This is a genomic window from Pseudomonas sp. CC11G (genome assembly GCF_056174845.1).
This window is the reverse complement of record NZ_JBWBZC010000003.1, coordinates 340841-381351: the sequence shown is the minus strand read 5'-3', so window position 1 is coordinate 381351 and position 40511 is coordinate 340841. Positions and strand designations below refer to the sequence as shown.

Sequence of the window (40511 nt, the reverse complement as noted above, 5' to 3'; positions counted from 1 at the left end):
GCGCTGCTGTATGTGGAAGCGACCCTGGCCGGTATGGTCGGCCCGGCCGATGATGGCCGCCGCGAAGAAAGCCATTTGCCCACCACCGACCGGGCGCAGATCACCAGCTGGTGATCAAGGAAGCGCGCAACGGCCTGGAACAGGCCAAAGACGCGATCATCGAATTTATGCTCGCAGTGGAACCACGAGCACCTGGCCGCGTGCCAGAGCTGCTGACCCAGGCCCGTGGCGGCCTGGCGATGATTCCGCTGGAGCGTGCAGCGCCTTGCTGAAGCCTGCAACCGCTATATCCAGGAACAACTGCTGGCGCGCAAAGCCGTGCCGAACTGCAGAGCCTGGACACCCGGCCGATGCCATCACCAGCGTCGAGTACTACTCGAACGCCTGAGTGAAGACCACGCGGCCAGGGCGACCTGATTCTCGACGTCGCCGAGGAAAGCCTGGAAGCCCTCGGTTATCCGCTGAAAGAAAAGCGTCGATCCTCGATCGCGTCGAGCCCGAGCCAGAAGCCTTTGCGCCGCTGGCCGACCCGATGCACGACATCGATGTGCTGGGGCGATGAGCCAGTTGAGGCCGAACCGGTTGTCGATACCGCCGCATTTGAAGCGGAATCGTCGTTTGAATCCGACTTCGGCGTGATTGAAGAAAGCTTCAACCTCGAAGACCTGCCGGTGGTCGATACCCCTGCCGTGCCGAAAGCGGCGATGCGGGCAGCATTGAGTTCTCGCTGGAAGATTTGCCGCTGGCTACCGAGCCGCAGCCGTTAGCCGAGAGTCCGAGCTGAGCCTGGAATTCGGTGAACTGGAAAACACCACGCCGCGTGAAGGCGACGCCGAAACCCTGCTGAGTCTGGAAGACAGCTGGACCCTCGAAGACCTGCCGGCAGCGCCGGGTGAAGTGGTCGAGCTGAGTGCGTTCGATGAGGTTCAAGACCTCGCCGAGCTGCCAAGCCTGGACCTCACCGACGAGCCGCTGACGCTGGAAGAAACAGCACTGGAAAAACAGGGCTGGAGTGGAATGCCGATAACAGTCTTGAGCTGCGCAGCACGACCTGGAAGTGTCGGAACTGAAGAGTTCAACTTGAAGACGCAGGCCTCGAAGAGCTGACGCGAGACGACCTGTCGGGCGATCTCAACGACAACCCGGCCGACTGGAACGAAGCACAGTTGGCTGAGCTGGAATTGCCGGAAGTCGATCTGCCGCAAGCCGAGCCGCAGGCACCCCTGCCGCGCCGCTGGAAAACCGCTGTCCATGGCGGACGTCATGGCCACCCCGGTGCAGGCCATCAACCCGCCCGCCCAGGACGTACCACCCAGCCTGCTGCCGCCACCCGAAGGCGAAGAGCCCATCGACGAAGACCTGCTGGAAGTCTTATCGAAGAAGTAGGCGAAGTGCTGGAACCATCGCCGAGTACCTGCCGAAGTGGCGCGCCAATACCGACGACAAAGCCGCGCTGGCCGAAGTGCGCCGCGCATTCCACACCCTCAAGGGCAGTGGTCGCTGGTACGCGCGCTGATCATTGGCGAGCTGGGCTGGGCGATTGAAACCTGCTCAACCGCGTGCTGGATCGCAGCATTCAGCCCGATGACGACGTGCAGCAAGTGATCGCCGATGTGGTCACTTTGATGCCGGCGCTGGTCGATGAATTCGCCGCCAAAGCCCAACGTCAACGTGACGACGTGGATGCTCTGGCCGCCACCGCCCATGCCCTGGCCAAAGGCCAACGCAGCCCAAAACCTGAAGCCCCGGTGACTGAGCAGGCAGCCGACGCCGTGGGCGCATCTTCTGCTACGGCGGCCGCCGACATCGAAGCGCTGGACCCCCAGCTGATCGAGATTTTCCGCAACGAAGCGGAAACCCACTTGGACACCCTGGTCGGTTTCCTCGCCGATTGCGCCCAGGAGCTGCCGCAGGAAATCACCGATAACCTGCAGCGTGCCCTGCACACCCTCAAGGGCAGTGCGCATATGGCCGGCATTCTGCCGATTGCCGAAATTGCCACGCCGCTGGAAAGCTGGCGAAGGAATTCAAGACCAACCTGATCCCGATGGACCTGGCCGAAGCGGAGCTGCTGCATACCGCCGAGCAACTGTTCCGTCGTGGTCTGGAGCAGCTGGAAACCAGCCCGCTGGCACCGATTGATGGCGCCGCCGAGTTCCTCGAGCGCGTCAACAAGCTGCATCAGGAACGTCTGGAAGCCGCGCAGGCAGCGCGCCAGGACCTGCAGGGCAGCGACCAGCGCGACCCGCAACTGATCGGCATCTTCCTGTCTGAAGGCATGGATATCCTGCTGGACGCTGAAGACCTGCTGCGTAAATGGCGTGAGCACCCGTCCGAGCGCCAGGAACTCAGCGCCCTGCTGGATGAACTGACCACCTTGGGCCGCGGCGCCGAGATGGCCGAACTGCCGCAAATCGATGAACTGTGCGAGGCCCTGCTGGACCTCTACGGCGCCGTCGAAGAAGGCAGCCTTGCCGTTAGCGAGCGCTTCTTCAGTGAAGCCGAAGCAGCCCACGAAGCCCTGATCAGCATGATGGATCAGGTGGCCGCCGGCCTGCAGGTGAGTGCCGAGCCGCAACGCGTCGAAGCCCTGCGCCAACTGATGGCTGAAGCCCTGGACCCGCAAACCTTGGCACTGCTCAGCCCCGGTGGCGAAGCCGGGCTGAATATCGTCGAGCTGGACGCCGCCACCTCCGAACTGGAAATGGCTGAGTGGAACAACCAGTCCGCTGTAGAAGAGCCCGAACACGAGTACGACCTGTCGGACTTCGACTCGCTGCCGAACGTGGAAGAACTGGCTGCGGTTGAAGAGTTGCCGGTAGAAGACCTGTCACCAGCCGTCGAAGATCTGGCCGCCATTGAGCCTGCGCTGGAACCGCTCGCCGTGGCCCCTGAGCCCACGCCAGCCCCGGTAGCCGAAGCCGACCCGCTCGACGCCGAGATGGTGGAAATCTTCCTCGAAGAAGCGGTGGATATTCTCGAAAGCTCCGGGCAAGCGCTGGAGCGCTGGCTCGGCGAGCCGGACAACCATCTGGCCCTGTCCTCCTTGCTGCGTGACTTGCACACCCTTAAAGGTGGCGCGCGCATGGCCGCCATTCGCCCAATCGGTGACCTGGCCCACGAGCTGGAAACCCTTTACGAAGGCCTGGTCGATCGCCGTTACAGCTATTCGCCGGTGTTGGCGGACTTGCTGCACCGCAGCCACGACAAGCTGGCGGTATTGCTGGATCAACTACAGGCCAACCAGCCGTTGCATGACCCGGCTGACCTGATTCATGACATCCGTAGTTTCCGCCAGGGCGGCCCTCAGAGCCTGTCTGCCGCTGCCGTGATTCTCGAAGACTTTGACGAGCCATTGGAGCCCGTCGAGATTGAGTTGCTCGGCGAAGCGCCAAGCCCGGAAGCCGAGCTGATTGCCGCCGAAGACGAACTGGAAGCGCTGCCGCTGGTTGAGCTGGATGAAGACCAGCTGGACCCGGAAGTGATCAGCTTCGAAGACGTGACCGCGACCCCGGAACTCAGCGCTGAACAAATGCATGAAGCGTTGCCGGAGGCCGAAGCGTTCGAGCTTGATGCGGCACTGCCGGAACTTGAAATCGACGAGCCTGCAATCGAGCTAGCCGCGCCTGAAGCTGAAAGCGTCGAGCTGAGCGACTTGGAAGCCGAAGCCGAGCTGACTGTTGAGCCGGAACTGATCGCTGAAGCCCAGCCCGAAGCTGAACCCGAGCCGGTGGAATTCACCGCGCCCGAGCCGGCGGTATATGAAGCGCCAGCGCCGACCGCGTTCGATGACGACCGCGATCCCGAGCTGGTGGAAATCTTCCTGGAAGAAGGTTTCGACATTATCGACAGCTCCAGTGCCGCGTTGCAGCGCTGGAAAGATGACCTCGACAACAGCCTCGAACTGGAATCCCTGCAGCGCGACCTGCACACCCTCAAGGGTGGCGCACGGATGGCCGAAATCCGCGAAATCGGTGACCTGGCCCACGAGCTGGAATTCCTTTACGAAGGCCTGGGTGACGGCCGCCTGCGCGCCAGCCCGAGCCTGTTCGGGCTGCTGCAAAGCTGCCACGACCGTCTGGCGGTCATGCTCGAAGCCGTGCGCGACAAGCGCCACGTGCCAAGCGGCGAAGACCTGATCGAGACCATCAAACGCTTTCGCGCCAACCCCGACGAACAACTGAGCATGCCCTCCAGCGTGCACCTGGTTGCCGCTGCCCAAGAAGCAGCCGTCGAGGACGCAGAAGACGACGACATTCTGGATATCTTTCTGGAAGAGGCCGACGACCTGCTGGAAAGCATGGAAAGCGCCATCGGCCGTTGGGAAGAAAAGCGCGATGACGGCGATGCGGTCGACGACATGCTGCGCATCCTGCACACCCTTAAAGGTGGTGCACGTCTGGCCGGGCAGAAGAGCCTGGGCGACCTGACCCACGACCTGGAACAGCACCTGACCGAAGCGCAGCAACAAGGCGCGCCGTGGCCGGAAAGCCTGTTCCTCGATGTGCAGTCTGGTTTCGAAGGCCTGCAAGGCGAGCTCGATCAACTGCGCCAGCGCGTCAACGACAATCTGGCCGCCGAACTGGCCCACGCCAGCCACGAGACGCCAGAGCCTGAAGCGCCGGCGCCAAGCAAACTGCCGGCCCTGCACACCCTGGCCAACCCGATTGTGGCTGCCAGCGAGTTTTCCAACGCCCCGGCGGCAGCCAAAGTGCTGCCATTCGTGCGCCGTGCGCAGGAAGCTGCGCTCGATGCCGCCGCCCGCCGTGCTCCGCAAGAATTGGTGAAAGTACCGGCCGACTTGCTTGAAGGCCTGGTAAACCTGGCCGGTGAAACGTCGATTTTCCGTGGTCGTGTCGAGCAGCAGGTGAGCGACTTCGGTTTCACCCTCGGCGAGATGGAAGCGACCATCGACCGGGTGCGTGACCAGTTGCGTCGCCTGGATATCGAAACCCAGTCGCAGATCATCAGCCGCATCCAGCTCGAAGCCGAGCGCGTCGGTTACGAAGATTTCGACCCGCTGGAAATGGACCGTCACTCGCAGCTGCAGCAGCTTTCGCGAGCGCTGTTCGAGTCGGCCTCCGACTTGCTGGAATTGAAAGAAACCCTCGCCGCGCGTAACCGCGATGCCGAAACCCTGTTGCTGCAACAGGCGCGGGTAAATACCGAACTGCAAGAAGGCCTGATGCGTACGCGCATGGTGCCGTTCGACCGCCTGGTGCCGCGTCTGCGCCGCATCGTGCGGCAGGTGGCGAGCGAGCTGGGCAAACAGGTCGACTTTATCGTCGGCAACGCCGATGGCGAGATGGACCGTACCGTTCTCGAACGGATCGTCGCGCCGCTGGAACATATGCTGCGCAACGCCGTTGACCACGGTATCGAGCCCGGCGAAGTGCGCCGTGCCGCCGGCAAGAACGAGCAGGGCACCATCCGCCTGAACCTCGGCCGCGAGGGTGGCGATATCGTCCTGACCCTCACCGACGACGGTGGCGGCATCAAGCTTGAAGCGGTACGCCGCAAGGCCATCGAGCGCGGCATGATGGACAGCGCGTCGGACCTGACCGATTACGAAGTCCTGCAATTTATTCTGGAAGCCGGTTTCTCCACCGCCGAAAAGGTCACGCAGATCTCCGGTCGTGGCGTGGGCATGGACGTGGTGCACTCCGAGGTGAAGCAACTTGGTGGCTCCATGAGCATCGAGTCGACGCCGGGCGAGGGCACCACCTTCCGGATTCGTCTGCCGTTCACCGTGTCGGTTAACCGCGCGTTGATGGTGCTGTCCGGTGAAGACCTGTACGCCATTCCGTTGAACACCATCGAAGGTATCGTGCGGGTGTCGCCGTACGAGCTCGAAGCCTATTACGCACCGGACGCGCCGCGTTTCGAATACGCCGGCCAGGCCTACGAACTGCGTTACCTGGGCGACCTGTTGAACAACGGTCAGCAGCCCAAGCTGGTTGGCCAGAGCCTGCCGTTGCCGGTGATTCTGGTGCGCTCCAGCGACCACGCTGTAGCGGTACAAGTGGACTCCCTGGCCGGTTCCCGCGAGATCGTGGTGAAGAGCCTCGGCCCGCAGTTCGCCGGCGTGCACGGGATTTCCGGTGCGACCATTCTCGGTGACGGTCGCGTGGTGGTGATTCTCGACCTGCTGGCCACCATTCGTGTGCGTCACGCTCACTTGCTCAACCAGATGCAGACCCGCACGGTCAGCCGCGCCGCCTTGCCGGCTGAGCTGGAAGTCGAACGGCCGACCCTGGTCATGGTGGTCGACGATTCGGTTACCGTGCGCAAGGTGACCAGCCGTCTGCTGGAGCGTAACGGCATGAACGTGCTGACCGCCAAAGACGGTGTTGACGCCATCTCGCTGCTGCAAGAACACAAGCCCGACATCATGCTGCTGGACATTGAAATGCCGCGCATGGACGGCTTTGAAGTGGCTAACCTGGTGCGCCACGACCAGAACCTCAAAGACCTGCCGATCATCATGATCACCTCGCGTACCGGTGATAAACACCGCGAGCGGGCGATGAACATTGGCGTGAACGACTACCTTGGCAAGCCGTATCAAGAGTCGCTGCTGTTGGAAACCATCGCCAAACTGGTGGCCGAACACCCGGTTAAACGGATATGACCGAAAAAGTGACTGCACGCATTGCCGTGCTGGCCGACACATCGCTGCAACGCCATGTATTGCAGCAAGCGCTGACCGGCAGTGGTTACAACGTGGTGCTCAATAGCGACCCGGCGCGGCTCGATGCCGAAGCCCTGGCCGCCTGCGAAGCGGATTTGTGGCTGGTGGACCTGGCGCAGTCGGAAGACTCGCCGCTGGTCGACACGCTGCTGGAGCAGACTGACGTACCGGTGCTGTTTGGCGAAGGCCATGCGCCGGAGCGCCATTCAGAAAACTACCCGCGTTGGGAACGACGTCTGGTCGGCAAGCTCAAGCGCCTGGTCGGCGACCCAACCCAAGCCGTGGGCCCGAGCCTGCAAGCCTTGTTCGATGAAGCCCAGCGCCCGGCGCGTCTGGACTTGCCTCAAGCCTTGGCTAATACGCCACTGGCCGCCGGTGCGCCGGCTCGTCAGGTGTGGCTGTTGGCTGCGTCCCTGGGTGGCCCGGCGGCGGTGAAAGCGTTTCTTGATGCCTTGCCCGGTGGGCTGCCGATCGGCTTTATCTATGCCCAGCATATCGATGCCAGTTTTGAAGCGACCTTGCCGCAAGCCGTGGGCCGCCACAGCCAATGGCATGTAAACCCGGCCCGCCATGGCGACCCGGTGCGCTGCGGTGAAGTGGTGGTTGCGCCCATTCAGCATGAGCTGGGTTTTGCCGAAGACGGCGCGATGCAGATTGCTGACCGCGGCTGGCCGGAACCCTACAGCCCGTCCATCGACCAGATGATGCTTAATCTGGCTCAGCACTTCGGTGGCCTGAGCGGCGTGATCGCCTTTAGCGGCATGGGCAGCGACGGCAGTGCGGCCGCGGCCTACGTAAAACGTCAGGGCGGCGAGATCTGGACCCAACGCGCCGAGAGCTGCGTGTGCGCCAGCATGCCCGACAGCCTGCGTGAAGGCGGTTACAGCGGCTACAGCGGCGACCCGCGCGAACTGGCGGAAACGCTGGTCAACCATTTAGCGGCACAGTGCGCCTAAGCGCGCCGACAGGATTTCCCCATGAGCCAAGCCGTCACCCCCACCAACACTGCCACCGCGACCAGCATTACCGGTCTGCTGGTGCCGTTGGCCGACCGTACCCTGCTGCTGCCCAACGTGGCGGTAGCCGAGCTGATTCCCTACCGTGCGCCGCAGGTCACGCCTGGTATGCCGGCCTGGTTTCTCGGGCAGATGGCCTGGCGGGACCTGAGCTTGCCGCTGCTGTCTTTCGAAGCGGCTTCCGATGGCCAGCCACAGATTCGCCCTGGCGCTCGGGTGGCGGTGATCAACGCCCTGGGCGGTCGCCCTAACGTGAAATTCCTCGCGCTGCTGGTGCAGGGTATTCCGCGCTCGCTGAAGGTCGGCACCGAACTGGCCCGTGCGGATGTGCCGTTGGCGCCGCTGGAACTGGATGCGGTGAGTTTTGGTGAGGCGGTAGCCAAGATCCCGGACCTGTTGGCGCTTGAGCAAATGCTCGCGGATGCGGGACTGATATAAGCCTTCGTTTTCGTGTTTCTCTGCGGGCGCCCATGTGGCGCCCGTTGCGTTTCCAGGGCCTTGGCAGAGCCTGCGAAACATCAAACTTTTCTCCGCCTCGCTACTCACAACTCAGTACACAAAGACGCGTGCCGCCAGAGCCCGCGCTACTGACCGAATAGCTGATGGAGAACGACTATGACCGTTGCACAACTGACTGATGTCGCCACGCTGCGCCAGCGCGCACGCCAGCATATTGAGGAGGGCGCGATCACCGAGGGGTACTCGGCCGATCGTGAAGAAGTCCTCAAACTGCTGAATGCTTCGCTGGCCACCGAGCTAGTCTGCTACCTGCGCTACAAGCGCCACTACTTTATGGCCACCGGCCTCAAGGCCAGCGTGGCTGCCGCCGAATTTCTGGAGCATGCCCAGCAAGAGCTGGCGCACTCGGACCAGTTGGCCGAGCGCATCATGCAGCTGGGTGGCGAGCCGGACTTCAATCCGGAAGGTTTGACGCAGCGTTCGCACGCCGAATACGTGGCGGGCGCAACCCTGAAAGAGATGATTACCGAAGACTTGGTCGCCGAGCGGATTGCCATCGATAGCTACCGCGAGATCATCACCTTCCTCGGCAACGACGACCCGACGACTCGCCGGCTATTTGAAGAGATTCTGGCGCAGGAAGAAGAGCATGCCGACGATATGGCGGATTTGCTCAAAGACTCCTGATCCGCGAGGTCCAGCCAACCCGAAGGAGCCAGCTTGCTGGCGAACGCGATTGCCACGAGCGCAAAAAGCTTCGCCAGCAAGCTGGCTCCTACGGAACACTCGCAGGTTAGAAATCCCCCCACAACTGCTGCGCCACACTCAACGCCACCACCGGCGCCGTCTCCGTGCGCAACACCCGCGGCCCAAGCCGTGCAGCTTGAAAACCCTTACCCTGCGCCTGCGTTACTTCCGCATCGGAAAGCCCACCCTCAGGCCCGATCAGAAACGCCAACGACTGCGGCTTGGCATGGCTGGTCAACGGCTCGGCCACCGGGTGCAGCACCAACTTCAAATCGGCCTGACACTGCTCCAGCCATTGCGCCAGGAGTAAGGGCGGGTGAATCACTGGCAGCACCGACCGCCCACATTGCTCACAGGCGCTGATCGCTACCTGGCGCCAATGCTCCAGGCGCTTGTCCTCACGCTCACCCTTTAACCGCACCTCGCAGCGCTCGCTGACGATTGGCGTAATTTCATTGGCGCCCAGTTCGGTGGCTTTTTGAATCGCCCAGTCCATCCGCTCACCGCGCGACAGACCCTGGCCCAGGTGGATATGCAGAGGCGAGGGCGCCTGGCCGGCCATGGCTTCGCGCAACTCCACGCGCACGTTCTTCTTGCCCACCTCGATCAGCTCGCCAAGAAATTCCTGACCACTACCGTCAAACAACTGCACGGCATCACCCACCGCATGACGTAGCACGCGACCAATGTAATGGGCCTGGGTTTCCGGTAGCTCATGCTGGCCGAGAGAGAGAGGGGCATCGATAAAGAAGCGGGAGAGGCGCATGGCGAAAACAACAGCTGGCTGCAGGGATGGCAAGCATAGCGTAGAGCGTGGTCGAAATTCTCCTCTGGGCTATTGGAGTTATCGCTAATAGGCAGAGGAATATTCTTTGAAAGTTTGATGTTCCTTCTAGTTATGCGTTGGATAACGTCTGCTTATGTGAGCGAAATATTAACTTTATTTTTTGGCGGTTTATGGAGAAGCATCGGGGCTGAACAGGTGTAAGTATGGGTGAGCGAAGTTGGCCTGAATTATCTCATTACGTCCTTATATAAGCTTTGATCGCTCTATTTAGCGGGTTATGGTTGATTTTGTCGTGTGTTTGAACGGACAGAAGAGGCCATGTTTAACCTGCGTGAAGCCACTTGGTAAGTAACTGTCCATGCGGACAAATTGTGTGGTTGGAATCAGATTCTTCCAGGTTACATATGGCGCTAATGCGTGTGGAAGTGTCGCGGTTTGAACATTGCCAAAGAACTAAACATGGGAGAAATTGCCGCGGGTTTTTGTTTTAACACCGTTGGGTAACTCGGCTAACAGCGCGGATTGCATCTCCCACTGCATCAGAACCGAGCGAGCGGGTGGCCCTCCAGGGGTGCGATCAGAGGGGCGCCCAGCTCAACCCATTTAATGTTCCCGGGTATTGGCGCGGGGCATATGCCGACACATTCATTTCAATGGGGAATACAGATGAAACTGAAGTACACAGGAGTTGCTCTGGCCGTGGCCAGTGCCAGCGTTTTCACGATGGCCGCACACGCCGGTCAGGCCGATTCGAAAGGTTTTCTGGAAGGCGACACGCTCGACCTGATTTCCCGCAACCTTTACTGGAACATGGATCGCCACGATACCGGCACCGCTGACAACCGCGAATGGGGTCAGGGCTTCCAGCTGGACTACGTGTCCGGCTTCACCGAAGGCACCGTGGGGTTTGGCGTCGACTTGAGCGCCTACACCGGTATCAAGCTGGACAGCGGCCGTGGTCGTTCCGGTTCGCAGATGCTGCCAGTGGATTCCGATGGCCGTGCCGAAGACAGCTTCGGCACCCTGGGCGGTGCAGTGAAACTGCAGCTTTCCAACAGCATCCTCAAATACGGCGACCTGCGCCCCTACAACCCGGTAATCGCCCTGGCCGATGCCCGTTTGGTGCCGGCAACGGCCACTGGCTTCCAACTCGACAGCGCTGAAATTGAAGGCCTGAAAATCGACGCCGGTCATTTCACCTCGGCCAAGGACATGAACCGTTCGGGCCACGACGGTGGTTTCCGCGCCGGTTATGCGGCGGGCGTTGAAGGCGGTGACGTCGACTACATCGGCGGCGCGTACACCATCAGCGACAACTTCAGCGTCACCGCGTATGCCTCGCGCTACGAAGACCTGTGGAAGCAGTACTACGGCAACGCCAACTACGTGCTGGCGCTGACCGAAGACCAGTCCCTGAGCTTTGATCTCAACGTCTACCGCACCCTGGATGACGGCAAGTCGCTGGCGGGCGACATTAACAACACGTCCTGGTCCTTCGCCACCGGCTACACCCTCGGCGCGCACACCGTCACCCTGGCATTCCAGAAGATCGATGGCGACCAGCCGTTCGACTACCTGGTACTGGGTGGCGGCGCGTTCCAGGACTCCATCTACCTGGCCAACTCCATGCAGCTGGTGGACTTCAACGGTCCGCGTGAGGAATCGTGGCGCCTGGGTTACAACCTGGACATGACAACCTACGGCGTGCCGGGCCTGACCTTCTATGCGGGCTACACCCGTGGCGACAATGTTGATGGCACCAAGATCGATGCGGGCAGCCCGTATGACTACTACGCCGACAGCGAGAAACACTGGGAACGCGATCTGTCCGTTAAATACGTAGTGCAGGAAGGTCCAGCCAAAGACCTGTCGTTCCGTGTTCGCCAGGCGACTCACCGGATCTCTTCCGGCGCCTCGGATTACGATTCCGATCAGGTTCGTCTCATCATCGAGTATCCGCTCAGCATCCTGTAAGCCCCGCAGAGCCAAACAAGACGCCGTCGTACCCGCGCAGGCGGGGACCCAGAATCTTGAAGGAAATCGAATTTCCTGCCCCATTCTGGATTCCCGCCTTCGCGGGAATGACGGTGTCAGATTTGAACGCTGTGTTTAGCCCGGATCACGGAAGTTCGGGTGACGGCCGCTGACTTGCACTGATGTCTTCGTAGCGGTCGCAATATCAATCCCCTCGCTGGCCACCTCGGCCAGAAAGTCGATCTGCTCCGGCGTAATCACGTACGGCGGCAGGAAATACACCACGCTGCCCAATGGGCGCAGCAACGCGCCACGCTCCAGCGCATGCTGGAACACCTTCAAGCCGCGCCGCTCCTGCCACGGGTAGGGCGTTTTGCTGGCTTTGTCTTGCACCATTTCAATCGCCAACACCATGCCGGTCTGCCGTACTTCGGCCACATGCGGGTGGTCGACCAGATGCGCCGTGGCGGTCGCCATACGGGCGCTCAAGGCCTTGTTGGCTTCGATCACGTTGTCTTGCTCGAAGATATCCAGCGTCGCCAGTGCCGCTGCGCAGGCCAGCGGGTTGCCGGTGTAAGTGTGCGAGTGCAGGAAGGCGCGTAGGGTCTGGTAGTCGTCGTAGAAGCCTTGGTAGATGGTCTCGCTGGTGAGCACTGCGGCCATCGGCAAGTAGCCGCCGGTGAGGGCTTTGGATAGGCACAAAAAGTCCGGTGCGATACCGGCCTGTTCGCAGGCGAACATGGTGCCTGTGCGGCCGAAGCCGACCGCGATTTCGTCGTGAATCAGGTGCACGCCGTAGCGGTCGCAGGCCTCGCGCAGCAGCTTGAGGTACACCGGGTGGTACATGCGCATGCCGCCCGCGCCCTGAATCAGCGGCTCGATAATCACCGCAGCTACGTCCTGATAATTTTCTGCCAGGGCCTGTTCCATCGCACCGAACATCACCCGCGAGTGTTCTTCCCAGCTCACGCCTTCAGGGCGTAGGTAGCAGTCGGGGCTGGGCACCTTGATGGTGTCCATCAGCAGCGATTTATAGGTTTCGGTAAATAGCGCCACATCGCCCACCGACATCGCCGCAATGGTTTCGCCGTGGTAGCTGTTGGTCAGGGTGACAAAGCGTTTCTTGCGTTCCTGGCCGCTGTTGCGCCAGAAGTGAAAGCTCATCTTCAGCGCGACTTCGATGCCGGAAGAACCGTTGTCGGCGTAGAACACGCGGTCGAGGCCGGCGGGGGTAAGTTTGACCAGCCGCTCGGACAGCTCGATCACCGGCTGGTGGCTGAAACCAGCCAGAATCACATGCTCCAGCTGGTCGACCTGGTCCTTGATGCGCTGATTGATGCGTGGGTTGGCGTGGCCAAACACGTTCACCCACCAGGAACTGACGGCGTCGAGGTAGCGCTTGCCGTCGAAGTCTTCGAGCCACACCCCTTCGCCACGCTTGATCGGCACCAGCGGCAATTGCTCGTGGTCCTTCATCTGCGTGCAGGGGTGCCAGAGCACCGCCAGATCGCGTTGCATCCACTGATTATTCAGGCTCATTCGGAACTCCCAGGCAGTCGAGACAGCTGTACAGACGCGGCCAGCGTAAAGCTGGGCACGCAAAGCAGGGGTGCAGCCTATGCAATGGTCGGCGCTGTAACAACCCAAACACCATTTACCCGACAGGCTTGGCTAGTTGGTGCGAGGGCGCTGGCGTATTCTGCGCGCCATCTAAGAGCGTTCCGCTGCCTGCGGAACGGGTGTAAGGAGTCGTTCATGTTACGGACCGGTTTGCGCGCCTTGGCGCTGCTGGCAGTGGGTGTGTGCAGTGTGGCGGCGCAGGCCGCTGATAAGCCCGCCGCCGCCAAGCAACCTACGGCCATTGTGGTGGGTGGCGGGATGTCGGGTTTGACCGCAGCCTACGAGCTGCAACAAAAAGGCTGGCAGGTCACCCTGCTGGAAGCCAAGCCCAGCATCGGCGGCCGTTCCGGTCTGGCCACCAGCGAGTGGATTGCCGACGAGAAAGTCCAGCCTGCACTGAATAGCTACCTGAAGACCTTCAAACTGCAAACTCTGCCTGCGCCGGAGTTTGTCCGTAACCCCAGCTACCTGATCAATGGCGAGTACTTTACCGCCGCCGACCTGGTCACCAAACAGCCGGAAACTGCTGAAGGCCTCAAGCGTTTCGACAAGAGCCTCGACGACCTGGCCGCCTCCATCAATGACCCGATGAATCCGGCCGCCAACAACACCCTGTTTGCCCTCGATCAGATGACCGTCGCCAAGTGGCTCGACAAGTTGGCACTGCCGCCCACGGCGCGCCTGTTGGTGAACCAGCGCATTCGTTCGCGTTATGACGAGCCGTCGCGTCTGTCGCTGCTTTACCTGGCGCAGCAGACCCGGGTTTACCGTGGCGTGGATGACCGCGACCTACGTGCCGCGCGTCTGCCCGGTGGCAGCCAGGTGCTGGCGGCGGCGTTCCTCAAGCAACTGAAAACCATCAAGACCAATTCCATGGTCTCGGCTGTCAGCCAGGACAAGGACAGCGTCACCGTCAAAGCCGGCGCCGTGGGTTACAGCGCCGACTACGTCGTGCTGGCCGTGCCGCTCAAAGCATTGGCGAACATTCAGCTGACCCCTGCGCTGGATGCCGCGCACTTGGCCGCCATCAAAGGCACCAACTACGGCTGGCGTGACCAGATCATGCTCAAGTTCAAAACCCCGGTATGGGAAAGCAAGGCGCGGCTGTCCGGTGAAATTTCACCGACCAGGGCCTGGGCATGCTGTGGATCGAACCGGCGGCCAAGGGCGGCGCCAATGTGGTGATCAACCTGTCGGGCGATAACGCGCGGGTGCTGCAAGCCTTTGGCGACAAGCAGATGGTCGACCAGGTGCTGATCCGCCTGCACGCCTTCTACCCGAAAGCCCGCGGTGCCTTTACCGGTTATGAAATCAAACGCTACAGCACCGACCCGTCTACCGGCGGTTCCTACCTGGCGTACGGCCCGGGCCAACTGACCCGTAACTGGCGTATGTGGGAAAAGCCGCTGCAACGTGTGGTGTTTGCCGGCGAACATACCGATGCGATGTACCCCGGTACGCTGGAAGGCGCATTGCGCAGCGGCCAGCGTGCGGCCAGTCAGGCCCAGGATCTGTTGGCGGGCAAAGAAGTGGACCCGGCCAAGAAGCAAGTGGTGGCCGAGGCGGCACCGGCCAAGAAAGACAAAGACGGCGACGATAAGCCGGGTTTTTTCTCCAAGTTGTTCTGAGGCTGATGCTGTGAATGATCGAGGCTGAAGCCTCTCCTACAGAAGCGTGCGCTCTGGTGGGAGAGGCTTCAGCCTCGATGCTTTTGATCTATGTTTTCAGTTATCGCTAAGTTCCCGCCTTCCTCGACCGCTCGGTCATTAGTTCTTTCCTCCCATCTGCGCCGTTGCAACGCATCGTATTTCCCGATATTTCAAAGCAGAATTTTTCGCTTTAACTCGATAGATTAATCGCTAGTCTTAGCCCACTGGTTTTCACGGAATCCCCTACATGCAGCTGCGCAACTCATCTTCGCGTTATGGTCTGGTCAGCGTCGTCTTGCACTGGGGCATTGCGTTGGCGGTATTTGGATTGTTCGGTCTGGGCCTGTGGATGGTCACTCTCGATTACTACAGCCCTTACAACCACTCCGCACCGGCGCTGCATAAAAGCATCGGCCTGACGCTGCTTGGCCTGATGCTGCTGCGTGTGTTGTGGCGGTTTATCAGCCCGCCGCCACCGACCCTCGCCAGCTACAGCAAAGCCACTCGCTTGGGCGCCAAGCTCGGTCATGGCGCGCTGTACCTCTTGATGTTTGCCGTACTGATTGCCGGCTACCTGATTTCCACCGCTGATGGCCGGCCGATCGAAGTGTTCGGTCTGTTCGCTGTACCCGCTACCTTGACCGCCATTCCTGACCAGGAAGATGTGGCCGGCGCGTTCCATCTGTATCTGGCGTGGGCCCTGGTGATTTTTGCCGGCCTTCACGCATTAGCCGCTTTAAAGCATCACTTTATTGATCACGATGTAACCCTGACCCGTATGTTCGGCCGTCGCGCCGACTGACTCCTCACTGCACTAGAAGGACTTACGCAATGCTCAACCTGAAGAAATCCCTGGCGGCTTTGGCTCTCGGCACCGCACTGCTGGGCGCCGGCCATGCGATGGCAGAGGACTACACCATCGACAAACAAGGCCAGCACGCCTTTATCAACTTCAAGATCAGCCACCTGGGCTTCAGCTATATCTACGGTACCTTCAAGGACTGGGACGGCACGTTCAGCTTCGACGCCAAGAACCCTGAAGCGAGCAAAATCGACGTCACCCTGAAAACCACCAGCGTCGACACCAACCACGCCGAACGCGACAAGCACATTCGCACCGCCGACTTCCTCGACGTGTCGAAATTCCCGGAAGCCAAGTTCGTTTCCACCTCGGTTAAATCGACCGGCGAGGGCACCGCCGACGTCACCGGTAACCTGACCCTGCACGGCGTAACCAAGCCAGTCGTGATCGCCGCTCATTTCCTCGGCGAAGGCAAAGATCCATGGGGCGGCTACCGCGCAGCCTTCGAAGGCACTACCACCATCAAGCTTAAAGACTTCGACATCCAGAAAGACCTGGGCCCGAAAACCCAGGAGCTGGAGCTGATCATCTCGTTTGAAGGTGTGAAGAAATAAGGGTTAATTCCCGCACACAAAAACGCCGGCCCAGTGCCGGCGTTTTTGTGTGCGGGAATTAATGCGGCGTACGGCCCAAACAAAAACACCGGCACAAGGCCGGTGTTTTTGCTACATCGCCAGGGCTTAACCCTCGCGATTACGCGTCAGCAAGGCAGGCTTCTCGCCGCGATTGCGGCTCGGCAGCTTGTCCAGTTGCTCCAGCTGTTCGGGCGTCAAGGTACGGTCGATTTTCGACTCCTTGTGCACGATCACCGGCGTGTGCTGCGGCTCGCGCGGACCACGTACAGCGGGTTCCTGGCGCAGCGAATCGTCGCGGCCGCGATTGCGTGAATCATCACGACGTGGCTGACCGGAACCGCTGCGGCCCGGAGCGCGTTTGCCTTGGCCCTGGCCGTTGCTGGCGCCGCCATTGCGTTGCCCACCACCGGCTGGTTTGCCCTGGCCTTGGCCTTGCGGACGAGGCGTCTGGCTGCGCGGCGCTTGGCCGGCCGGACGCGGTGCGCCTTGGCCGACGCCATTGCTGGCGCTTGGGCCGGTAGGCGCGGCTGGGCGACGACCACGGTTTTGCTGACGACCCGGGTTCGGGCTGACGTAGTCGGCACGGTTACCAAAGTTGTCGATTTCGTCGTCGAGGAACTCGTCCGGCGCGCGATTAGCAGGCAATGGCGGTACTGCCGCGGCGGCGCTGCTGGTGCGTGGCTGACGTGGCTCGTTGCTGCGCGGTTGGCCCTGACGCGGCTGTTGCGCACGACTTTGCCCGGCTGGCTTGTCGCGGCCCTGAGCGGCAGGTTTGTCTTTGCCGTCCTTGCCTTTGTCTTTACGGCCGCTGCCACGGCGATCACCGCCGCCACCGCCGCCACCGCCGCCCGGTTTGTTCGGGTCACGCGGGGCGCCACGGCCACGGTTCTGACCTTCAGGGCGCTCGCGCACTTCCGGTTTTTCCGCTTCCACGGTGCTGGCATCAAAGCCCATCAGGTCGCCGTCGGCGATCTTCTGTTTGGTCATGCGCTCGATGCCTTTGAGCAGCTTCTCTTCGTCCGGCGCTACCAGCGAGATGGCTTCACCGCTGCGACCGGCACGGCCAGTACGGCCGATACGGTGCACGTAGTCTTCTTCAACGTTAGGCAGCTCGAAGTTGACCACGTGGGGCAACTGGTCGATATCCAGGCCGCGGGCGGCGATATCGGTGGCTACCAGAATGCGCACGGCATTCGCTTTGAAGTCGGCCAGGGCTTTGGTGCGCGCGTTCTGGCTCTTATTGCCATGAATCGCCACTGCCGGCAGGCCGTGCTTGTCGAGGTACTCGGCCAGGCGGTTGGCGCCGTGCTTGGTACGGGTAAACACCAGGACCTGTTCCCAGGCACCGGCGGTAATCAGGTGAGCGAGCAGGGCGCGCTTGTGGTTGGCCTGCAGGCGGAACACCCGTTGCTCGATGCGCTCGACCGTGGTGTTCGGCGGCGTGACTTCGATGCGCTCGGGGTTGTGCAGCAGTTTGCCGGCCAGATCCGTGATGTCTTTGGAGAAGGTCGCCGAGAACAGCAGGTTCTGGCGTTTGCTCGGCAAGCGTGCGAGCACCTTCTTCACGTCATGGATAAAGCCCATGTCGAGCATGCGGTCGGCTTCGTCGAGGACCAGAATTTCCACGTGGGAAAGGTCGACGCTGCCTTGGCTGGCCAAGTCGAGCAAACGGCCTGGGCAGGCGACGAGTACGTCGACACCGCGGGCCATGGCTTGCACCTGCGGGTTCATGCCGACGCCGCCGAAGATGCAGGTGGAGACGAATTTCAGGTCGCGGGCATACAGCTTGAAGCTGTCATGCACTTGCGCGGCCAGTTCGCGAGTAGGAGTCAGCACCAGCACGCGGGGCTGTTTCGGGCCGTGGCGATGCTCGCGGTCCGGGTGGCCGTTGGGAAACAGGCGCTCGAGGATCGGCAAGGCGAAGCCACCGGTTTTACCGGTGCCCGTCTGGGCGGCAACCATCAGATCGCGACCTTGCAACACGGCGGGAATAGCCCGCTGTTGCACTGGAGTGGGCTCGGTGTAGCCAGCAGCCTCAACGGCACTGACTAAAGCCTCGGAGAGACCGAGGGAAGCAAAGGACATGAGTAATCCTGTTTAGTAAGGGCGTGGCCCATGGGGGAAATTCTGCCGTGCATGAAGCGCGTTGAGGGCGCGCTCCCGTCCGGTCCTGCTGACCTCTAGGAGGGTCAACGTCCGGGCGTAAGCTAAGCGGGAGCCCGGAGTATATACAACGGTGTACACCTGCGCACTCCCAGGCGTCGGCCATGCTGCGTTGGAGCAAAACCGAAAATGCTCACGTACTTAAGTACGCTGCGCTTTTCGGTTTCACTCCGCCTTGCCTGGCTCTAGCGCTGAGAGCGCTGGTATTGCATGCGTTGCGCGGAATGGACCCGGCGTGGGCCAGGTTTGTTCACTTATAGCCCTACAAACTTTCGCTTAGCGCGGCAGCTTGAGGTTGTTCCAGATCGCCAGGCTCGGCTCGGCCTGGTTCAGGGTATAGAAGTGCAGACCCGGTGCGCCGCCTTGCAGCAGGCGTTCGCACATTTCGCTGATCACCTGTTCACCGTAGCTCTGGATGCTGTCGATGTCGTCGGCGTAGGCCTCCAACTGTTTGCGAATCCAGCGCGGAATTTCCGCGCCGCAGGCGTCGGAGAAGCGCGCCAGCTTGCTGTAGTTGGTGATCGGCATGATGCCCGGCACGATGGGAATGGTGACGCCCATCTTGCGTACGCGCTCGACGAAGTAGAAATAGCTGTCGGCGTTGAAGAAATACTGGGTGATCGCACTGTCGGCGCCGGCCTTGGCCTTGCGCACGAAGTTGGCCACGTCGTCTTCGAAGTTGCGCGCCTGCGGGTGCATCTCCGGGTAGGCGGCTACTTCGATATGGAAGTGGCTGCCAGTTTCTTCGCGGATAAAACTCACCAGGTCGTTGGCGTGACGCAGCTCACCGCTGGCCATGCCCATGCCAGAAGGCAGGTCGCCGCGCAGGGCCACGATGCGTTTGATGCCCGCTTCCTGGTACTGCTTGAGCAGGGCGCGCAGGTCGGCCTTGCTGTCGCCCACGCAGGACAGGTGCGGTGCGGTTTCCACCTTCACTTCGCTGTCCAGTTGCAGCACGGTGTTGATCGTGCGATCGCGGGTGGAGCCACCGGCACCGTAGGTGCAGGAGAAAAAATCGGGGTTGTAGCCGGCCAACACGCGGGCGGTGGCCATCAGTTTTTCATGCCCAGCGTCGGTCTTGGTCGGGAAGAACTCGAAGCTGTAGCGACGTTCTTTGCTCATTTAAAAGTGCTCTCGGAAACGCTGGCGAATGGTCGACAGGCCCGGCTCTTCGGAAGAAAAGCAGCGGGCCTGTACTTCGCGGCAAGGCGCACGCACGAGGCGTGCGCCGGGCACATCAGTAGCGGTAGGCGTGTGGCTTGAACGGGCCTTCCTGCGCCACGCCAATGTAGTCGGCCTGGGTTTTGGTCAGCTTGGTCACGACGCCGCCGAAACCCTTGACCATTTCCAGAGCCACTTCTTCGTCGAGCTTCTTCGGCAGTACTTCAACGGTCAGGCGCTCGGCTTTCTGAGCCGGTGCCAGGTCGGCGTACTTCTGGTCGAACAGGAAGATCTGCGCCAGAACCTGGTTGGCAAACGAGCCGTCCATGATGCGGCTCGGGTGGCCAGTGGCGTTGCCCAGGTTAACCAGGCGGCCTTCGGCGAGCAGAATCAGGTAGTCATCGTTGTGCGGATCAAAGCTGCCGGCGCCGGTGCGGTGAACCTTGTGCACCTGAGGCTTCACTTCTTCCCATGCCCAGTTCTTGCGCATGAAAGCAGTGTCGATCTCGTTGTCGAAGTGACCGATGTTGCAGACCACGGCGCGTTTTTTCAGGGCGGTGAGCATGTTGCTGTCGCAGACGTTCACGTTACCGGTGGTGGTGACGATCAGGTCAATCTTGCCCAGCAGCAGTTTGTCGATGCTGGCGGCGGTGCCGTCGTTGTTGCCATCGATGAACGGCGAAACCACTTCGAAGCCGTCCATGCACGCTTGCATGGCGCAGATCGGATCCACTTCGGTGACTTTAACGATCATGCCTTCCTGACGCAGCGACTGGGCCGAGCCCTTGCCCACGTCACCGTAGCCGATGACCAGCGCTTGCTTGCCGGACAGCAGGTGGTCGGTGCCGCGCTTGATGGCGTCGTTCAGGCTGTGACGGCAGCCGTACTTGTTGTCGTTCTTGCTCTTGGTCACCGAGTCGTTGACGTTGATGGCCGGGATTTTCAGCTCGCCCTTGGCCAGCATGTCCAGCAGACGGTGTACGCCGGTGGTGGTTTCTTCGGTCACGCCGTGGATTTTTTCCAGCATGGCCGGGTATTTCTTGTGGATGATCTCGGTCAGGTCGCCGCCGTCGTCGAGGATCATGTTGGCATCCCAAGGCTGGCCATCCTTGAGGATGGTTTGCTCGATGCACCACTCGTACTCTTGCTCGGTTTCACCTTTCCAGGCGAACACCGGAATACCGGCAGCGGCGATTGCAGCGGCGGCCTGGTCTTGAGTCGAGAAAATATTGCAGGACGACCAACGCACTTCGGCACCCAGGGCAATCAGGGTTTCGATCAGCACAGCAGTCTGAATGGTCATGTGAATGCAGCCGATGATTTTGGCGCCTTTCAACGGTTGCTCGCCGGCGTACTTGTGACGCAGGCCCATCAAGGCTGGCATTTCGGATTCGGCGATGATGGTTTCGCGGCGGCCCCAAGCGGCCAGGGAAATATCGGCGACTTTATAGTCGGTAAAAGCAGCGCTCATGCTGTAACTCCATTCGTGGTGTGCGAATGGGCGCCGTTGATGCGTTTTAACAGCCGCCCTGCACGGAGTGCGTCGGCTGTTCTCTACGCCCTGTTCGAGCCTGACAGGTAAAAAGCACCTGCTGCAGCGCCCCTCGAACAGGTGGCGGGAGCGGCCTTATGTTTATCTGGCCGCCGTGAAGCTGGGGGATTATAGCCGCGCAGGCGAGCTTGCCCAAGGCTTTCTGTCTACTTATGCGTAGGCGCTATGAGCACTATTGATAGCCATGGTGCGACAGGCTCAGGTGGCGTCTGCCATGCTGCGCGTGTCCTAACAGAAGGAGCAGGTATGAACTTCCACACGCGCAAATGGGTGAAACCCGAAGACCTCAACCCCAACGGCACCTTGTTCGGCGGCAGTCTGTTGAAGTGGATCGATGAAGAAGCGGCGATCTACGCCATCATCCAGCTGGGCAGCCAAAGGGTGGTGACCAAGCTGATTTCCGAGATCAACTTTGTGAGTTCGGCGCGCCAGAGCGACATCATCGAACTGGGCATCACGGCCACCGAATTTGGTCGCACCTCGCTGACCATGCGCGCTGAAGTGCGCAACAAGATCACCCGCAAGAGCATCCTGACCATCGACAAGATGGTGTTCGTGAACGTGGACATCGAAGGCAATTCGGCGCCCCACGGCAAAACGGAAATCACCTATATCCGCGACCAGTTCAAAGAAGAGGGCGGCTCGGACTGAACCGCTTGATTGACTGATATGCCATGGGCCAGCGCGTTGCTGGCCATGGATTCCGCGCGCCCGAACGGGCAAGCTGCTCGGACAATAAAACCGAGGAGTTACCATGACCGTTGCATATTGGTGCGTGCTGATCGCGATTTTTCTTCCCTACCTGGCCACCGGCGCGGCGAAAGCCCTCGGCCGCGGCTTTTCTCCCAAACACAACCACGACCCGCGCGCCCTACAGGCGACCATGACGGGCCCGGCCAAACGCGCCAACAACGCACAGCTCAACGGGTTTGAAGTAACCCCGGCGTTCGCGGCTGCGGTGATCGTTGCCCATCAGGTTGGCCATGCCGCGCAAACCACCATCGACCTGTTGGCGGTATGGTTCGTCGTCAGCCGCATTCTTTACCTGATCTGCTACCTGGCCGACTGGGCGCCGATCCGTTCGCTGGTATGGGCGATTGGCATGGCGTTGATTGCCAGCTTTTTCTTCGTCAGCGCATAACACGGGCGGGCCGAGCGATGCGGCGCAATGGCACACCCGCGCCACGTCGCAACGGTTGGTAAACGGACGCGAGGCGAGGATACTGGCGGCCGCCGTCGAACAGCCAAAAGTAGCCTCGTCCATGATTCTGAAAAAATCCCTTCTTGTTGCCCTGGCCTGCGTGGCCCTCACCGCCTGTGGTGGCGTTGATCCCAATTCGCCGCAAGGCAAACGTCAGGCCGTATTCAAGCAAATGCTGAAAACCGGGGAAGACCTGGGCGGCATGCTGCGCGGTCGGGTGCAATTCGACAGCGCTCGCTTCACCGCCGGCGCGGTCAAGCTGGACGAGCTGTCCAAGCAGCCGTGGCAGTATTTCCCGCAGGTAGCCGAAACCGACAAAAGCAGCGCCAAGCCCGAAGTGTGGGAAAACCAGGCGCGCTTTCAGGAACTGGCGAAGAACCTTGAGACCGCTACCGCCGCGCTAGTGGTGGCCAGCAAAGACCCGCAGCTGGACGCCAAGAAACTCGACGCTCCGGTGCAGGCCGTCGAAGACGCCTGCGAAACGTGCCACAAGGCGTTCCGCAACCACTGATCAGCGATCGAGTTGCTTCTTCGCCTCGTCGAGTTCCTTGCGGGCCTCGGCGAGTTTGTCTTTGCGCTTGTCGATTTTTTCCGGGTCGCCCTTGCTCATCGCTTTCTGCAGATCGCTCTCACGTTTTTTTACTTCGTGCTGAGCGTCCAGCACCTTTTGCTCGCGGGATTTTTCCAGCTGCTCGTCGGTGCAATTGCTTTTTACCTCACTCAAGGCTTTTTCCAGACCGGCTTGCTGCGCACTGTTGCCGGCGGCCTTTGCGTGTTCGATCTGCTGCTGGATATCGTCGCGTTTGGCGGCGCAGCCGGTGAGGGTTTTGGTGGTTTCAGCGGCTACGGCGGCGGTGGCCAGCAGGCTCAGCAGGGCGGCGGAAAAAAGGTGACGTACAGGGTGATGGGAAGACATTGCAGCGCTCCATGGCAGTGAAAGGTCCGCGAGCGGCTGGCCGTCGCGGGGTCACAATGGCCTGAAGTCTATCCCATCGATGCCCTTGTGGCGGCCCGCGGCTTGGGTTTTCAGAAACCTCGTACTTGTGCGGTCTGTAATTTTTCCCGCAGCGCCATTACGTCTGGATGACGGAAAAATTCCTGCAATTGCTGCGCGCGGGTGACGCCGATTCCGGGTTGCGCCAGCCAGTCACGCTCGGTGCGCTTGGCCAATTCGTCCCAGCTTGGCGGCAGGTTGGCGCCACCAGTAGGCGGTAGGCCAAGCGCTTTTAGCCAGGTCACGAACGATTGCTGGTGCGCTGCGCGAAAACTGCCGTGCAGGTTGCTGGCGCTGCGGTGGCCAAAGCCCGGCAAGGTCGCGAGTTCAGTCTCGCCAAGCTCCAGCCAGTCGAGCAGGCCGTTCAGGCGATTGGCGCTAAGCAGTTTTTCCCAGGTGCCAGGGCCAACCCCAGCCATCGCCAACCCTTTTTTGCTGCTTAGCCATTCCAGGCGTGCGCGGAACTGGCTGGCGCAACCGTCGGTGGGCTGCCAGCAACTCAAATAGTGGAAGGCATCCGCATCGGGCACTTCCATGGGGCCGCGCGTTTGCGTATGCCAGGTCACGCCGTCCAGGCGTGGAATGGTCAGACCGGCGAGGGCGATGGCCACTTGGTCGCCGGGGCGAATATCCAGGCGCTGCCAGCGGCGCAAGGAGCCGACGCTGACCCGGCGGATGGTGCGGTCGTCCAGGCGCACCGGCTGCAGGTGCAAGAGCGGCGTAATGCGCCCGGTGCGACCGATCTTGAACTCCACTCGGCGCACCTCGGCCAGCGCCTGGGCATACGGGTACTTCCAGGCCACGGCGGTGCTGGTTGGCTCAGCGCGCCAGCGGCTGCCAACCGGTCGTAGGCCCTGGCGGATAACCACCCCGTCGGTGGCGAACGGCAATGCGCTCTGGTGCCAGTGGAGCCGCCAGCGCTCGACATCGCCGAGGTTGCCGATGGGTTTGCTGAGTTCGGCGGTGTCGGCAAAGCCGAGGGCGCGCAGGTGTTGCAAACGCTCCTTCATCGCCACCGGCCCCTGCGGCAATTCCCAGACAAACAGCCCGATCCGCTCGCCATCGCTTGCCGATAAAACCTTGCGATTCAACAGTCCCGCCACAGTCGCACGCGCCCCCAGACTGCCGCTTTTGACCTGGATATGAGCGGCCAGGCGCAGGTACAACTCGCCTTGCAGAACCGTTTGCGGTTCTTGCGTCGGCAAGGCAGCAGGAATGGCTGGAATATTGGCTGCGTGCGTCGTCCAGTCTTGGCCCGTCAGGCCATTGCCGCGGCTTATGACCTGGTGCAGACGGCCGTTGCGGTACACCAGACTGACCGCCACACCATCCACTTTCGGCTGCACCCACAGATCGTCGCGATGCTGCATCCAGGCGTCGACTTCCTTGGCATCGGCCAGTTTGTTCAGGCCGGTGTGAGCGAACGGATGCGTGAGCGGACCGCCGTTGGCGGGCGCTGCAGCGGGTTCGGCCGTCTTGATATCGGGAAAACATTCGCGCCATTGGCGCAAGCGCAAGGTGGCCTGGTCGTACAGCTCATCGGCAATCAACGATTCGCCGTGGCGGTGATAGTGCTCATCCCATTGGCCAATCTGTTTGGCCAGCGCGGTTAGCTCGGTGGTGGCGTGTTCAGCGGGCCAGGTCGGGCAGGGCGCCGCGAGTGTGGGGAGGGGAAAATAGCAGCAAAGCAGCAAGGCAATCCGTCGCAACATGGGGAACGTCCTGTTCGAGTGAGGGCTCGAGCAGGTTACGGATTGAGCGCAGTGCGCCAATCAGAGGTGGATGACGGTTGTGTAGGTCGCGTGAGACTGAAGGGGCGGCAAGCGCCTAGGGCTTGCCAATAACTTCCCAGCGGCCGCTTTTGGTCGGGCCCACATGGCGGATTGCTCCGGCGGTACGCAGCTTCTTCAGGTGGTACTTGATGCCGTCCGGGGTCAGGCCAAGTTGTTCGGCCAGCTCTATTCGTGTCGCGGCGGGACTCTGGATCAGAAGAGCCACTATTTGGCTGCTTACTGATCTTGGGCCGATTTCTTGGGTAGTTTCTTGGGTAGTTTCTTGGGTAGTTTCTTGGGTAGTGGTGCTTGCCACTGGCCGATCCGAGGGGGCGTCTCCCCGCGCTTCGATCATTTGATCCGGTGCCGCCCGAAAGGTCAGCATGAGTCCGGATACGGTCGTGTCGAACGTCGGTGCAGGCATACCGTATTGACGGCAATCGTTGAGAATTTTCTCGATGCCGCGCCCCCAGGATTCCACGTAGCCGGCGCGGAAAAAGGCAGACGCCAGCAGCGGATTGAACGGGTGCGACGGATGCTTGGCCAAGAGGTGCTTTTGGGTCCAGCTCTCGGGCAGCTGACCTGGATTCCAGAATACGATCTGGTGCTCATACACGCTGATCTGGATGGGAATGCCAGTGGCGTAGTCCTTGTGGATTACCGCATTCAGCAGTGCCTCGCGCAGTGCCTGCAACGGGAACAAATAACGTTCTACGCGCTGCAGGCCGTCATAACGAATGTAGGCTTTCAGGTATTTGCTATGCAGCAACACCAGTGTTCGTTCCACCTGGGAAAACAGGTCGCCGTGAATTTCGTCCTGATAGCGCAGATCGTCATCGGTAACGAAGAAGCCGATTTTTATTGAGGCGCCAGGTACATACCGCTCCGGCTGTATGCCAAAAAGCAGGGCGGTGGCGCGCTTGTAATAGTGCCCGTCTTCCAGCAGCAAACTGGCCAGCAGGGCTGGATCGCTGTCGACCAGAACCGCGTCATCCACCCGCCCGCTTCTGGCCGCACGCGCGCGAAACGCTTGCAAGGCAGAAGGGTTGCAGTCACTCAGGGTCAGCCCTGGGAGCGCTACGCCGTCCCAATGCAACCCTTGGCGTCGCAGAAGAAAGCGTGCCAGTGCGGCGCCTTTCAACTCCTGCTTGGTGCTACCGCTGCGGTAATGAAATTCGCCCTTGTAGCTGACCGGGCTGGGATAAGAGGGCACCACTATTTCCAGTAATGACACGCCGTCTTCTTCGTGGAGATTGACGTCGACCATGATGCCCAGCACATCACGCACTTTATTGGGCAGTTCTTCCATCAGGCGAGGCGCCTCTGCCACGCCCACTGCTGCTCCGGCGTCATTGCGACCGATCTCCAGAATGCCTCCGTCGGCATTGGCAAAACCGCATATCCACTTCAGATATTCGTCGCGCCATGCAGCCTTCCATTCCCGTTGTTGGTGCTCGCTCATGCCAATCGATTCCTTCCTGAAAACGGCTTCTGCATCTTGCCCGGATTGCGCAGCCGGGGAATCGGGCGGCGAGGGCAGGGCTTCCGGTTAACGGGAAGGCTGTTGCTGAGAAGTGCGAAGGAACAAAAAGCCCCGCACAGGGCGGGGCTTTTTGGCAAAGCGACGAAGCGTTACAGGCCGGCAGCAGCGCGCAGCTGTTCGGCTTTGTCGGTTTTTTCCCAGGTGAAGGTGGTGAAGGTGTCATCACCTACCGTCAGTTGCTCCGGGGTACGGCCGAAGTGACCGTAGGCCGCGGTGGCCTGGTACATCGGGTGCAGCAGGTCGAGCATTTTGGTGATCGCGTACGGACGCAGGTCGAAGGTGTCGCGAACCAGCTTGATGATGGTCTCTTCGCTGACTTTGTTGGTACCAAAGGTGTTGATCGATACGGAAGTCGGCTGCGCCACGCCGATGGCGTAGGACACCTGGATTTCGCAACGGTCGGCCAGGCCGGCCGCAACGATGTTCTTCGCCACGTAACGACCGGCGTACGCCGCGGAACGGTCAACCTTGGATGGATCTTTACCGGAGAACGCGCCACCACCGTGACGGGCCATGCCGCCGTAGGAGTCGACGATGATCTTGCGACCGGTCAGGCCGCAGTCGCCTACCGGGCCGCCGATTACGAAGTTGCCAGTCGGGTTGATGTGGAACTGGGTGTCTTTGTGCAGCCATTCAGCCGGCAGCACGTGTTTGACGATCAGTTCCATCACGCCTTCGCGCAGGTCTTTGTAGCTGACATCCGGGTTGTGCTGGGTGGACAGAACAACGGCGTCCACGGCAACCGGCTTGCCATTTTCGTAGCGGAAGGTGACTTGCGATTTGGCATCCGGACGCAGCCACGGCAGCAGGCCGGATTTGCGCGCTTCAGCTTGACGCTCCACTAGACGGTGGGCGTAGCAGATCGGCGCGGGCATCAACACGTCGGTGTCGTTGCTGGCGTAGCCGAACATCAGCCCCTGGTCGCCAGCGCCCTGGTCTTCCGGCTTGCTGCGGTCAACGCCCTGGTTAATGTCGGGGGACTGCTTGCCGATGATGTTCATCACGCCGCAGGTCGCGCCGTCGAAGCCGACGTCGGAGCTGGTGTAGCCGATGTTGGTGATGACGTTACGGACGATCTCTTCCAGGTCGACCCAGGCGTTAGTGGTGACTTCACCAGCGATGATGGCAACCCCGGTTTTCACCAGGGTTTCGCAGGCAACGCGAGCGAATTTGTCCTGGGCAATGATGGCGTCGAGGACGGCATCGGAAATCTGGTCGGCGATTTTGTCTGGATGTCCTTCAGACACGGACTCAGAGGTGAAAAGAGAGTATTCGCTCATCTCGACGGGTTCCTGTTTATCAAGTGTTCGGCAGCGTTACGGCTGCTGATGGGTCCGGGCTACCAGGGGCGCGCTGAAAATGGCGCACCTGAATCTGGAAACCATTGCGTAATCCAATGTAGAGGCTTTCACCGGGCACCAGCCCTGCGGCGGTCGCCCAGTGGGCCAGGTCTTCCTGTTCAAAGCCTAGCCAGAGATCACCGCAGGCCTCCCTGGCCCAGCTCTGGTTGTGGCGGCATAACTCGGTAATCAACAGACTGCCGCCGGGTTTGACCCGCTGCGCCAGCTGTTTCAACGCATCGGCCGGGGCGGCCAGGTGGTGCAGCACCATGTTCAGCACCACGCAGTCCGCCACCAGGCGCTCACTGTCTTCATTCAACGCGTCTGCCAGTTGCAGTACGACGTTGCCCAGACCTTCCTGTTCGCAGCGCAGACGCGCCAGTTCGAGCATAGCCGGGCTGTTATCCAGCGCGGTTACCTGGGCAAAACGCCGAGCCAGCTCCGGCAGAAAACCGCCGTCGCCGGGGCCGATCTCCAGCGCGGTGGCGTCTTTGCCGAAGCCCAGCGCATCGAGCAGAGCCAGCACGCTGTCGCGGTATTGCGGCAGGCCGGCGATCAAGTCCTGCTGGGCCTGGAAGTTTTCCGCCATGCGGCTGAAAAAGTCCTGGCTGGCGGCGGCGCGTTGACCATGCACGGCGGCGATACGGGTCTGCACGTCGGCGGGCAAGTGCAGGTTATCCACTTCATCGAGCAGGGCGTTGTGCAGCAAACCACCCAGGCGCTCGGCCGGCGCCAGCGCGCGGCGGTAGAAAATCGCATTGCCTTCACGCCGAGTGGCCACCAGGCCGGCTTGGGCCAGCACCTTCAAATGGTGGCTCATGCCCGACTGGCCGGTGGCGAAAATCTGCGCCAGTTCCAGCACCCCGAAGGAGTCGTTGCACAGCGCCCGCAGTACGTTCAGGCGCAGCGGATCGCCACCGGCTTTGCACAAGGCAGCCAGTTCATCTGCAGGCTCGAAACGGAGTTGGGGCACGCGCATATTCATAGGCTGCGCAGTCTAGTCGGTCATTTTTTATCCAGCAAGACCAATATCAAAAAGTTTTGATATTGCGCGGCAAGGGTCGTCCAGGGGACAAAAGCTCCCCGGTGCGACCATCTGTGATTGCCCCGCACCCGCTGCCTGGGCGAAAATGGCCGCCTTTTTGTGAACAGCCCCACCCAGGAGATTAGCGATGCCCAGCCGTCGTGAGCGTGCCAATGCCATTCGTGCCCTCAGCATGGATGCCGTGCAGAAAGCCAACAGCGGCCACCCCGGTGCACCGATGGGTATGGCGGATATCGCCGAAGTGCTGTGGCGTGACTACCTCAAGCACAACCCGAGCAACCCGACGTTTGCCGACCGTGACCGTTTCATCCTGTCCAACGGCCATGGCTCAATGCTCATCTATTCGTTGCTGCACCTGACCGGCTACGACCTGTCCATCGACGACCTGAAAAACTTCCGCCAGCTGCACAGCCGCACCCCGGGTCACCCGGAATACGGCTACACCCCGGGCGTGGAAACCACCACTGGCCCGTTGGGTCAGGGTCTGGCCAACGCCGTGGGTTTTGCCCTGGCCGAGAAAGTGCTGGGCGCGCAGTTCAACCGTCCTGGCCACAACATCGTCGACCACCACACCTACGTGTTCCTGGGTGACGGTTGCATGATGGAAGGTATTTCCCACGAAGTGAGCTCGCTGGCCGGCACCCTGGAGCTGGGCAAGTTGATCGCCTTCTACGACGACAACGGTATCTCCATCGACGGTGAAGTCGAAGGCTGGTTCACCGACGACACCCCGAAACGCTTCGAAGCCTACGGCTGGCAGGTGATTCGCAACGTTGACGGCCACGACGCCGAAGAAATCAAGATTGCCATCGACACCGCGCGCAAAAGCGCACAGCCGACCCTGATCTGCTGCAAAACCGTGATTGGTTTCGGCTCGCCGAACAAGCAAGGTAAAGAAGACTGCCACGGCGCCCCGCTGGGTGCCGACGAAATTGCCCTGACCCGCGCCTCGCTGGGCTGGAACCACGGCCCGTTCGAAGTACCGGCGGACATCTACGCCGAGTGGGACGCCAAAACTGCGGGTGCTGCCGCCGAAGCCGAGTGGAACAAGCGCTTTGACGCTTACGCCGCCGCGCACCCGGAACTGGCCAGCGAACTGAAACGCCGTCTGGCCGGCGACTTGCCTGCCGACTTCGCTGACAAGGCCGCTGCCTATGTGAATGAAGTGGCGAGCAAAGGCGAAACCATCGCCAGCCGCAAAGCCAGCCAGAACGCCCTGAACGCCTTCGGCCCGCTGCTGCCGGAATTCCTCGGCGGTTCGGCTGACCTGGCCGGCTCCAACCTGACCCTGTGGAAAGGCTGCAAAGGCGTCAGCGCCGAAGATGCCGCTGGCAATTACATGTTCTACGGCGTCCGCGAATTCGGCATGAGCGCCATCATGAACGGCGTTGCCCTGCACGGCGGCTTCGTGCCGTACGGCGCCACCTTCCTGATCTTTATGGAATACGCCCGCAACGCGGTGCGCATGTCGGCCCTGATGAAGCAGCGCGTGCTGTATGTGTTCACCCACGACTCCATCGGTCTGGGCGAAGACGGCCCGACGCACCAGCCGATCGAGCAACTGACCAGCCTGCGCACCACGCCGAACCTCGACACCTGGCGCCCAGCCGATGCCGTTGAATCGGCCGTCGCCTGGAAGCACGCGGTAGAGCGCAAGGACGGTCCGACCGCCCTGATCTTCTCCCGTCAGAACCTGCCGCACCAAACCCGTGATGCCGAGCAATTGGCCAACGTGGAGCGCGGTGGTTATGTGCTGAAAGACTGCGCCGGCGAGCCTGAGCTGATCCTGATCGCCACCGGTTCGGAAATCGGTCTGGCCGTAGCCGCCTACGACAAGCTGACCGAGCAGGGCCGCAACGTGCGCGTGGTGTCCATCCCGTGCACCAGCGTATTCGAAGCTCAAGACGCCGATTACAAACAGTCGGTTCTGCCGCTGCAAGTTGGTGCGCGTATCGCAATCGAAGCGGCTCACGCTGACTACTGGTACAAGTACGTTGGCCTGGAAGGCCGCGTGATCGGCATGACCAGCTTCGGCGAATCGGCCCCGGCGCCGGCACTGTTCGAACACTTCGGCTTTACCGTGGAGAACATCCTCGAGCAAGCCGGCGAGTTGCTGGAAGGCTAAAAACCTAGCGGCACCCGCGGTTCCGTAGGATGGGTAGAGGCCCCCCATCGTTACGCGAATCGATGGGTTCGCTGTGCTCGCCTAGGCGGCCCCACCCATCCTACGTCCGCGGTCTTGCGTAGCTTGGGTTTGCCGCACCCCCTCCGCTCCATCCGACGTGAGCTGTCCATGTCCCAACGCCCTTACAAAGTTGCCCTTAACGGTTATGGCCGCATCGGCCGTTGCGTGCTGCGCGCGCTGTATGAGCGGGGTGCCAAGGCCGGTTTCCAGGTGGTGGCGGTCAATGACCTGGCCGATCTCGCCAGCCTCGAATACCTCACTCGCTTCGACTCCACCCACGGCCGGTTCCCCGGCGAGGTGCGCATCGAGGGCGAGTTTCTGCATATCAACGGCGACAACCTGCAAGTGCTGCGCAGCGCCACGCCCGAAGGCATCGACTGGGCAGCCCTGGGTATCGATCTGGTGCTGGATGCTCCGGCGCCTATAACAGCCGCGCCGACGGTCAACGCTTTCTCGATGCCGGTGCGCCGCGCGTATTGTTCTCGCAGCCGATGGCCAGCGAGGCGGATATCGACGCCACCATCGTCTACGGCGTTAACCAGCAAAAGCTGACCGGCCGCGAGACGCTGGTATCCAACGCTTCATGCACCACCAACTGCGGTGTGCCGCTGCTGAAATTGCTCAATGAAGCGGTGGGTCTGGAATATGCATCAATCACCACCATTCACTCGGCCATGAACGACCAGCCGGTAATCGACGCGTATCACCACGAAGACCTGCGGCGCACCCGCTCGGCCTTCCAGTCGGTGATTCCGGTGTCCACGGGCCTGGCCCGCGGTATCGAGCGGTTGTTGCCGGAACTTGCCGGACGAATTCAGGCCAAAGCCGTGCGAGTGCCGACGGTGAATGTGTCATGCCTGGACATTACCCTGCAGACCGCACGCGACACCGATGCCACCGAGATCAACCGGGTGCTGCGTCAGGCGGCGGAAAGCGGGCCGTTGAAAGGCCTGCTGGCCTACACCGAATTGCCGCACGCCAGCTGTGATTTCAACCACGACCCGCATTCGGCAATTGTCGACGGCAGTCAGACCCGCGTTTCCGGCCCACGGCTGGTGAACCTGCTGGCCTGGTTCGACAACGAATGGGGTTTCGCCAATCGCATGCTCGATGTGGCTCAGCACTACCTAGAGATTTCTGCTTCACCTGCTTCTAACGACCTTTGATCAACCAGCCCGGGAAGGACTGCGCCATGACCACCCCTCTTGTACAAAAAATGAGCGATCTCGATCTTAAAGGTAAGCGCGTGCTGATTCGCGAAGACCTCAACGTGCCCGTCAAGGACGGCGTAGTCACCAGCGATGCGCGCATTCTCGCGTCCTTGCCCACCATCAAGCTGGCCCTGGAAAAAGGCGCTGCGGTCATGGTGTGCTCGCACCTGGGGCGCCCGACCGAGGGCGAGTTCAGCGCTGAAAACAGCCTGAAGCCCGTGGCCGACTACCTGAGCAAAGCCCTGGGTCGTGACGTGCCGCTGGTGGCCGACTACCTGGGCGGCGTCGATGTAGCCCCTGGCGATATCGTGCTGTTTGAAAACGTGCGCTTTAACAAAGGCGAGAAAAAGAACGCTGACGAACTGGCCCAGCAATACGCCGCCCTGTGCGACGTGTTCGTGATGGACGCCTTCGGTACCGCGCACCGTGCCGAGGGCTCGACCCACGGCGTGGCCAAGTTCGCCAAAGTCGCCGCTGCCGGCCCGCTGCTGGCCGCCGAGCTCGACGCGCTGGGCAAAGCCCTGGGCGCCCCGGCCAAGCCGATGGCCGCCATCGTGGCCGGCTCGAAAGTGTCGACCAAGCTCGACGTGCTCAACAGCCTGAGCCAGATCTGCGACCAGCTGATCGTCGGTGGCGGCATCGCCAACACCTTCCTCGCCGCCGCCGGCTACCCGGTGGGCAAGTCGCTGTACGAACCGGACCTGCTGGACACCGCCAAAGCCATCGCGGCCAAGGTGAGCGTGCCGTTGCCGGTGGACGTAGTCGTGGCCAAGGAATTCGCCCAGACCGCCGAAGCGACCGTCAAAGCCATCAGCGACGTGGCTGACGACGACATGATCCTCGACATCGGCCCGCAAACTGCCGCGCTGTTTGCCGAGCTGCTCAAATCGTCGAAAACCATTCTGTGGAACGGCCCGGTCGGCGTGTTCGAGTTCGACCAGTTCGGCGAAGGCACCAAAGCCCTGGCCCTGGCCATTGCCGAAAGCTCGGCGTTCTCCATTGCCGGCGGTGGCGACACCCTGGCCGCTATCGACAAATATGGCGTGGGCGACAAGATCTCCTACATTTCCACGGCGGTGGCGCGTTCCTCGAATTCGTCGAAGGCAAAGTGCTGCCGGCTGTAGAAGTGCTCGAACAGCGCGCCAAGGCTTGAGCCACGCCATGCACCGTGTGTACCTCGTCGCTGCCGTTGCCTTGCTGATGCAAGGCTGCAGCAGCGCCGAACCGCAAACGGTCATGCCGACTGCGCCGACCCCGGCGCAGCAGGCCAAGCAGCCAAGTTGTTATCAAACCAGTTGGTGGGCAGAAACCTCCGCGGTGATCTACCGTCGTTTCGACGAAGAACATCGGCCGCAGCCGGCGCAAGGCGATAACCAGCCAGCGGCGGCCACGGAGGAATGCCCGTAGGGTGTGCTGTGCGCACCATGGCGGTGCTGGCCGGTCACGCAAGAGCAACTATTTCAGCGGCCCATGGGTCACTGCTTATAGCCCCCTCGCGTAAAGGAAGACCTGCCATGACCCGCTACAGCGCCACCCTGTTGTCCGTTTCGTTGTTAGTGCTACTGACCGGCTGTGCCGGCGGTAGCTCGCCCAGTACCTGCGAGGTGATGAGCCCCGCGCAGATCAGCCTGCCGACCAACCAGAATGATCAGCGGGTGGAAGCGCAGACGACGGGCGAACCAGCCATGAGTGACAGTCACGAGCAAAATTGCCCCTGACTGAGCCGCCCTTGAGGCAAAGCCGGGCAAGCCAACGCTGGCCCATAAGGAGTGTGGATGAAAGGCGTGATGGGCCTGATGGCCCTCGTATTGCTTGCTGGTTGTGCGAGTTCACAGCCCACCGAGCAGTGGACCACCTGGACCTGCGATAGCCAGGCCAAGGTGCTGTGGCGCTATGCCGAGTCTGACCAGCGCGCGGTTGATGTACGCCTGGGCGGTGGCGATATCGTTTATCGGCTCAAACAGGAACCTGTAGAGACCGGTGCTTTCTATAGCAGCGATGTCCTGGCCTTTCACATAAAAGGACAGGAAGGCCTGATTTACTGGGTTGCCAATAACGACCTGATTGGCCGGGGCTGCAAAGCCCCCTGAGTATTCACACGGCAGAGGGCCTAACGCAGTGCCTTCTTCGCCTATACAATGCCCGCAGTTGCAGGCTTGCACGATTAACTAGCGAAACCGGGAGATAGTTAAACCATGGCACTTATCAGCATGCGCCAGATGCTGGACCACGCCGCCGAATTCGGCTACGGCGTTCCAGCTTTCAACGTCAACAACCTGGAACAGATGCGCGCCATCATGGAAGCGGCTGACAAGACCAATTCCCCGGTGATCGTGCAGGCTTCGGCCGGTGCACGGAAATACGCGGGCGCTCCGTTCCTGCGTCACCTGATCCTCGCGGCAATCGAAGAATTCCCGCATATCCCGGTGTGCATGCACCAGGATCACGGCACCAGCCCTGACGTCTGCCAGCGCTCCATCCAACTGGGCTTCAGCTCGGTGATGATGGACGGCTCGCTCGGCGAAGACGGCAAAACCCCGACCGATTACGACTACAACGTTCGCGTTACCCAACAGACCGTGGCCATGGCTCACGCCTGCGGCGTATCGGTAGAAGGCGAGCTGGGTTGCCTGGGGTCGCTGGAAACCGGCATGGCCGGTGAAGAAGACGGCATCGGCGCCGAAGGCGTTCTGGATCACAGCCAGATGCTGACCGACCCGGAAGAAGCCGCCGACTTCGTCAAGAAGACCCAAGTGGATGCCTTGGCCATCGCCATCGGCACCAGCCACGGTGCTTACAAGTTCACCAAGCCGCCTACCGGCGACGTGCTGGCCATCGACCGTATCAAAGAAATCCACAAGCGCATCCCCAACACCCACCTGGTGATGCACGGTTCTTCTTCGGTACCGCAAGAGTGGCTGGCGATCATCAACCAGTACGGCGGCGACATCAAAGAAACCTACGGCGTGCCGGTTGAAGAAATCGTTGAAGGCATCAAGCACGGCGTGCGCAAGGTCAACATCGACACCGACCTGCGCCTGGCGTCCACCGGTGCCATGCGCCGGCTGATGGCCACCAACCCAAGCGAGTTCGACCCACGCAAATTCTTTGGCGAAACCGTCAAAGCCATGCGCGACGTCTGCATCGCCCGCTACGAAGCCTTCGGCACTGCTGGCAACGCCTCGAAGATCAAGCCGATCTCCCTGGAAAGCATGTACCAGCGTTATGCCAAGGGTGAGTTGAACGCCAAGGTGAACTGATCACCGCTGCGTTTTAGCTCCACAAAAACCGCGCTTAGGCGCGGTTTTTTATTTCCTGGAGCCAACATCCGTCATCCCAGCGCAGGCTAATGACGGTGGACGTTTGTTACTTGGCTGTTTTGGCAGCAGTAGTCGTTGCCGCCACCACCACATGCTCAATCTTCAACACATAAAACGTCGCCGCACCGGCTTCGGTTTCGTTGCCTTCGTTGTCCTGCGTGTACACGCCCGCCTTGAAGTACAACGGTTTCGGCGCCCAAGTCGGGTTCACCACGGTCGACCACTGCGTGCTGTTGACGCTGATGGCCAGTGAGCCCTTGGGCGTCAGGTGTAACGTGTAGGTAAAGCGTTCATTCAGCTTGATGCCGCTGAGCACGGTAATCACTTGGCCTTCTTCGTCCGTCGGGCTGGTCCGCACCTTGGCGACGATATTGGCGGTGCCGGTCTTGGTCTTGTACTGGAACTCCAGCTTCGCCATCGGCTTGCTGCTGCCGTAAGCGTGAATCTGGCCGATCACCACTTTGCCTGTGGAAGGCACCTGGTTAACGGCAACTGCCGCGCGCAGGAAATTGTCGGCGCTGGGGTAGGTCCAGTTGCGCAATTTGCTGTCGGCGAAGGTTTCGCGCAGTTCGCTGCGCGGGTAGCTGGCGCTGTCGGTCACGGTGCCGTTGACCGGCGCCCAGAAGAATATCGAACCGTTGTCCGCTTTGAAGTAGTAGTCCTGGTAGCCGCCCACCAGCACCGGGGTTTGGATGGTGGTGGCCGGTACGCCAACAGGGATGGACAGGTTCCAGGTAGCCAGGTCGATCATCAAGGTCTCTCCGCGGGAGAGGTAGTTACGGTGCAACCCAACGGTGTTGCCCAAGTGTCCCGCGGCTTGTGTATCGCTCGACGTTTAGCGCCCTTGAGTGCCTTTCGTCGCCCCTGAACTGCCATGAAATCGACGGCCGTTTCGCTTGTTTTGCGGGTGGTTGATGCAAGTGCTTGATCTACTTCAGGGCCCGAAAAAAGCTGGCGTTTTGCCCTGTGGGCAGCCTTGGTTAAACTGGCGAACCACTGCCGACGACTGGCTACCCATGTCCGCTCCCCTTTCTCCCTTGAAATACCTGCAAGCCTATCCGCCCGCCCTGCAAGCACAGGTGCAGCAACTGATCGCCAGTAATCGTCTGGGGGAGTATTTGCAGCAGCGCTATCCGGGCAAGCACGCGGTGCAAAGCGACAAGGCGCTGTACACCTACACGCTGGAGTTGAAGCAAGAACACCTGCGTAACGCGCCGAATATCGACAAGGTGCTGTTCGACAACCGCCTGGACCTCACCCACCGCGCGCTGGGGCTGCACACCGCCATTTCGCGGGTGCAGGGCGGCAAGCTCAAGGCCAAGAAAGAGATTCGCGTGGCGGCGCTATTCAAGGACGCCGCGCCGGAGTTTCTGCGCATGATCGTGGTGCATGAGCTCGCCCACCTCAAAGAGTCCGACCACAACAAGGCCTTCTACAAGCTCTGCGAGTACATGCTGCCGGGCTATCACCAGTTGGAGTTTGATCTGCGCGTATATCTGACGTGGCGCGATCTACCTAAGGTTGAGGCCTAAGGCACTTTCTTGCGCAGCAACACATTGAGCTGATCGACCACCGGCGCCCAGTCGGAGTCATCGAGAATCTCATCCTGCAGAAACGCCTGCTGCGACGGCGACCAGAAGCTGGCCTTCGACACCTTGATCTCATCGGGCAGTGGCGAATGGCTGGCGATAAATTGGGCGATCTCGTCGGGCTCGGACGGCAGGCCGAGTTGTTGGAATAGGGCGGGCAGGTCGTGGGCGTTGCGTTCCATGGTGCAGTCCTCAAAGGCTAGCGACGGTTAAGGTTGGGACTTGTGCAATCGGGCAGGGGTTCAACCTGCTTGCCGGCGGCGTGGTCGGCAGGGTGTGCGGTTTCTCTCACTTCAGACGGGCGGCCAATGGGCAAACGCCGTGATAGCGATTAGCCTGTACCGCCTGAGGGTTTGCGTTGGAGTAGGGTGTTATGTCGGCCGTGTTGAGTGGGTACTCCCGCTATCGCCAGGTGGTCACGCAGTTGATGTCTGGCGAAGAACAATTGCCCAGCCTGCCGGCGTTGACCCTGGAAATTCGCAAAGCCCTGCGCAGCCCCGATATCAGTCTGGAAGCCCTGAGCAAACTGATCAGCCGCGACCCGGCGCTCGCCGCTCTGCTAATCAAATACTCCTCCAGCGCCCTCAATCGCACCCGCCGTGGTCCCAAAACCCTCAAAGACGTCATGCAGGTGCTGGGCGTCGGCCAGGTCGACCGCATCACCATGGTCCACAGCATTCAAAGCCTGTTCACCCTGCACAGCGCCGCCCATAAAAAGCTGTTTATGGAGGCGTGGGAGCGCCTGATTCTGCAGGCCTGCATTTGCGGTTTTCTGGCGTCCCGAGTGGGCAAAGTTCAGCCCGAGCAGGCGCTGTTGGCCAGCCTGATGAGCGAGCTGGGCTCGTTGGCGATTCTCTCTGCCTTCAAAGAAGACGCCGTGCCCTCGCGCGAGCTGTACCTGCAGCTGTGCCAGGAATACAGCAAGTCGCTGGGCGTGATTCTGCTGCGCAAATGGGCGGTGGATGAGGAGTTGGTGGCGGTGGTGCGCAACAGCGGCAACTGGGAGGAGAAGGGCATCGGCTATCACATGGAGCTGATCGATCTGGTCAACCTGGCCCGCTACCACCGCCTCAAAGGCTTCGACCATGTGTCCGACCTGCCGCCGCTGCAAAGCCTGGCCGGCTTTGGCAAGTTGCTGCCGCCGTATAACCAGCTGGATATCAACGGTGGGCTGCAGCTGATTACGGTGCACCGTGAAGAGATTGATGCACTCGCGGATATGCTGCGGTAGGCCCCGATAGTTGTCCCATCTCCGTCGTCCCGAATCGTCGTCCCAGCGCAGGCTGGGATCCAGAATAACCCGGCGAACGTAGTTACCTGCAGCACTCTGGATTCCGGCCTGCGCCGGAATGACGGTGTTTAGGGGCAATTATCCATACGCTTAACCCGGCGCGTTAATGCTCACCGGATCGCGCAACACATGCGCCGCCAATGTCCGCAACGGGCTCAACTGCCGGCAAATCAACGCCAGCTCGCTTTGCACCAGCCGCTCGCGGTCGTCCATTTCTTCCGGTAATTGCTCCAGCGCCTTGGCCAATTCTTCCTCGGCATCGCTGTGGATAACTACGGGGGTTTTCTCCACCAGGTTCTGCGCCACTTCATCCAGGCTGCTGGCCAGAATGCTTGCCGCCTGGCTGATCAGCCCAGGCCCAGTGGCGCCGGGCAGCACCTCGCCACGGTGCGCACCGAGGGCCGAGAGGTAACTGAGCAAGGTGTGCGACAGCACCAGGAAACGGAAACCCACATCCGCTTCCTTACGGAAATGCCCAGGCTCCATCAGCATATTGGCCAGCGTGCTGGACAGCGCCGCGTCGGCGTTATGGGCGTTGCGCCGGGCCAGGCGGTAGGCGAGGTCGTCGCGCTTGCCTTCGGCGTACTGGCGCATGATCTGTTGCAGGTAGCGGCTGTTGCAGCTCAGGGTGTTGGCCACTACCTGGTTCAGGCGTCGGCCCTGCCAGTCCGGCAGAATCAGGAACACCGCCAGGCCCGCAATCAACGCACCGAGCAAGGTATCCACCAGACGCGGCACGATCAGCCCGTACCCATCGCCCACCTGGTTAAAGCAGAACATCACCATCAGGGTGATCGCCGCCGTCGACAGCATGTAGCGCGTGGCCCGGTTGGCGAAGAACACCACCCCGGCCACCACCGCGAACATCGCTTGAATCAGCGCGCCGGGGAACAGGTCGAACAACGCCCAGCCGAGCACCAACCCAATCACCGTGCCGCCAATCCGCTGCATCAGTTTTTTGCGTGTGGCGCCGTAGTTGGGCTGACACACGAACAGCGTGGTGAGAATGATCCAGTAGCCTTCCTCAGGGTGAATCAGGTGCAGCATGCCGTAGCCCACGCTTAGTGCGATGGACAGGCGCAGCGCATGGCGAAACAGCAATGAGGTCGGCGTCAGCTGCAGGCGAATGCGGCCGATGATGTCTTTGAGTGAGCGCGGCGAGCGGTCCAGCAAGCTGCTGTCCTGTTCGTCGGCCAGGGCGTCGGGGTTGTTGGCATTGGACAGCAGGTTATTCAACGTGCCGAGGTTGCTGGCCAGGGCGCGCAACGAACGCAGCAGGCTGCGCCAGGCCGGGTTGCTCTGAATGCGCAGGTGCTCCATCGAGGCCTGCAGGTCGGCCAGGGCCTGGTTGGAGTGGCCGCCGTAGTCGAAGCTCTGGCGCAATTGGATGGCCTGGCCCAGTTGCTGGCAGGCCCAGCCTTGTTGGCGCAGCAGGCGCTGGCAGCGGAACAGCACGTCGCTGTGAAAAAAAGCTTCGGCCAGTTCGTTGTACGGGTAGTGCGAGGAACTGGCGCGTTCGTGAATGTCTTGCGCCATAAAATACAGCTTCAGGTAGCGGCTGATTTTCTGCCCCGGCCGCGCGCTGTCCACGCGGTTGAGAATGATCTCTTTGCTGGCATTAAGCGCCGCCACCACTTTGCCGTTCTGCTTGGCCAGGGCCAGGCGTTTGTCTTCCAGATCCACACCGCGAATCGGTTCGAACATCGCCGACTTGAGCTTGAGAAACCGCCCCAGCTCACGGAACAACACCGCCAGGCTCTGCTG

At 61.1% G+C, this 40511-nt stretch carries 29 protein-coding genes, 4 pseudogenes and 1 riboswitch (1 of these 34 cut by a window edge); of the genes and pseudogenes, 20 read left to right on the top strand and 13 right to left on the bottom strand.

Going from position 1 to position 40511, the window contains the following annotated elements; genetic code table 11:
• The 4 genes and pseudogenes from AC0V2S_RS06325 to AC0V2S_RS06310 form a co-directional block, all read left to right on the top strand.
• Positions 1–6631: pseudogene (locus AC0V2S_RS06325) on the top strand (hybrid sensor histidine kinase/response regulator); the annotation flags it as partial.
• Complete coding sequence (locus tag AC0V2S_RS06320; protein ID WP_475508982.1) at positions 6628–7647, top strand: chemotaxis protein CheB; 1020 nt, start codon at positions 6628–6630, stop codon at positions 7645–7647. The pseudogene AC0V2S_RS06325 and the gene AC0V2S_RS06320, both read left to right, overlap by 4 nt.
• 21 nt (positions 7648–7668) lie before the next feature.
• Positions 7669–8145, top strand: a complete 477-nt coding sequence (locus AC0V2S_RS06315) for a chemotaxis protein CheW (protein ID WP_475508981.1) — start codon at positions 7669–7671, stop codon at positions 8143–8145.
• Between the two features lie 177 nt (positions 8146–8322).
• A complete protein-coding gene (locus tag AC0V2S_RS06310) occupies positions 8323–8853 on the top strand; it encodes a ferritin-like domain-containing protein (protein ID WP_475508980.1) in 531 nt (176 codons plus the stop codon).
• 106 nt (positions 8854–8959) lie between these two features.
• On the opposite strand, the gene AC0V2S_RS06305 is transcribed toward AC0V2S_RS06310, so the two are convergent.
• Positions 8960–9679 carry a 16S rRNA (uracil(1498)-N(3))-methyltransferase gene (locus AC0V2S_RS06305; RefSeq protein WP_475508979.1) on the bottom strand — a complete coding sequence of 240 codons (720 nt, stop codon included), beginning with the start codon at positions 9677–9679 and terminating at the stop codon, positions 8960–8962.
• A gap of 687 nt (positions 9680–10366) precedes the next feature.
• Here AC0V2S_RS06305 and AC0V2S_RS06300 point away from each other — a divergent pair.
• Positions 10367–11674, top strand: a complete 1308-nt coding sequence (locus AC0V2S_RS06300; RefSeq protein ID WP_475508978.1) for an OprD family porin — start codon at positions 10367–10369, stop codon at positions 11672–11674.
• Positions 11675–11809: 135 nt separating this feature from the next.
• On the opposite strand, the gene AC0V2S_RS06295 is transcribed toward AC0V2S_RS06300, so the two are convergent.
• Positions 11810–13213 (bottom strand): adenosylmethionine--8-amino-7-oxononanoate transaminase, encoded by a 1404-nt coding sequence (locus AC0V2S_RS06295; protein WP_475508977.1) that lies wholly within the window; start codon positions 13211–13213, stop codon positions 11810–11812.
• Positions 13214–13297: 84 nt separating this feature from the next.
• On the opposite strand from AC0V2S_RS06295, the pseudogene AC0V2S_RS06290 reads away from it, so the two are divergent.
• The 3 genes and pseudogenes from AC0V2S_RS06290 (at position 13298) to AC0V2S_RS06280 (ending at position 16359) form a co-directional block, all read left to right on the top strand.
• Positions 13298–14922: pseudogene (locus tag AC0V2S_RS06290) on the top strand (flavin monoamine oxidase family protein).
• A 268-nt stretch (positions 14923–15190) separates the two neighbouring features.
• Positions 15191–15745, top strand: coding sequence for a cytochrome b (locus tag AC0V2S_RS06285; RefSeq protein WP_475508976.1), 555 nt, complete (start codon positions 15191–15193; stop codon positions 15743–15745).
• 29 nt (positions 15746–15774) lie between these two features.
• On the top strand, positions 15775–16359 hold the full coding sequence (locus AC0V2S_RS06280; RefSeq protein ID WP_475508975.1) for a YceI family protein: 585 nt from the start codon (positions 15775–15777) through the stop codon (positions 16357–16359).
• A 126-nt stretch (positions 16360–16485) separates the two neighbouring features.
• On the opposite strand, the gene AC0V2S_RS06275 is transcribed toward AC0V2S_RS06280, so the two are convergent.
• From AC0V2S_RS06275 to ahcY, 3 genes are all read right to left on the bottom strand, one after another.
• Positions 16486–18465, bottom strand: coding sequence for a DEAD/DEAH box helicase (locus tag AC0V2S_RS06275; protein WP_475508974.1), 1980 nt, complete (start codon positions 18463–18465; stop codon positions 16486–16488).
• 354 nt (positions 18466–18819) lie between these two features.
• Positions 18820–19665 carry a methylenetetrahydrofolate reductase [NAD(P)H] gene (gene metF / locus AC0V2S_RS06270; protein WP_475508973.1) on the bottom strand — a complete coding sequence of 282 codons (846 nt, stop codon included), beginning with the start codon at positions 19663–19665 and terminating at the stop codon, positions 18820–18822.
• Positions 19666–19780: 115 nt separating this feature from the next.
• Complete coding sequence (gene ahcY, locus AC0V2S_RS06265; RefSeq protein ID WP_475508972.1) at positions 19781–21175, bottom strand: adenosylhomocysteinase; 1395 nt, start codon at positions 21173–21175, stop codon at positions 19781–19783.
• A 21-nt stretch (positions 21176–21196) separates the two neighbouring features.
• A riboswitch (S-adenosyl-L-homocysteine riboswitch) is annotated at positions 21197–21316 on the bottom strand.
• Between the two features lie 186 nt (positions 21317–21502).
• Here ahcY and AC0V2S_RS06260 point away from each other — a divergent pair.
• From AC0V2S_RS06260 to AC0V2S_RS06250, 3 genes are all read left to right on the top strand, one after another.
• The gene (locus AC0V2S_RS06260; RefSeq protein WP_475508971.1) at positions 21503–21907 is read left to right on the top strand and encodes an acyl-CoA thioesterase; all 405 of its coding nucleotides are present in this window, start codon (positions 21503–21505) and stop codon (positions 21905–21907) included.
• Positions 21908–22010: 103 nt separating this feature from the next.
• Positions 22011–22397, top strand: coding sequence for an MAPEG family protein (locus AC0V2S_RS06255; protein WP_475508970.1), 387 nt, complete (start codon positions 22011–22013; stop codon positions 22395–22397).
• A 121-nt stretch (positions 22398–22518) separates the two neighbouring features.
• Positions 22519–22968 carry a c-type cytochrome gene (locus AC0V2S_RS06250; RefSeq protein WP_475508969.1) on the top strand — a complete coding sequence of 150 codons (450 nt, stop codon included), beginning with the start codon at positions 22519–22521 and terminating at the stop codon, positions 22966–22968.
• Here the strand turns inward: AC0V2S_RS06250 and AC0V2S_RS06245 are convergent, their stop codons facing one another.
• From AC0V2S_RS06245 to AC0V2S_RS06225, 5 genes are all read right to left on the bottom strand, one after another.
• The gene (locus AC0V2S_RS06245; RefSeq protein ID WP_475508968.1) at positions 22969–23373 is read right to left on the bottom strand and encodes a DUF1090 domain-containing protein; all 405 of its coding nucleotides are present in this window, start codon (positions 23371–23373) and stop codon (positions 22969–22971) included.
• Positions 23374–23483: 110 nt separating this feature from the next.
• A complete protein-coding gene (gene ligB / locus AC0V2S_RS06240; RefSeq protein WP_475508967.1) occupies positions 23484–25163 on the bottom strand; it encodes an NAD-dependent DNA ligase LigB in 1680 nt (559 codons plus the stop codon).
• A gap of 115 nt (positions 25164–25278) precedes the next feature.
• Positions 25279–26685, bottom strand: coding sequence for an ATP-binding protein (locus AC0V2S_RS06235; RefSeq protein WP_475508966.1), 1407 nt, complete (start codon positions 26683–26685; stop codon positions 25279–25281).
• A 170-nt stretch (positions 26686–26855) separates the two neighbouring features.
• Positions 26856–28046: a methionine adenosyltransferase gene (gene metK / locus AC0V2S_RS06230; protein WP_475508965.1), complete on the bottom strand. Its 1191-nt coding sequence runs from the start codon at positions 28044–28046 to the stop codon at positions 26856–26858.
• Positions 28047–28065: 19 nt separating this feature from the next.
• Positions 28066–29091 (bottom strand): ArsR/SmtB family transcription factor, encoded by a 1026-nt coding sequence (locus AC0V2S_RS06225; RefSeq protein ID WP_475508964.1) that lies wholly within the window; start codon positions 29089–29091, stop codon positions 28066–28068.
• A 187-nt stretch (positions 29092–29278) separates the two neighbouring features.
• Between AC0V2S_RS06225 and tkt the strand changes: the two genes are divergently transcribed.
• The 7 genes and pseudogenes from tkt to fba all read left to right on the top strand — a co-directional run bounded on the left by tkt (position 29279) and on the right by fba (position 35807).
• Positions 29279–31276: a transketolase gene (gene tkt / locus AC0V2S_RS06220; RefSeq protein ID WP_475508963.1), complete on the top strand. Its 1998-nt coding sequence runs from the start codon at positions 29279–29281 to the stop codon at positions 31274–31276.
• A gap of 168 nt (positions 31277–31444) precedes the next feature.
• A pseudogene (epd, locus tag AC0V2S_RS06215) lies at positions 31445–32502 on the top strand (erythrose-4-phosphate dehydrogenase).
• 26 nt (positions 32503–32528) lie between these two features.
• A pseudogene (locus AC0V2S_RS06210) lies at positions 32529–33700 on the top strand (phosphoglycerate kinase).
• 8 nt (positions 33701–33708) lie between these two features.
• On the top strand, positions 33709–33954 hold the full coding sequence (locus tag AC0V2S_RS06205) for a hypothetical protein (protein ID WP_475508962.1): 246 nt from the start codon (positions 33709–33711) through the stop codon (positions 33952–33954).
• 107 nt (positions 33955–34061) lie between these two features.
• A complete protein-coding gene (locus AC0V2S_RS06200) occupies positions 34062–34265 on the top strand; it encodes a hypothetical protein (protein ID WP_475508961.1) in 204 nt (67 codons plus the stop codon).
• A gap of 57 nt (positions 34266–34322) precedes the next feature.
• On the top strand, positions 34323–34637 hold the full coding sequence (locus AC0V2S_RS06195) for an MliC family protein (RefSeq protein WP_475508960.1): 315 nt from the start codon (positions 34323–34325) through the stop codon (positions 34635–34637).
• A gap of 105 nt (positions 34638–34742) precedes the next feature.
• Positions 34743–35807 (top strand): class II fructose-bisphosphate aldolase, encoded by a 1065-nt coding sequence (gene fba / locus AC0V2S_RS06190; RefSeq protein ID WP_475508959.1) that lies wholly within the window; start codon positions 34743–34745, stop codon positions 35805–35807.
• A 106-nt stretch (positions 35808–35913) separates the two neighbouring features.
• On the opposite strand, the gene AC0V2S_RS06185 is transcribed toward fba, so the two are convergent.
• Positions 35914–36618 carry a polysaccharide lyase family 7 protein gene (locus AC0V2S_RS06185; RefSeq protein ID WP_475508958.1) on the bottom strand — a complete coding sequence of 235 codons (705 nt, stop codon included), beginning with the start codon at positions 36616–36618 and terminating at the stop codon, positions 35914–35916.
• Positions 36619–36883: 265 nt separating this feature from the next.
• Between AC0V2S_RS06185 and AC0V2S_RS06180 the strand changes: the two genes are divergently transcribed.
• The gene (locus AC0V2S_RS06180; protein ID WP_475508957.1) at positions 36884–37399 is read left to right on the top strand and encodes a M48 metallopeptidase family protein; all 516 of its coding nucleotides are present in this window, start codon (positions 36884–36886) and stop codon (positions 37397–37399) included.
• Here AC0V2S_RS06180 and AC0V2S_RS06175 read toward each other — a convergent pair.
• Positions 37396–37638 carry a DUF2789 domain-containing protein gene (locus AC0V2S_RS06175; protein WP_475508956.1) on the bottom strand — a complete coding sequence of 81 codons (243 nt, stop codon included), beginning with the start codon at positions 37636–37638 and terminating at the stop codon, positions 37396–37398. The genes AC0V2S_RS06180 and AC0V2S_RS06175 overlap by 4 nt on opposite strands.
• A 191-nt stretch (positions 37639–37829) precedes the next feature.
• Between AC0V2S_RS06175 and AC0V2S_RS06170 the strand changes: the two genes are divergently transcribed.
• Positions 37830–38687, top strand: a complete 858-nt coding sequence (locus tag AC0V2S_RS06170; protein ID WP_475508955.1) for an HDOD domain-containing protein — start codon at positions 37830–37832, stop codon at positions 38685–38687.
• A 150-nt stretch (positions 38688–38837) separates the two neighbouring features.
• Here the strand turns inward: AC0V2S_RS06170 and yccS are convergent, their stop codons facing one another.
• Positions 38838–40511 carry the 3' portion of a YccS family putative transporter gene (gene yccS, locus AC0V2S_RS06165; protein WP_475508954.1) on the bottom strand. The gene runs 522 nt beyond the window's last position, so only the last 1674 of its 2196 coding nucleotides appear in the window; the start codon falls outside the window, past its right edge; it ends in the stop codon at positions 38838–38840.

Coding starts and splice junctions, on each gene's coding strand:
- ligB (WP_475508967.1), bottom strand. CDS start 25,163: ATGTTGCGACGGATTGCCTTGCTGCTTTGCTGCTATTTTCCCCTCCCC.
- AC0V2S_RS06285 (WP_475508976.1), top strand. CDS start 15,191: ATGCAGCTGCGCAACTCATCTTCGCGTTATGGTCTGGTCAGCGTCGTC.
- AC0V2S_RS06275 (WP_475508974.1), bottom strand. CDS start 18,465: ATGTCCTTTGCTTCCCTCGGTCTCTCCGAGGCTTTAGTCAGTGCCGTT.
- fba (WP_475508959.1), top strand. CDS start 34,743: ATGGCACTTATCAGCATGCGCCAGATGCTGGACCACGCCGCCGAATTC.
- AC0V2S_RS06315 (WP_475508981.1), top strand. CDS start 7,669: ATGAGCCAAGCCGTCACCCCCACCAACACTGCCACCGCGACCAGCATT.
- AC0V2S_RS06180 (WP_475508957.1), top strand. CDS start 36,884: ATGTCCGCTCCCCTTTCTCCCTTGAAATACCTGCAAGCCTATCCGCCC.
- AC0V2S_RS06200 (WP_475508961.1), top strand. CDS start 34,062: ATGACCCGCTACAGCGCCACCCTGTTGTCCGTTTCGTTGTTAGTGCTA.
- AC0V2S_RS06225 (WP_475508964.1), bottom strand. CDS start 29,091: ATGAATATGCGCGTGCCCCAACTCCGTTTCGAGCCTGCAGATGAACTG.
- AC0V2S_RS06255 (WP_475508970.1), top strand. CDS start 22,011: ATGACCGTTGCATATTGGTGCGTGCTGATCGCGATTTTTCTTCCCTAC.
- ahcY (WP_475508972.1), bottom strand. CDS start 21,175: ATGAGCGCTGCTTTTACCGACTATAAAGTCGCCGATATTTCCCTGGCC.
- AC0V2S_RS06295 (WP_475508977.1), bottom strand. CDS start 13,213: ATGAGCCTGAATAATCAGTGGATGCAACGCGATCTGGCGGTGCTCTGG.
- AC0V2S_RS06245 (WP_475508968.1), bottom strand. CDS start 23,373: ATGTCTTCCCATCACCCTGTACGTCACCTTTTTTCCGCCGCCCTGCTG.
- AC0V2S_RS06250 (WP_475508969.1), top strand. CDS start 22,519: ATGATTCTGAAAAAATCCCTTCTTGTTGCCCTGGCCTGCGTGGCCCTC.
- AC0V2S_RS06195 (WP_475508960.1), top strand. CDS start 34,323: ATGAAAGGCGTGATGGGCCTGATGGCCCTCGTATTGCTTGCTGGTTGT.
- AC0V2S_RS06205 (WP_475508962.1), top strand. CDS start 33,709: ATGCACCGTGTGTACCTCGTCGCTGCCGTTGCCTTGCTGATGCAAGGC.
- tkt (WP_475508963.1), top strand. CDS start 29,279: ATGCCCAGCCGTCGTGAGCGTGCCAATGCCATTCGTGCCCTCAGCATG.
- AC0V2S_RS06305 (WP_475508979.1), bottom strand. CDS start 9,679: ATGCGCCTCTCCCGCTTCTTTATCGATGCCCCTCTCTCTCTCGGCCAG.
- AC0V2S_RS06310 (WP_475508980.1), top strand. CDS start 8,323: ATGACCGTTGCACAACTGACTGATGTCGCCACGCTGCGCCAGCGCGCA.
- AC0V2S_RS06280 (WP_475508975.1), top strand. CDS start 15,775: ATGCTCAACCTGAAGAAATCCCTGGCGGCTTTGGCTCTCGGCACCGCA.
- AC0V2S_RS06260 (WP_475508971.1), top strand. CDS start 21,503: ATGAACTTCCACACGCGCAAATGGGTGAAACCCGAAGACCTCAACCCC.
- metF (WP_475508973.1), bottom strand. CDS start 19,665: ATGAGCAAAGAACGTCGCTACAGCTTCGAGTTCTTCCCGACCAAGACC.
- AC0V2S_RS06300 (WP_475508978.1), top strand. CDS start 10,367: ATGAAACTGAAGTACACAGGAGTTGCTCTGGCCGTGGCCAGTGCCAGC.
- AC0V2S_RS06185 (WP_475508958.1), bottom strand. CDS start 36,618: ATGATCGACCTGGCTACCTGGAACCTGTCCATCCCTGTTGGCGTACCG.
- AC0V2S_RS06170 (WP_475508955.1), top strand. CDS start 37,830: ATGTCGGCCGTGTTGAGTGGGTACTCCCGCTATCGCCAGGTGGTCACG.
- AC0V2S_RS06235 (WP_475508966.1), bottom strand. CDS start 26,685: ATGAGCGAGCACCAACAACGGGAATGGAAGGCTGCATGGCGCGACGAA.
- AC0V2S_RS06320 (WP_475508982.1), top strand. CDS start 6,628: ATGACCGAAAAAGTGACTGCACGCATTGCCGTGCTGGCCGACACATCG.
- metK (WP_475508965.1), bottom strand. CDS start 28,046: ATGAGCGAATACTCTCTTTTCACCTCTGAGTCCGTGTCTGAAGGACAT.
- AC0V2S_RS06175 (WP_475508956.1), bottom strand. CDS start 37,638: ATGGAACGCAACGCCCACGACCTGCCCGCCCTATTCCAACAACTCGGC.